Here is a 57671-nt window from a genome sequence, read left to right on the forward strand (position 1 = left end):
TTGCACTTTACCCTCGCTCTCGCGAGCGCATAACCCAGGCTACGTCAAGTGCCATCGATATATTCAGCAAGCCCTAAGTAGGTTGACCTAATTATTAACTTTGTCATGAGTTATAGGCTCCAGAAGCTAGTCGTTGTTCAAATAACCACTGTTTGCTTTCAGGAGAATCATCCAGCCAGCGATCGATCAAGTCCGCCCATTTGACAGGCAGACGCAACTCCTGCCAGGTTGAGTGAGAAGCGACAGAAAGATTGTGGTAAAGCGCTGAATCCGAAATAACTTTTTCGATACATTCTGCTAAAGCCAGAGAGTTACCCGCCTCAAAAATCATCGAATTAATACCGTGTTTTAAGTGGGTTTTAAACATCGGGTGATCCGAAGCTACTATCGGTGTTCTAGTGCGTAAAGCGTGCTGAATTGTCAGGGGAAAACCTTCGGGATAGTCGTGCCTGCTAGTAACTAACACGAGATCGGATTCTCTCATTAAAGGTTCTAAACTATGAGTTGGCACGATTCCCAGAAAATCTACACAATCTTTAATTTGCAACTCTTCGACTCGCTGGGCAAAAAACTCCTCTTCACCTTTACCTGCCATTTTTAAGTGAACTGATATATTATTCCGTTCTCTTAACTTTGCTACGGCTCTCAATATATCGCCCACTCCCTTACTTTGTACTAACGAACCAGCGTAAAAAAGTTGAATTTTTTTGATGTCCGCAGGGATGGTTTTCGGGGACAAAGAGCCGGGATTGGTCTCTAAGAGAAAGTCCCAGGGAATTATTTTATCAGCTTTTACTCCTATTTCTTTGAACAATAAAGATGAAGTAATGCCGTAAGTTCCAACCCATTCTATTTGCTCGTTGTTTAACAATTGGGATAGGAAATAGTTGCGGTATTTATTGCGCCAAGTTTTTGTTGCAATAGATTCTGCAAATACAGCGAGGGTTTTAATTTCGTTTTTAATTGCCCAATTAAAAAGGTCTGGAAAAGTCGTCCGCAGGACTAAATGAGTCGGATTTTGCTTGGCAATTAAGTCGATCAATTTTTTGGGATCAATTTTGTAATTAAATCCGCAACCGATCGCCCGCACGCCGTTTTCTAGAACCCGATCGTTAAATTCGGGTGTCATGCAGCAAATAACCGTTACTGACTCCGCTCGTTTTGCCATCTCGGTGACGGCATCAACAGAATATTTTTGAGCGTAGTATGTTTCGCTTCCACCTTTGGCTAAACGCTCAAAGGCTTCTGCGTAATCGCCGGCATACTGAACTATTACTAAGCGCATTTTCTTCTACTCTGGTTGTAGACTATTTAATAGGACTTACGGTGCAAAAAGTTTGTAAGTATGTTGATGGGGACGGTTTGATGTACCGCCACAACCGCACTATTAATTTTATTTTGCTTCAGCCTTATTATAAACAGTTCCGGCAACACGCACGTCAATAGATAGCGGCCGCAGTCGCTTTGTATGGGGGCTTTCAGGCTAATTTTCTCGGAATTTTTCAAGTGGGTGTTGCCAGTAGAAGGCGGAAATTAATCCCGACTAAGTAAGGAGAAATACTGTCCCCTGCAATTTGATCTCCGAAGTTGCGATCGACACTCACTCTCGACACTCACTATCGGCACTCACTTAGCATATTGGAGGGGATGCCAGCAGAATTGGGCTATAAAATTCACAAACCGTGACAATATTTGGTTTTAGGGTACTCAATAAGCCAAAGTTTCTAAAGTTTCCCGCAGATAGGAACGAACCTGCTGATCGATGGTGGCATTTTGCTGCTGACGCTCAAAATTGAGTTCTAGCTGCCAGCGTTGAAATCCTGAACTTGCACCGATCGCGGATTTGAGACTGCCCCAGATTTCAGAATCTTCGCACAGCTCGATCGGCTCGGCGGCTTGAGGTTCTTGTGCGATGGGTAGATAATTCGCCATATTGTTATACCTCTGTTTTAATCCCTTGTAAGGATTGAAAGCTGACCTTGACACTCTCTATTATAGATTCTTCTCTCCAAAGAGCCAACATAAAATATCCACAACCTGCGATTAAAAATTAAATATTAAGACTATTAATAATCTCTATCCGAAGAGGGGCCTTACCTATTTTTTGCACAGCATACATCTGTACAAATTAAAGTAGCTTAAACTACAATTGTCCCCCTCTTAATTTTTTATTTCACTTTTTTTCGATCGACTCTTCGGGTAGAGATGTAACGCCGTTGGTGTCAGCAGGTTTTGGGTTGACAATACTGCCGACTGACAAATTCCCTATGCTGGATGCTAGCCCAATTGACTCTGCGGGTGCAGCCACAGCGGCAGTTGTCTCGGCTGCCAAAGCCGGCAAAAGTCGATCAACTTGCCAAGGCGCGATCGTAAAATCCTGCCGAATTTTTTCTAAAACATGAGGCTTTGTCGCTGCAAATTCTGATTCCGGCGTCAGCAAAACCGCCATGACACTAGCAGACACCTGCAAAAACAGATTGCTAGCTAAAAAAGCAGCAACTGCCAACAACAATCCAGCCCACCGCCAGGAAGGAGGAAAGGGAGCCACCGAAGCCGCCAGGGGAGCCAATCGGTAAAGCTGCCACAAAATTATTGCCAGCAAAACAGCGACAAATAGAGCGAGTCCTTTATTTAACTTAGTTTTAAACCGAGTCAGAATCTGCTGCTGCAAAGAAGTTAAATTCTGCGGTTTCACCGCCACAACTAAAATACTAAAAATGTAAAAAGGGCGGAACCACTGCATCCACAGCACAGGAACAATACCGGCTACAGCCACTAAAAATATTTCTAACCAGACAGGGAGCAGGGGAGAACCCACTGCGAGTCCCAGCAAGCACAGTCCCAGGAAAATCGGCAGTGTAGCCGCCCCAGAAAGGTGAATCCACAAAAAAGGATCTGACCAAAAAGAACGCACTTTAAATAATTATGAGTTATGAATTAGGAGTTTTGAATCTTGGATTTTGAGATTTTGGGATGCACTCTTGACTCGGAAATCCGATGCCAGGAGTAAATATTTAGCTATCAAACCGAGGACTTACAAGCAGAAATCTGGTTTATTTCGGTAATTCTTATTTGAGCGAGCGAATTTTAAATTTTAAGCATGGGTAAAGACGATTAGGAAGTTCTTAATTCCTTCTTCCTTCTTCTTTCGGTCAATTACCAACTGCCAACTGCCAACTACCAACTGCCAACTGCCAACTGCCAACTGCCAACTGCCAACTGCCAACTGTCAGATGAGTTTGGGAGTATTGAGTGAAGAGAAGAGTTGCGAGCGATCGGCAATTTGGTTGCGATCGCTCAAAAATTCTCTTCCCGCTCAACACTCACAACTCAAAACTATTGAGAGAGAGTCCGGCGCTTAGTAACCATCCGGTAGGCTTCAATAATATCGCCATCCGCCCAGTCGCTAAATCCGCTCAAGGAAATACCGCATTCAAAGCCAGCATTGACTTCCTTGGCATCTTCCTTCATCCGTTTTAGGGAGTCGAGGACACCTTCGTAAACGACATTGTTACCCCGGCGCACCCGCACCTTACAGTTACGGATGACTTTGCCAGAGAGTACCATACATCCAGCCACAGCCCCGCGACCGATCGCAAAGACAGCGCGCACTTCGACTTGACCCAAAGGTTCTTCCACCAATTCGGGTTCCAGCAGGCCTTCCATCGCCCCTTGAATATCATCCAAGAGGTTGTAGATGATGCCGTATTCCCGCACGTCTACCCCCGCTTGGTCAGCGGCGAGGCGAGCGTCGGTGGCGAGAGTAGTATTGAACCCGATAATTACAGCATTACTGGCTGCGGCGAGGTCAATATCCGTTTCGGTAATTTCCCCAGGAGCAGATAGCAGCAGTCGGAGTTGAACTTCTTTTTGAGGAAGTTGAGTCAGAGCGCCGACAATTGCTTCGAGGGAGCCTTGGACATCTGCCTTCAAGATCAAGTTGAGTTCTTTGAGAACGCCTTCCTTAGCTTGTTGAGAGAAGCCACTGAGGCTGATCCGACCGCCTTGCAGCAGGCGGGAATCTCGTTGGGAGGTAGCTCTTCCGCTTGCGATCGCTGCCGCTTCTTTTTCGTTTGCGAAGACATCAAACTCATCTCCGGCGCGAGGAACTTCCCGCAGCCCTAGCACTTCCACCGCGAAGGATGGAGTTGCGTGCTCTACGCGATCGCCCCGGTCATCGATCATGGCGCGCACCTTGCCCAGAGCCGAGCCTGCGACCACAATATCGCCCACTCGCAGAGTGCCGTTCTGCACCAGCAGAGTTGCCACAGGCCCCCTTGCCTTGTCGAGGTGAGCTTCAATCACAGTACCCTTAGCCGGTCGGTGCGGGTTGGCGTTGAGGTCTTCCATTTCCGCCACTGTCAGAATCATTTCCAACAGAGTATCCAGGTTTTCGCCGCGGATAGCGCTGACTGGAACCATCGTGATATCACCGCCCCAGTCATCTGCCACCAAGCCGTACTCAGTAAGCTCTTGCTTCACCCGTTCCGGCTGAGCACCCTCCTTGTCAACTTTATTGATAGCCACAACAATTGGCACTTTCGCCGCTTTCGCGTGGCTGATCGCTTCAATTGTCTGGGGTCGCACGCCGTCGTCCGCCGCCACCACCAAGATGGCGATGTCCGTAACCCGTGTTCCCCGAGCCCGCATCGCTGTAAAGGCTTCGTGACCGGGCGTATCCAAAAATACCACCTGCTGGCTCTTGCCTTCATGTACCACATCTACGTGGTAAGCACCGATGTGCTGGGTAATCCCCCCAGCTTCTCCCTGAGCCACCTTGGTTTTGCGGATCGAGTCGAGCAAGGTAGTTTTACCGTGATCCACGTGACCCATAATCGTTACGACTGGCGGACGGCGTTCGAGGTATTCCAAATCCGCTGCGTCCAGCATCTCGATCACTTTGATAGCTGGGGCTACTTTTTCTGGGGTTTCCACCTCTACGCCCATTTCTTCGGCTACCATCCTCACCGCTGGAATGTCCAGGGTTTCGGTAATATTTACCGCAATTCCTTTAGAGAACAGCCGCTTAATAATTTCGGTTTCGGGAACTGCCAAAGTAATTGCTAGTTCCTGAACGGTCATCGGCCTGCTCAGCAGCAGCTTTTCTGGACGTTCTACCTTAGCTTCGGCTGTTTTGCCCCGGTTGCCGCGTCCCCCACTAGAACCAGAAGAAGAACTTTTATCGTGAGAAGGGCCCGGTCTTTTATTTTTTCCACTGCTTCCGGGTGCGCCCGGAGTTGGTGTTGACTTGGGTGCTGCTTGTGACTTCGCTTTAGCTGGGCGGGCTAGGGACAGGCTGACCGTGACTGGTGCTGGCATATCCAAGCCGTTTTCTAAGTCGTCGTCATCCTCATCTATTGGTTTGAGGCGAGAACGTTTTGCCTTAACAGCCTTGGCAGCTTTGGCAGCATCTGAGTTTTCGTCATCATCTTCTTCCCAAATGACCGATGTCTTTTTGGCAGGACGAGGGAGAGAGGGCCTTTCGAGGAGAGTAATCCCCAGCAACGGCGTATTATCTTCTTCATTGTCATCAGTGTCATCCCCTGCGGCTCCGGTGTCACCGCCGCGGCTACGCAGCCCGGTAGCTGACGTTGCGGGGGCAAGGCTCCGGCGCGGGCCACCGGGCTGGGGTCGATCGGCAAGTTGAGTTTTGACTGGACCACCAGCGCCTTCCCGGCGCGGTCTTTGCGCGTCGCGAGATTCGGTAGGAGATCCCGGTGCAGGTCTGCTGGGGCGGCTCGGTTTAGCCGGCGCTTCCAGAGTTTCTGACTGTCCTGATTGCTCTTGCTCGGTTTTTGCAAGTTTGAGTACCGGCTTGTTCCCCAGATTTTGTGGGGTACGGCTAGCCGACTCGGACGCCCCTCTGACGGGCGGCGACGTGAGTTTGGCCGAGGGCGCGATCGGCGCGATCGGCGGTTGCTGGGTGCGTTCTGGAGCCTTTTCCGACGGCGGTTGAGGTGCCGCCGGTGCCTGAGCCTGGGCGATGGTTTCCGGGGCGATCGCACCTACATTTTCCGACACTTCTGACGGAGCCGCCGACACAGCGACATTTGGCTTCGACAGTACAGGTCGATTGATATTCGGTTTAGCGGGAGGCTGGAGTTGTTGAGCTGCAGGCGACTTGGGAGGAGTTGCCACGGTTGCCGCCGGCTGATTTTGGTTCTCCTCGTTGCCTGCAGGCTGGGAGTTTGCACCAGCCGGTCGTACTTTTGGACTGCGTATTTCTAAAATTTGCTGCTTTTTTTGTTGGTCGTTAGGGTGAGGGCCAGATTCTCTAGATGGCGCTGCTGCTCTTTCGGGTGGAGCTGGCTTGCCGGGGGAAGAGTGGCTACTGGCTACGTATTTTTCCGCCGTTTTGCGAATGCGCTCTGCTTCGGATTCTGTAATTGTGCTGCTGTGGCTCTTGACTGAAATATTGAGCCGCTCGCAAACTGCCAAGATGTCTTTATTATCCAAATTTAGTTCCCGTGATAATTCGTAAATTCTTACTTTGCCGTTGTTCATCCACTCTGCCCTCTTTTGTGCCAACCAGTTTTTACATTGTGATTTTTTGTGCTAATGACGACATCATTCGGTGTGATTGATTCAGTGTCAGGAATCGGGGTTTTGGTACTCGCTCAGCAATTTTATCTAAAAGATGCAACTCGCTGAAGTCTGCGGTTGAAGAATTCTCAAGTCTGTTTGGGAACTTGGAACTCCGAAGTCTGAGTTTTGGCAAAACCCACTCTCTCAAGCTTCAAAGTTTGCCTTTCCACCTTGAGGATACCTCTGCTAGTACCCTACCCTTATCTAATCTGACACAAATCTTTCCAGACTGGTGGGCAGATCGGATTGGGGTTTTATAGCTGGCGCTACCAGTAATTACTGGTAGGGCTGCCAAGAGGGTTTATACAGTCGATGCCGAACTATTGTCGGTTTTTCGTCCGGCTAGGCCCGAGTAAGATGTACAGTCAGATGTGGCTAAACGCTGCCAAAGTGTTTGGTAGAGTTCGTCAGACACAGGCGCTTTGAGCGATCGCCCAAGTCGATTTTTTTTCTGAGCTGCTTTGAGGCATTCTGCTTCCCGACAAAGGTAAGCAGAACGGCCCATGCCACGATCTAATTGTACCTGATGAGAAGGATAGAGCCTGACTACTCGCCAAAAAGCTTCCTTAGGAGCTATTTTTCGACAACTTGCACAGCACCGGTAGTTCGGTTTCATTTCTTGTGAGAGGGGGAGTAGGGGACAAATCCTCCTTGTCTGGCGAAGATAGAAAATCTTATGACAAGGAGTCAGAAGACAGAATTCAGAATTCAAAATACGCCATGCCCCAAGTCAGGGGTAAGGGTCACGGAAAGATTTTTTTCGGCTCCACGATTAAAATCGGGGGCTTTAAAGCTCGATTCTCCATCCTGTCGCACACAACCCATGCTGGATTCTGGCTCCTGAATTCTGAATTCTTCTTCGGTAAATGTCACAGTTTTTAGACTGCGGCTTCGGTTTCCTCCGTGGCGGCTGCCTCCTCTTCCTCAAATTCTGCGGTTTCCTCGTCGTAGTCGCCTGCTTCCTCGTCGTAGTCGCCTTCTAGTTCTTCGAGCCTAGTTGCTTCTGCTGCCAATTTGCTGTCTTCGGCGGCGCGATCGTACTTAGCAATATCTTTGATATCGATTTTCCAACCGGTTAGGCGGGCTGCGAGGCGGACATTCTGACCTTCTTTGCCAATGGCAAGACTCAGTTGGTCTTCAGCGACCAAAATGTGAGCTCTCCTGCCTTCTGGAGCAACTAAACGCACTTCATCTACTCTAGCGGGACTCAGAGCGTTAGCAATATAAGTTGCTGGGTCTGGAGACCAGCGGATCACGTCGATTTTTTCGCCGCGCAATTCGTTGACTACTACCTGAATCCGCGATCCCCGCGCTCCGATGCAGGCTCCTACAGGGTCTACGTCGCGATCGAGAGTATCAACTGCTATTTTAGTCCGGGGGCCGACGTGCCGGGATGGCGGATTTGCCTCCCGGGCTACGGCGACAATCCTCACCACCCCGTCTTCTATTTCTGGTACTTCGTTAGCAAACAGGTAAACCACCAAACCTGCGTCGGCTCTAGAAACAAGTAACTGCGGCCCTCTAGTAGAGCCTTCGCCTACCTTTTTGAGATAAACCTTGAATGTAGCGTTTGCCCGGTAATTGTCGTTGGGCAACTGTTCGCGCTTAGGGAGTTCGGCATCTACTTCTGGCTGACCAAAGCTGCTGGTAACTGCTAAAATTACCGACTGCCTCTCAAACCTGAGAACTCTTGCTTGAAGAACTGTTTCTTCTAAATCTTTAAACTCTTCTTGAATCATTTTGCGCTGTTGGTCGCGCAGTTTTTGAGCTAGAACTTGTTTGGTCTGGATCGCGGCCATGCGACCAAATTCTTTTTGATTTGGTGTTACGTCTACGAGCACGATGCTCCCAGGCTGAGCTTCCGTGGCTACTTCTTGCACTTCGGAAAGTGAGATTTCGTGATCGGGATTGATGACTTCTTCGACAATAGTTTTGTTGGCTAAAACGCGGAAACCTTCTTGTTCTGCGTCGAGTTCTACATCAAAGTTGTCGAAGTATTCTTCGCTGAAGTGATCGAGTTTTTGGGTACGGCGGTAACGTTCGTATCCTTTGAGCAGGGCTTCTCGCAAGGCTGCTTGGACGGCGTGTTTGGGTAAATTGCGTTCTTTGCTAATACCTTCGACCATTTCTTTTAGTCCGGGCAGGGGAACCATTGACATATAAAACTCTCCTTTTTTGCTGTGGTAATAAGTAACTGGTAATCGGTAATTGGTACTTGGAAATTTTCAAGAAAAAGTGATGACAGAGGAGTGATGAGTTACTGGATAGGATTAGGGAAGCTAGGTGCAGTAACAATTTATTTGTTGTTCCTCTTCAACCCGATGCTACAGATGTGATTGTTAAAAATTAACTCGCAGCCAAGCGTTTTCAGCTTGCTGCGAGGCAATCGCAAAACTCAAAACTCAAAACTCAAAACTCAAAATTTCCCTTTACATCTCCTTTCCTTCGTCTAGTTCAACTTTGACAATCTGAGGGCGGGGAATTTTAACCTGTCGCCCTTTTTGATTGAGATAAATCGCTGTTTCATCCCGGCCCAGGAGTAGTCCTTTCCACTCTTTGATTCGCGAGTCGGGTTCGGTGGTTTTGGCTGTCACGGGGAAACCTTTAAAGGTAATAAATTCTCGATCGCTGCTGAGCAATCGGGATATTCCGGGACTGGAAATTTCTAGCACGTAGGCATCGGGTATGATGTCGGCTGCCTCTAGCTCGGCATCGAGGGCTGTGCTCATGCGCTCGCAGTCTGCTAAACCAGTGTCTTGTTGGAGGTTGCGGATGTCTACCCGCAAGACGGGAGGATTTTGGTTGGTGTGAAACACTGCTCCCACTACTTCCAATCCCAGTGTTTCCGCAACGGGGGTAGCTAAGTCAATGATTTGTGGGATTAGGGGATGAGTCATATCGAATACTTAAGTTAAAACTCCTAAACTCGGACACGGGCAAGGAAAAATTTGGTGTTGAGATTGCTTGGCTTTGAGGTGGTTTGATTAGGTGGCTGCGACTTTCGTCTTCAACTTTGGGACTTACCCAACATCCCAGCAGGGGATCTCAAGCGGGGGGGGTACCCCTACTAAATCAGTCCTCAACTTGCAAGTCAGACGCCCTGAGCTCTTTTCCTGCGACTAATGCAACAAAAAAAGTGGGCTTGACCCACTCCTAGGTAAAACAATTTCTTCCAAGAAGTTTGAGGACTTCTTCTGATCGAAGGGAGGCCTCAGTTCTCAGTTTAGCTCGATCGCCCGCCCGGTGACAAACCGATCGCCCTCGGGAGAGTGTCCGAGGGCAGAGGGGGATAGCTGACAGGGGGAATGAGGAGGACTTGATCGCCGTTTTGGAGTGGGGCGAGGGCAAATTCCTGGTGGATACCGTGATCGGGTGCGATCGCCCCTAGAACTGTTGGCGATCGGCACTCAGGCGTTCTAGGACTTACGATACGGGAGTTTCTTTGGGAAATTGTAATTTCAGTTCGGACAAGCCCTATGCTTCTTGATAGGCCGCAAAGAGTTTGCCAGTGATGGTGATTGGTAGATTAGACATGGGCGATCGCCAAATTAACGATATATTGACAAAACAGCCCAACTAAGGTTCACCCTAAAAAATCCCCATTACTAATGCTGAATTGGAAGCTCAATTACAAACTCTACCCCCCATTCGGGCGAGGAAATGCAAGTCAGCTTACCACCATGTTTTCGTTCTACGATCTCCCGGCTAATAGACAAACCTAAACCTGTCCCTTTACCTACTGATTTAGTAGTAAACATCGGCGTGAATAAATGCTGCATTACTTCCTGAGTTATGCCAACCCCATTATCAGCAATCCGAATGACCACTCTGTCATCCTGAAGCATTTCAGTGCAAATACGAATCTGCGGAGTGTCATTGCTCTGTTTCTTTTCTCCGCACAGCGGACAACTAATCGTAGACTCTTCTAAAGCATCAATTCCATTCGCCAATATATTCATAAACACCTGATTAAGTTGCCCAGGATAACACTCTACTAGCGGCAATTCCCCATACTCTTTAATGACTGCAATTCCTGGGAAACTTCCTTTAGGTTTCAGTCGATGCCCTAAAATTAATAAGGTACTATCTAGCCCATCGTGAATATTCACTGGCGTTAGTGCCGAGGTATCCAAGCGAGAGAAATTACGCAGTGACATAGAAAGATTGTAAAGTCGCTCTGTTCCGACCGCCATTGAATCAAGAATTTTGGGTAAATCTTCAACAATAAAATCTAACTCCATCTCCTGGGACTTATCCTCAAATTCTGAGATCGAAATAACGTTGTGCTGGCAAAGCCGAGTCATCTCGATCAAATCGGCAATATATTCCTTGGCAATAGGGATATTATTGGAGATAAAACTAACTGGATTGTTAATTTCGTGAGCCACCCCAGCTACAAGTTGACCAAGACAAGCCATCTTTTCACTTTGAACGATTTGCACTTGAGCTTTTTTAAGATTATCCAAAGCTTGAGAAAGTTCAGCCGTTCGTTCTTCCACCCGTTTTTCTAACTCCTGCGCGAGCTGATGTAACGCTGCTTCTGCTGCGAGCCTGTCTTCAATCTCCCGTTTGAGAAGCAGATTTTGGTCGGCGAGAGTTTTAGTCAAATAACGCAGCTTTAAATGGAGGTTGACGCGAGCTAACACCTCCTTTTGTTCAAAGGGCTTAGTAATGTAATCCACAGCCCCTAGATTAAAGCCTTTGACTTTATCTCCTATGTCAGAAAGAGCCGTCATAAAAATTACCGAAATTTCGTTTGTCAACGGACTTTCCTTCAGGCGATGGCAGGTTTCAAACCCGTCAATTCCTGGCATCATCACATCTAACAGAATCAAATCCGGCTGAGTATATTCAGCCTGTTCGATGGCAGTTTCGCCATCTGTTGCTACCAATATCTCCCATCCCGAACCCGCTAAAGCTTCAGAAAGCACGTCCAGATTGCTAGGATTATCATCGACGATTAAGATGCTACTTGTTTCCATATTTGTTGCCTTCATTCTTTTTCTATTCTGTGGGATGTAATAAACTCTTTGATTTTTTTGACCTGATAGCCTTGGGCTAACTGACGCAGCTCAACAGCAAAGGACACAAATTTCTGATCCAATTTCTCTAGGTGCTCACTGCGCTTCACAATTCCTTTCACGTTTCCTCTCATCGCCATTTCAAATAAAAGTTCTATTTCTGCTGGCGGGGGAGCAACTACAGATTTCGATTCATAAAGTGATTTAGCATCAGAGGAAAAGGGAATAGTGCTAATTTTTTCACTTTTTTGTTCGTCATATATCCATTCAAGTTTTAAATACTTTTGCAACATCTCAAATAGCTCTTCTGCCTGCACTGGCTTACCGAGAAAATCGTTTGCTCCCCCCTCCAAACTTTTATGTTGATCGGTAGCAAATACACTGGCAGATGAAGCAATGATTGCCACGTCTTTATAGTGTGACAAGTTTCGGATACGGCGCATCATCTCAAAGCCATCTAACACTGGCATCACCAAGTCAGTGATAATCAGATCAAACTTACACTCTTCTATTTTTTCTAAAGCTTCTTGACCGTTTTTAGCTTCGGTTACTTCAAAGCCGATGGGTTCCAGGAGATTGACAATGACTGAGAGGTTTTCCCATTTGTCATCCACAACCAAAACTTTCTGCTTTCTACCTTGGTAGCCAACCAGCTTTCTTTGCTTGGCAATCGTGGCTGTATTTGCCCAGTCTGCCGCTTCCCGTAAATCCAAATCTAGCCAAAAAACACTGCCTGTTCGTGACTGACTTTTTACTTGAATGGTACTACCCATCATTTCGACAATTTTCTGGCTAATTGTTAAACCTAGTCCGGTTCCTTCCGCCTGACGTTTGCTCTCTCCTACCTGTTCAAAAGGCAAAAATATTTTTTTTAATTGTTCTGGTGTCATACCAACGCCAGTATCTTCTATTTGAAACCGAATTTTGTGAATTGGTGAGGCTGGCTTTTGGTCATTGCTTTGTACCTTGTCCCCTGTCCCCTTTTCCAGATGTTCTATCTTAAAAGTCACCCCTCCACCGTCGGTAAATTTAATTGCATTGCTCAGTAAGTTAATGAGTACCTGTCGCAAGCGTTTTTCGTCAGCGTGGATACCAGCAGGCAGGTCAGAACTGGGTTGATAAACAAAAGCAATTCCTTTTTGTTCGGCTCGGATGCGGCAGATTTCTGCGACTCCCTGTAAAAAGGAAGGAAAATGGAAATCTTTCGCGTACAGTTCCAATTTCTGAGCTTCAATTTTAGCGAGGTCTAAGATGTCATTGATCAGGGTTAACAGGTGGGAGCCACACTGGTGAATAATACTGATGCCTTGGAGTTCCTTCGGAGCCATCGTTTTTGAGCGTTCTAGGATTTGAGCGTATCCTAAAATTCCATTGAGTGGTGTTCTCAATTCGTGACTCATATTCGCTAAAAATTCACTTTTAGCTTGGTTGGCAGTATCAGCGATTTGTTTGGCTTCCGTGAGTTGGGCGGTGCGTTCTTTTACTCGAATTTCTAGCTCGGAATTGGTCTTGGCTAGCGCCTCAAAGGATTCGCGCAACTGTTGTGCCATCAGGTTGAAAGACTGCCCCAGAACTTCTATTTCTTCTACGCCTTTTACCTGCACATTTTTCTCTAAGTCGCCACTGGCGATCGCTCTAGAAGCTGCGCTCAAACGGAGAATCGGGCTGGTAATCCAGCGTGCGGTTAAGATTCCCAAAATGGTAGCTAGCGCCAAGGCTCCGAAACACAACAAAATGGTAGTCTGGGTATTGGCGTTAATTTGATCCATGAAATCGCTTTCAGGAACTACGACGACGATCAGCCAGTCCAATCCTCGGCTATCCTGAAAGGGCATAACTTGGAGGAATTCCCGCTGGCCGGCGATCGTAAAATCCAATTGCTGAGACCTATTAATTTTAGTGAGGTCGCCAAAGTGTTCTTTTAAATGCGCTGTTGTCAGCCGAATTAAATCATCTGTGCTATCTAAAGCATTCAGGCGATCGAGCTTGTCATTGTTGGTGATAAATGGTTCTTTGAGAGTTGAACTGGCTACTAGGAGTCCCGAACGTTCCATAATGAATGTCTGTCCCGAACGACCGATGTTTAAGCTGTGCAGGAAGTCACTGAGGAAAGAGATCAGAAAATTAGCAACAAATACCCCGCGCAGCTCGCCACTTTCGTCATAAACTGGATGTCCGGTAGGAAGCGAGAGTGTTTTCTGACCTATAAGCGAAAAAATTTCGCTCCATGTGGGCTTGCCTAAGCGTACACTGTCTTTATACCATGAACGGCTGAGTATATTGTAGTTGCGGGAGACTGTTAAGAGCTTCGTTTGATTGCCTTTGCTATCAGATTCATAAATATGAAGTTCATTCCGATGCTCTTTGTCTGCTATTTTAAAAACTACTTTGCCATTCTCTTGGCGTTCAATGGCAATAAATTCTCCAGTTGTACTAGCAAAACCCATATTGGGCAGAGAAGGAAAGGCTTGAATTTGCTCCCACAAATAGCGCTCCGTACTATCCAATTCGTCGGGATTTAAGTACCCTAGTCGAAGGGCATTGGCATTCAGTTGATTGACGCGAGGGGCTGTCTCTAGGTATGTGTTGAGCTGCTGCTGGATTCGGGCCGTAATTTCACTCCGCAACTGACTAGCAACTTCGTTGACTGCTTTTTGCCCATTGCGTAAGGATAGCCAGCCTGTCAGCCCGACGGCGGCAAATATTTGTAGAACGAATGGGAATACTAAAATTAGGCGCAGGGACACCTTTTTTTTAGAACGGTTTGACAGGAAAGTGGTTGCAGAGGTCTGTGACATTGATTGGTGTTACTCCTGGGGTAACGAGTTGGCTGAAAAATCTCAGTGGAGAAGAGTGAAATGAGGCTGAGGAAATATATCTTGAAAAGCAATCTATAATAGTTAGTGAAAAGTTTGAAACAGTAACTTGCTTAAACAAGCATGGCTACTTACGTGTTTTCTCTGAGAGGCGTATAATAAGATCGGGCTAAAGATACTGACGCGCCTTATTTTTCCCTAGCATTTGTAAATTATTTTAGCCTTTAGGAAACCAGTTAGCAATCATATCTAATAGATTACTTGGTTTAGACCTAGTTGTAGTAGTTTTTAACTTTACTTTACAGATTGACTCTAAAAAGTAGAATGTCATCAAACTTACATATATATTGATATAATATACCTCTAAAAAAATTGACCTTTCTCGCTAAAAACATGACACGCCAGGCCGCTGAGAACCCTAACGGCGGTCTAACTCACTACCGCGCTGAAGATATGATGCACAACCCTGCAGATGACTCTGGTAGAGAATGCCGATCGCACATAAAACTTTACAATTCCAGCAAGTTTCATGTGCAGGAGTTACAGCAGGGTAATTGCTAATTGCTAATTGCTAATTGGGGAAGAAAAAAATAAGTAAAGCGGTGGAGACTTGCGCTAACGCGGGGCTATCCGTTGCAGTTCTTTGGCTTGTTCTAAAATTTTCTCGAAGTCTTCTTCGCTCAACCGCTGAATGTAGTTGATTTTGAACTCTTCTAGAAAGTCGCACAGCAGCAGTTGTATTTCTTGCCAGGTTTGCTGCTGTTGCAGTTCGGTTCCTAAAGCTTGCCCGAAATGTTGGACTAGCTGGCTTGAAAGTTTGATGCTTATGGGGTCTTCGCTGGCGATTTTGAAGGCTTCGTAGGCATCTTGGGGGCCGAGGGTGGCTAATTTTGAGAGTTCTGCAACTAATTGCTGTGCTAGCTGTTCGGGCAGGTTTCCCAGGCCGGGTACTTGCTTCCATCCTTGATAGAGGGGGGATTGTTTGAGGAAGCTTTCAATATTGTACCGGAGAAGGGCTTCTAGGTCTGGCTGGAGTTGGGGGAGGACTTTGTAGACGGTTATTTGGACGAGATGGGTGGCGATCGCTTCTATTTCATTGATATTGTTGATGTCTAGATAGCGCTGTTTTTTAGATTGAAATAGTTGACGAGCCAGTTCGCCTGTGGTAATTGATTGTTGCATCTGGTTGATCAGTTGAATTACTACAACTTCGGTCAATTCTTGGGCGAAGTTGGCGACGAAACCTCGGCTGATTTGGCTGCGTATGGGTTGGAGATCCGGCATTTTGGCTTGGTGGATGCGAATTGTGACGGGTAATACTCGCAACAGGCGCCAGAATGGGAGCAGCAGGAAGATGTCGTACCATCGCCAGAGCATGGCCGATCGCCAAGTAACGCTGCGGTGGCGGCGGCTGATCAAGTAGGTACGGGCTAGAAATTCGATCGCGAATATGGCAATAAATGGCAGGTCGATTAGCCAGAAGTTATCGGTGAATTCGCCGTTGTCTCCGATCGCGCGGTAATAGTTGGTGGCGATTAATGGCTTGATTTTGGCGTCAAACCACTTAATTTCTTTTTGCCAACCTTGTTTGTTTAAATAGTCAGGGTTCCAGAATGTTTGGAATGATTGTTTAGCCGAGTCTTGCGGATTTGGGACGCGATCGCGCATCCGGTCTTTTATTTTTTCTAGGGTGCCACTTTTTGATGCTACTCGAAAGGGATCTTCGTCGATCATTTTCGCGCTCAGATTGTTTATTTCCTGCAATTTGGCGGCTACTTGGGGAGATGGCAACCCTGTTTGCACTACTTGAATTTTTAATTCTTCTAAGGTTTCCAGATATTGCTGGGTGTCTCGGTGGGGTTTAATTCCTTTAAATGGGTCGTATACTTGAGTTAGAACTGGCAGTTGCCGGAAGTAGAAATCGCGCCAGGGCACGTAAGTTATGTCAAATAATACTAGGCTTAAATTTCCTAGGGCGACCAGTGCCATGAACCGCTCGAACCAAGGTACTTTTGGGGATTTGTTGCGGGAGTTTGGAGTTTTAGAGGGCTGTAGTTTTGGGGTCACTGGCGGTTCCTAATTAAGTAGACAGATCGAAATAGATGTAACTGGTAATAGCTAAAAAAAGGAAACAGGGAAAACTGGCTAATTGTCTGGTGGCGCTCGGATTGCGATCGCGGAAGCTAGTCTTTATTTTAACGTGCGTTTGTTGGGGAGTTTTGGATTGTTGATTCCGCCTGGTTAGCTAATAAATTATGCTGCTAAAATATTAAAGCAGATCGAAATTGACGGAAGCTGTGGCTCCCGTTACTGTGCTTCTCTCTGGCAATAAAATTATATCTCAGGCGGAATCCTCAGTTTTTTTGGCGTTGCAGAGTTCACGGGGCTGGTAATAAATTACTATTTGTGTTTGATCTGGTGGCTATTTGACCGCTAAATCAAATGTATTGCACGGATCGGAGTCTAAGGTTAGATGAGGACTTCGAGTTTGAGGTCAAACCCTCAAGAGAGTTATACTTGCTCAGGGGCAGTCTGGTGAGAGCGCCTCCTCTGATGGCGAAGGTGGCTGCCGCCTCCGTAAGGTTCGAGGTCTCGCCTCTACAAAAACCAGCTCGCGATCGGACTCTTGAATAATATAAAACCCTAAGTATAATTTTGTTCGCATTTTTTTAATATATGACATACTGCCTTAATCTCGATTGCCCAAGAGACAAGCGTCAGAACCCACCAGGCACAAAGTATTGTCTTAATTGTGGTTCAAAGCTGCTGCTAAAAGACCTTTATGCAGCAACTGAACCGCTGCGCGATGGGGGATTTGGTAGGACTTTCCGAGCTGTTAATCATGGCAAATTTGAGGAATTGTGCGTAATCAAACAGTTGTCGCCCCCTCAAGAGTTTCAGCGGAAACCCGGTCATTTTAAAAAATATGTTCGACTGTTTGAACAAGAGGCAAGGCGGTTATACGAACTGAAGCACCCGCAAATTCCTCAGTTAATTTCTTATTTTGAGGAAGATGGACGCTTGTATTTAGTCCAAGAGTTTATTGATGGCAATAATTTAAAGGATGAGTTAGATAAGTACGGTGCTTATAGCGAAATTAAAACTTGCGAACTGCTGTTAGATTTGTTGCCTTTATTGAAGTTTGTTCACGACCGCAATGTAATTCACCGCGATATTAAGCCTGAAAATGTGATCCGCCGATCTCGCGATCGTAAGTTAGTGCTGATAGATTTTGGGGTTTCCAAACAGGTAGTAGCTGCTGCTCCGACCAAAACAGGAACTAAGTTGGGAACTCCTGGCTACGCGGCTCTAGAACAGCGTCACGGTAGGGCTGTTCCTGCTAGCGACCTTTATAGTTTGGGGGTGACTTGCATTCGCTTGCTGACTTCTGTTATGCCTTATCTCGATATCTACGGGGACATTCACGATGACCTTTACGATCCGCTTGAAGGCCGGTGGCTGTGGAGGGAGGCTTTGCCAAAAGGAACACAAATTAGCGACGATTTAGGTCAGGTTTTGGATAAGTTGATTCAGGAATATGTTAAAGATCGCTACAAATCGGCTGTGGAAGTTTTGGATGCTTTAAAACCTCCTATTGTTGTTGTCCCCGTGCTGGAAAAGTCGCAGCAGGCAACTGTTGTTAGTCCTTCTGTACCGACTCAACCTGTGACTGAGACTCCGCTAATTTCTGTGAATTTAGAGTCGGAAAAAGGTATTGATTATTCTCACTTGGCAAGGCTGCTGGCTGCTAAAAATTGGCGTGGTGCTGATGAGGAAACTTCTGTGAAAATGCTGGAGGTGATGCAGCAAAATTCACGGGGTTATTTGAGTGAGGAAGATATTAGGAAGTTTCCAGCTAAGGATTTGCAGACTATCGATCAACTTTGGGTGCGGCACAGTCACCGCAGATTCGGTTTTTCTGTGCAAAAGGGTTTGTGGCTCAAGTTGGGGGGAAAGCCTGGTGTTTATGATGCTACAGTTTGGGAGAAGTTTGGCGATCGAGTGGGCTGGCGAGTTAACAGCCAGTGGGTATACTATTCGGAGCTGAATTTTACTTCTAAAGCAAAGCCGGGACATTTGCCGGGGGGGACTGTTTTTGGGTGGGAAGGCGGGGTTTTGTGCGGTGTTTTGGGTTTGGGTGGGATCTGGTTTCTGCTGTCGCGGCGGGATTTGTAGAAGGAAGGTAGAAGGTAGAAGGCAAAATTTATTAGTTAGGCTGCACCCCAAGCGAAGTCGAAGTGTTAGTCATGAAATAGTTTTGAGTTGTGAATTAAAGAGTTAACAAGTTTTGAGTTTAATCATTTGTTATGTAGAAATTAGCTCTAAAAAAAGGGGAAAATAAGATATAATCACAAACCCTTTTTTTTGTGCTATGTTCTTAGAGAAGGGCAAGTTTGCAAAGTCAAAAGCCAGTCCTCGTCCGTGGCAAACGATGGGGACTGGCTTTGGCTCCAATTTACCAAGGAGATTTATCTAGTATGTTGCAAGAAAAACGTCTCAAGCCGTGGACTATAGTTCGCTCGCTTCCAAATGTGGAAAAGGTGGTTGTGGGTGAGTTTCGCAGTTGGTCTGATGCAGACGGTCACTTGAAAATTCTCAAGCGGATGGTGCCTGCAGATCGATTGAGTGTTGTGTTCGATCCGGTAGTTCAAGCGTAACGTCGCTGGTAAATTGATCAGCGTGCGATCGCTCTTTGAGCTAAGCGATCGCCTCTTTTTTTAGATACTGTTTTTTTACATAAAAAATGCGACCGCTAAAAAGGCGATCGCAACTTGAATCATTGTCCTTAACTGCGGCGAATTTCAGTAATTTGGTCGGCAACATCCAAAATTCTTTGGGGCATGGATGGCCCGGTAAAAATCATATCCAAATGATGCGGCTTTTTGTCAATCAATGCCACCACTTCGGCTTCGGGAATCAAGCCCAAATTAACCGCTAAACTCAATTCATCGAGAATAACTAAGGAATAACGACCTTCGCGCACCGCATTTTGAACATACTGCCACAATTGTTCGATCGATCGCGTCTCCAGTTCATCTAAATCGGCATTCTCAATGCAGCGTGACAAATCGCAGCGCACCCAATCTAAATTTTGCCCCAGCCGCACCGGATGCTGATGCCCTTGATTAATTCCCCCTTTGAGAAACTGCACCGCCAACACCGGAGCTCCCTGTCCTGCAATTCTGAGGGCTTGAGCCATGACACTGGTAAAAAAGCAGCGGTGCGGGCCTGTAAAGACTTGCACCAGCCCTTGAACTGTGTAGGGCAAGCTGGGGGTTAAATTGAGTGTAGGGGTTTGTAACTGAGCAACCATAGGGCAATATTTAATCAGCAACTAAGTCTTGAGTGCAGCTTCGACCTTGGCGTGGCTGAAGCCTGCTTGACAATATATAGTGTAGTGGGCCGAGTGCACATCGGATCGAACACTAGATATACAAGTTGTCAAAAGCTCGCGGCAGTGGCATTCGCAGTCGTTTGTTCGATTTTTGAACTCTATTAGCACTTAGGCAGAAACGGGGTTTTTTACCGAAATACGGGGTGGAGCTTGACATTTATACAGTTATAGGGTGAAAAACCAAGGTGATGAGAGTCTTGCTGGGTCCAGGGCTTTTCAGAAAAGGTACATACATCGCGTAAAATTTGAATGTCGCGGCACTAGGAGCAGGGACTGTGAGAGTGGTGATTCTGGGAGGGCCAGGAGCGGGAAAGGGAACTCAGGCTGAACTACTGTGCAGCAATTTGAGCCTTCCTTTGCTGGCGGTGGGGGACATTCTACGGGAGGCGATCGCAGAAGACACAGATTTAGGCAAGCTGGCGGTGTCTTATGTCGAAAGAGGGGAATTAGTTCCCGATGCAACTATGATTGAATTCTTTCGCCGCCGGCTGCTGCTGTGGGATGTCTTTAATGGCTGGGTGTTGGAGGGCTATCCGCGAACGGCTTTTCAAGCTGAGGAGTTGGATTTTTTATTAGATGAGTTGGCGCAGGAGCTAGATTGGGCCGTTTGGCTGAAAGTGCCGATCGAGGTTTTGCTGAGCAGGTCGATCGAGCGCGATCGATCGGATGACCATCCTGAAATTTTACAGCGTCGGCTCGATTTATACCACGAGCAAACTATCCCGATTTTAGATTATTACGAGCATCGCAACAAACTGTTAACTGTCGATGGCGACCAATCCCCAGAACAAGTCCAGCAGGATCTTCTCAAATTGATCGAGGCTAAGGGCCAATCGGCATAAGATTTTAGATTTTAGATTTTAGATTTTAGATTTTAGATTTTAGATTGAATGACTGCATATTTAACGAATCCAAAAAACCGGAAGATTAATACCAAGTTTTAAATTTTTAATGCCCAATTACCCATTACCAATCACCTAAATATTATGTCTTTTCAACGTCCAGATGGCAGACAACCAAATCAAATTCGTCCGATTAGTTTCGATCGACAGTTTACTAAATTTGCTAGCGGTTCCGTACTCGCGAAAAGTGGCGATACTCAGGTACTTTGTAGCGTTACAATCAAGCCGGGAGTGCCTAGATTTCTGGAGAATACCGGACAAGGTTGGCTGACAGCGGAATACCGAATGTTGCCGGGATCTACGCCGCAGCGACAAGAGCGGGAATTTATGAAATTATCGGGACGGACTCAAGAGATTCAGCGGTTGATTGGGCGCAGTTTGCGATCGTGCTTGGATATGCAATTATTGGGAGAACGCACAATACTTGTGGATGCGGATGTTTTGCAAGCGGACGCAGGGACTCGCACGACTTCAATTACTGGCGGGTTTGTGGCTGTGGCTGATGCTTTGAATAAGTTGGTACAAAAAGGTGATTTAGTGCGATCGCCCCTGATTCGTCAAGTGGCGGCCGTGTCTGTGGGTCTTTTGGAAGGCGAGGCGTTTTTAGATTTGAATTATCTTGAAGATGTGGCGGCTGAAATTGATTGTAATGTGGTAATGAATGGAGATTTGAATATCATAGAAATTCAGGGAACTGCGGAAGAGGGAAGTTTCAGTCGGAGTCAGTTAAATCAAATTTTGGATGTGGCAGAAATCGGGATTCAGGAATTGTTGGAGGCTCAGCGACAGGCTTTGGTTGAGTAGGAGTTACGCATGGGAGTCAAGAAACCGGGTTTTTACGATAATACTTCGTTTCAGTCAGAACTTGCTTGCTTGCGGGCGATCGACTTTTCCCGAAAAATCATTAATATACAACCAATAACCAATCACTAATCACCAATCACCAAGGACTCCCAATCATCACAAAAGCCGACCAATAATAAGGATGCGACAACTTTAAATCCGCAAACCCTTGCAGCGAAGTCGGCAACTCCACCCCCTCACCCCGACTCAAACCCCGCAATCGGCCACCCTCCAAACGCACATCTCCCCGCAACATCGCAATTTGCGCTTGTCGCAGCGCCGCCCCCTTAATTCGCGCTGTCTTCAACTGCTGGTAAAACTCACTCATCAATCCCAAAGTACCTTCATCACTCACGTACCACAAACTCCCCAAAGCCGTTTGCACCCCCGCTTGCAGCGCCAAACCCCCAAAACCCAACTCCGCCTGTGCATCTCCCACCGCAGTCCGACAAGCACTTAAAACTAACAGATTCACCTGCGGATCATTCAATCTCAAATCCCGCAATTGATCCAGTCGCAGCCGACTATTCCACAACTGAATAAAAGAATTATTCGGTACTCCAGGTCGAAATTCGCCGTGAGTAGCTAAGTGAATAACCCCAAAAGGTCGGCTTTGATGCTGTCGCTTCAAATTCTCCAAAGTGAAATCCTCATTCAGAAAACTAACTCCCGGCCACTCTCGGGAAATAGCCGCTATTTCAGCAGGAACTGCAGGCAAAGGATTCAAGTCGGAAAATTCCGAGGCACCCATTGCTAAAACTTGAGAATTTCTGAGATCTACGTAGCGAGTATCTGTTAAATTAATGCTGGGCATCAGGCTGAGATTGTACTTTTCCACCAAAAATTGCTGTCCGTCGTGCAAAGCAGCAAAGGGCATACCTCTCAAACCTCGATCGACAACAAAGGAAATAGTATCCGTTTCGCACTTTTTCAAACTGTCCTCTAAAGGCGCAATCATCCACTTATAAAGCTGTTGGGAAGATGGTAGATAACTCGTAGTAGCCCGCACGCCCGGTTTGGTAATCTCACCCCTGAACTCATTTACAACTTTCAGAAGTTCTTGCCGGTTCGCTGAGGGCACACTTTTGTGAACCACTTCACCGCAAGAAGTGATCAGCATTAAATTTAATTCTTCGGGCTGCGAGAACAGATAAATTAAGCTGGGTTTTGTACCAGTTTGTGCGCCTACCGATGCTAACTTTTTTTGAATTTCCTCTGGGGATACCAACTCGTCCCTGATGTTGATGCCTAAATATTCCCCAAATTCTTGGCTGAAAGATTTGTCCAGTAGAGACAAAGCTGCCGATATTTTCCCTGCCTCCAAAGTCCTGCCGATGTCGCCGCGAAATGCTGACTGAATAACTGAATCTCTGATTTTTGAATCGATGAAATTTCTGAGTCCTCTGGGAAATTGCATTCTTTCGGGTGGCATCCTGTCTCGCGGTTTTCCTATATCTCGCGATATTCTGTTTTGGTTCTGCCGCTGTTCGCGACTAAAGGGTTGGTTGCGATCGGGAAAAAGCGATCGCCCTCTATCAAATCGCGATCTATCCCTTGGTAATATTGGCGGCGAATTGGGGTTATTGGGATTAGGTTGATCTATGGGATTAGGTTGATCTATGGGATTAGGTTGATCTATGGGATTAGGTTGATCTATAGGATTAGGTTGATCTATGGGATTAGGTTGATCTATGGGATTAGGTTGATCTATGGGATTAGGTTGATCTATGGGATCGTTGATGGTTGGTTGGTTGGTAGTGACGATCGCACTATTGCCCTGAGTGTAAGAATTTATGAACGATCGCCCTTGAGTAATCGTACCTGAAGCATTGCTGGCGATCGCCCCCGCAGTACCGTTAGTCGTCGCATCTCCCACCGAAAAAGCCGTCGGCGGAGTGACATCGCCACCGCCGTGGCGGATCGTAACTGTACCGGGTTGAGTGTCGCCAAGAGTCGAGATGCTAACAGGAGTCCCGTTTTGGTCAAAAGTACCCGTCACTCGAACTAAACCCGGAGTTGCGATCTCAACATTACCGCCCGCAGCATCGATCGATGCAACACTGATATCATTTTGAGCGTTAAGATTTACTGTAGAAGTGCGATCGGCACTAACAACAGGATTAACATTTATTCGCCCTATTGTGATTTCGTTTGCGGCTAAAATACTCACAATTTCCGCAGCATTTATATTGCCAGTGCTGACACTTCCCCTACTGCTATTAACATCAACAGCGACTCCCTGCAAATTACCCGTATTCACATTATCTAACGCTCTGACAGTGATATTTTCTGTTGCAGTGATGTTGGCCACTTGCAGATTCCCGCTAGTGCTATTGACATTCACTCCCTCTCCCTGCAAATTTCCGGAACTTACATTACCAGAAGCTGTTACATTAATATTCCGAGTGGCTGTGGTATTTGCAGTTTGAATTGTTCCCGAGTTACTATTGACATTCACTCCCAGTCCCTGCAAATTTCCGGAAGTTACATCGCCAGAAGCTGTTATATTAATGTTCCCAAGGGATGTAGTATTGCCGATCGCAATTTTTCCCCCATCGCTATTGACCTCAACTGCTCCTCCTAGCAAATTCACTGCATTTAAGTCGCTGGATGCTCTCAAAGCAATAGTGCCAGTGCCAGCATCGATCGATGCAACATTAATATTAGTTTGGGCATCCAGATTTACTGTGGGAATCCGATTAACTGGATTTGTGGCGGCAGGATTAACAGTTATTATCCCTGTGTTGATTAGCTGTCCCGCTACAATTCTGACATCTCCGGTAGTAGTGATCGCTCCCGTGCGGACACTCCCCGTACTGCTAGCATTGACAGTCGCAGCGGTGAGATTCCCTACCGTTAAGTCCCTAGAACCTGTCAAACTGATATTTTCAGTTGCTGTAATATTTACTGGTGCAGTATTGGGGACTATAATATTCGGATCGCTCAAAACTCCCAATTCACCGGAATTACTGGTAATCTCAACATTAGATCCCTGCAAAGTCCCAAAATTAACATTGCCAAAAGCTCTGAGTGCGATCGCCCCGGAAGTCCCAGTATCGATCGACCCTGTTACTATATTGCCTCGAACAGTATTCAGACTAATACTGCCGTTGATATCAGCACGAGAAATGTCACTTGTCAATATAATATTGTCATTAGCTTGAATATTAATTATCGAACTAGACGTTAATCTGCCCCCAACAATCACTCCTGCTTCCCTGCTTGCCAGATTAATTTGACCGCCATTAATATCTCTAGTTGCGATACTTCCCGGCGCGGACAAAATCACCGGCCCGCCAGCCGAAATATTTTCAACAGAAATCAAATTATTCGATAAAATAGACGCAGGAGTAAATATTGCATCGTCACCTAAAGGATTAGGTTGTTCATTATCACCCGGAGTATCCGTAGGAGAATTAGGAACATTAGGAGAATTGGCCAAATTTTGCACTCCAGCCCGCAGAATTAAGGCCGGACTGCTGGTTAAAATAGCAATATCTGGATCACCACTCACATTTTCCCTACCCAATGCAATATCGGGGCCGGTAATTGTAATTTCCTCGCCAACAATACTCCCCTTCGCCTCGACTTTCAGCGAAACTCCGGTATAATCACCAAAGAAAACATCTCCTTCCGAACTGATAATCGGGTCAAATAAACTGACAAAGTTTCCCGGCATTCCCGATAGATTCCGAATCGAAAAATTGCCACCCGAAACAAAGTGGGAATCCCCCGAAATAACGCCGTTGCTAACCAAACTCAAATTCCCGCCACTTTGGAATTGCGCGGGAAGAGATAAGCCGCCGATCGCATTTTGAGTGAGAATATCAATAGTGCGAGATCCCTGAATGTATAAATTCCCCCCAGCCTGCGCCAAAAAAGGATTCTGGGCGCTGTCCCTGACCCGCACCGCATCCCCACCCAGCAAACTCAAATCCCCCGTAGTTTGCAGCCTAGCGTCCGCTAACGTGAGATTTTCCGCAGCCCATAAATTCGCACTTCCCGCATTCAACTGCGGCAGCCCAGACACATTAGCAGCAATCGCCACATCCCCAGAATTCACCTGCAAACCAGAACCCACAAGCCGCACAGAACCGTCATCCGCAACCGCAACACCCGCCGCCTGATTTTGCCCAGTACCTGTCAGCAACTGCGGCAAAGAAATAGGATTCAAAGTCTGTTGAGAATTACCAAAATTTCCACCCGTTGCTATTTCCAAACTCAACAAATGCCCTGGTTGACTAATGCGGAGAATCTGATCTCCCCCAACAGCAGCAACAGTAATTTGCCCGCCTGGTGCCGACAACTGCCCGGTACTAACAACCGTACCGCCAAGCAAAGCCAAATTTTGCCCAGGAGTCACCGCTAAATTGCCAGCATTAACAATACTTCCCGGTACACCCGCACCAAAATAAAAAGCATTTGGCGTACCAACCAAGGCGCTAAAATTATTTGTACCCGCAGCATTAAACCAATTTGAACCAAAACCAACACCAGTAGCAGTAGTTGCAGTAAAAGCCGCCGGCACATTCAAACTCGCGTTCGGGCCAAACACAATCCCCGCAGGATTAATTAGAAACAGATTAGAATTGCCGCCCGTGACAGTAATTAAACCGTTAATTAGCGAAGCGTCCCCGCCAGCAATTCGAGCTAATATATTTTGAATAGCCGAATTAGTCAGAAAATTAGCAATTTGACCTTCATTCAAGCCGAACTGCCCAAAACTGTGAAAAAGATTCGCGCCGTCTCCCGACAAACTGCCGCCGTTGATATCATAACGGTTGCCGATCGGGGTGACAACAGTACCCGTACCGTCTGCAGCAGGCACTATGGGCTGTGCTTGCGCGAAAGTATTAAAAATTAACAAAGAAAAGGGACAAATAAATAGCGCAACCTTTTTAATCTTTAAGTTGGCATTTTTCATAGCAGGAAGTAAAACTATCTCAATTGCCTTAATTATTGCACTTGCAAACAACTTACCTCTAAATTACACATTAATTCGCTCATGACAACTCCCAAAATCAAAAGCCTCTACACAGACGGCGCTTGTTCCGGCAACCCAGGCCCAGGTGGCTGGGGTGCAGTAGTTTGCTTCGCCGACGGCAAGTGTCACGAACTCGGAGGTGCAGACCCCCAAACCACTAACAACCGCATGGAAATGCAGGCTGCCGTCGCTGCGCTGGAATTTTTTGCCAATTCCGGTCAAACCGAACCAGTCACCGTTTACACCGACAGCGAATACGTTAAAAACGGCATCACTAAATGGATTCAAGGCTGGAAAAATAAAGGCTGGAAAACCTCAACGGGCAAAGATGTTGTCAACCAAGACCTTTGGCACCGGCTAGACAAGCTGAATTCCCGACAAATCAAGTGGGAACACGTCCGCGGCCACTCCGGCGACTTCTACAACGACAGATGCGATGAAATCGCCCGCAGCTTCTCGCACAATCTCACTCCCCAACTGCAACAGCAGAAACCAACGGGAGACGAGGCCGGGGCGGGCACGGGGGCACCGCCCCTACACTTTGACAACACAATTGTTTCGGAAGAAACGGACGTAACTGGTAACAAAACGATAGAATCCTATGTCATAACTTCTGACCTTCCGATCTCCAACTCTACCATGATGGATTCAACTGCCGATACCCTGGAGAACTTGCCCCGCGAGGTGAGGGTTCAGGACCTCCGCAATCTGATCGAAACGTTGCACATCGCCGACGAGGTTGCGACGAAAGGCTACTTGATTACCAGTTCTGAACTGGCTGATTTGATGGATGTAAATGCCAGCGCTGTCACCAGTCGTGGAGACAACTGGGTTTGGCGGAATTGGGTAGTTTCGCGGGTGCGGCGCGAGGGCAACCAAATTCTCTGGCAATTAGAGAGAATCGACCACGTTAGTACAACTGATTAGTGGTTAGTCATGAGTTATTAGTTGATTAATGACTGATGACTAATGACTGTCTCAAAGCAAGATTTGGCAAAATTCCGTAGGGACACAACAATGTTGTGTCCTTTTAGTCATCATTTTAGTAAACAAACTACTTAACATCAGTCTTAGTTAAAATCAAGAATCCAACTGTAAACCTGCGATCCAAACCCTTATAAAATCAGTGATTTCTCATCGAAAATCTCAAATAGAAAATCTAAAATAGCATGAGTATCAGCTTGCGAACAGTCACTGCTACCAGATATGTCACTCCCTTGCGCGAGGGCGGGTCGCTACCCGCGATCGTCGAAGCAGATGATGATGGTATGTACGTGCTCAAATTTCGCGGTGCGGGCCAGGGAGCCAAATCTCTGATCGCGGAGTTAGTGGCGGGAGAAATTGCTCGCGCCTCCGGGCTCCCAATCCCCGAACTCGTCTTTGTTGAACTCGATCCCGAACTGGCTCGCACTGAGCCTGACCCGGAAATTCAAGATTTGATCCGAGCAAGCGCGGGCCTCAACCTCGCCCTCGACTATCTCCCCGGTTCCATCACATTTGACCCGATAGCGGGGAAGTCCGAGGCGGATTTGGCCTCAGAAATCGTCTGGTTCGATGCTTTTGTGACCAACATCGATCGCACGCCGCGCAATGCAAATATGCTGGTATGGCACCGCCGGCTTTGGCTGATCGATCACGGTGCAGCCCTCTACTTCCAGCACACTTGGAAAGATTATCTCTCGCGCAGCCGCGATCGTTTTCCGCCAATCAAAGACCACGTTCTACTGCGTTTTGCCAGTACGCTGGAAGCGGCAAATTCCAAGATGACTCAAAGGCTAACGCCGGAAATCATTCGCAACATTGTTAAACTAATTCCTGATACTTGGCTGGTGGGAGATTCTCCTTTCAGCGATAGCAACCAACATCGGGATGCTTATATCGAGTATTTGCTAAATCGGCTAGAATCACCACATATTTTTTTGGAGGAAGCGATTAGTGCCAGATCGATTTCTTTATGATTATGCCATTATCCGCGTTGTTCCCAAAGTCGAGCGCGAGGAGTTTATCAACGTGGGGGCGATCGTTTCCTGCGGTACGAAAAAATTCCTCGAAGCCCGGATCGAAATTGATGAACAGCGCTTGATGGCCATCGACTCAACGTTGGATCTGGAAATGATTCGCAATCACCTAGCAGTCATTCCCATCATTTGTGCAGGCGGCAAGGAATCTGGCGCGATCGGTCAACTTCCCCACAGAGAGCGCTTTCACTGGCTCGTAGCACCCCGCAGCACGATCGTTCAGACATCGCGCGTACACACTGGTTTTTGCCAGAATCTACCGGGTGCGATCGAACACTTGCTCGATACAATGGTGCGATCCTCATGCCGAAAACCATCTGTAAAGGCTCAGTTGCTAGAGGTGAGAAATGACTCTCAGGAGGTGCGATCGCACTCTAGTTAGCGTCAGCTTGTCGGTTAGATGCTGCTTTGAGCTTGCTGGGCGAGCTATCGATTTCCAAAAACAGCCAGAATATCCGAATTATTCATATCTCTTTTCTCTTCATCTGCGTGAATCAGCGTCAATCCCTTGTCCGGCGCGGTTAATACATTCTCTTTTTTTTACCGCAGATGAGGGCAGATAAACACAGATTAACGCAGATGAATCCAATCGAGTCCGGTTGCACCGTCGGTGATTGTTGACCCTTCGGCTTCGCTGTTGGCTGGATTTGACGCCCGATGATGCTACAGGATTTGATATAACTTTTATAAAGTCTTAGCAGCAGTTTCGCAAGGTAGAAAGATGATGCAAATTGAACACACAAATATGACTTTCCCTCTCTGGGGTTTAACAATTTTCATTTTGTGGACGATCGCAGTCGTTATCCTCTTGCTAGCAGTCAGGATTCGGCATCTATCTGCCGGCGGATCTCCCAAAGATTTCGGCACACAAAACGACGACAGTTTGCTGTGGCGACTATTTCGAGTACAATCCAACTTGATAGAAAACCTGCCTTTGTATTTGGGAGTTGTTTTTCTTCTAACCGTTAGGGGTGTTTCAGGAACAGCAGTAGATTTGCTGATTGTTGTGTACATCCTATTTCGGCTGGTACATTCAGCGATTCACATCGCTGGCCTCGATCCAAAGTTTCGGTTGTTCAGCTTAGTAATTCAGTTAAGCTGTTTGGTCGCGTTAACTATTATGGCAGTTTTGTAGGTGAGAAATTACGCGGCACATATATAGTATGGTGCGTCAGGGGCAAACCTTTATTGTTTCTTACACAGCGTAAGTCAGACGCACCTTACAAGTCGATCGCCCCTGTGACATTACTGCCTGTGATTTGGCTAAATTATCGAAGTTTATGAACCCAATATCTCGTGCGATCGCTGTTATTTTAATTGTATTAGGCTGCATTATTTCTGTTTTAGTTCAGCCACCGCAATCAGCCTTAACCGTGCCACCTCCAGTGCAACAATCTCCACGACGCGGAGGAGATGTTGCTCAGACAATGAATTTTGGACGGCACTTTCAAGAACTAGGAGTTGAAGGCTCGATTGCGATTTACGATTTGAATAGCGATCGGCTTTATCAACACAACCCGCAGCGTAACGCCACAGCTTTTTTACCTGCATCTACATTTAAGATTCTCAACTCTCTGATTTCCTTAGAAACAGGGGTAATTTCAGATGAGCTTGCCGTGCTAACTTGGGATGGAATTCAAAGGCAAATTCCCGCATGGAATCGAGACTTGAACATGAGAGAAGCCATGAAACTTTCCGCCGTTTGGTTTTACCAAGTTCTCGCCCGCCGAGTCGGACACGAGCAAATGCAAAAATGGGTAGCTAAAGTCGGTTATGGCAACCAAAAAATCGGTAACAAAGACGATATTGACAAATTCTGGTTAGAGGGAGAACTGCGAATCACACCCAACGAGCAAATTCAATTTCTCCGCCGTCTATACAAAAATGACTTACCCTTTTCTGAGCGATCGCTGTCTCTGGTTAAAGACATCTTAGTTGTCGAAAAAACTCCCGATTACACAATTAGGGCAAAAACAGGCTGGGCAAGCTTTGGAGAAGAAACAAAGCCTCAAATTGGCTGGTATGTAGGTTATTTAGAGAAGAATAAAAAAGCTTATTTTTTTGCTACAAACATTGACATCCGCAACCCAAATGACGCACCTGCAAGAATCGAGTTAACGCGCCGTTGCTTCAAGGATCTTGCGCTGCTGTAAGTGTGTTATTTATTCTATAAAATTTGCAAAAACGCCAGCGGATCGGCTAACGTTGACAGCCAAAACAGCCATTTATTCGATGCCTGAGTTCGATCGTAGGAAGCCGAGTCTTTTAAATCTTTTAGGACTTACGCAATTGGCACATATATATAGTTGGTATAGTGCTATGTATCATTTCTCGCAGCAAGGCGACAATCCTCTAAGAGAGCATTAAATTTTTCAACGACTAGCCAGGGGTTTCGACCTTTCAAACAAGCTACGATTACTGCTTCATAGGGATTTCTGCCAGTTTTTTTTACTGCTGCGATCGCCTGTTTGTTAGACAATCCCCGCCCGCTGACCAACCAAGCAGCCAAAACCTGTCCTGTACGTCCGATCCCCCCAGAACAGTGAACTACTACCCGTTCGCCTTTGCTATTTGCAGATTCCAAGAACGGCAATATGCGATCGATTAAAATATCGCGATCGACCAATTCAAAGTCTGCAATCGGTGTCCAGCAAACTCGATCGCAGCCAAATATTTTCCGATAGGTTCCCAGTAAATCAGTGTAGCGGATGAGTTGCGTCTGAGCAAGCAAGCAGCAAACTTGCTTGATATTATGCCCCTGCATAAATTCAATCCAGCGAGCAATTTCTGCATCGCGGTATCCTGGTCTGGCTGCACCAAACACAATTATTTCATTCTCTGAAGCCGCAGCGAATTTGTGCATACTGTTTTCAATATTTTTACCTATAATTAAGAAAGACGCACAAATTCTGAATCAACAGTGAAAAACAACAGCTCGATCGCCTTAATGAACTGGCTGCAACCCAAGCCAGAAACCGTTTTGCTATGCGACTCAATAGCAGCAGCTTCTGACATGGCATTCATGCTCAACGGTGAGTGGGATGGGTGCAATAGTTTGGTGATCCCTAAATCCGACAAAGTAGCAATTGAAGCAGCCGCTAGTTTGCTGGAGACATCGTGGTGCTACCAAAATACTTGCGAACCCGTTTTAATTCGGCTGGAAGTTGACGAATTGCTGCGCCGTTATGCGATTGGAGACAGGTTTTTTATTAATGCTAACTTGCGATGCGCGCAATTGAGCGAACTTTGCTTGGAAAACATTGATTTTAGTTATGCTAAATTGAATTTAGCTAACCTCAGCGGCACTAATTTAAGCAAAGCAAACTTAATGGCAGCACAGATGCAATCGGCAAGTTTGAGTGGCAGCAATTTGAGTAAATCGCAACTTTTGAGGGCGAATTTATCAGGAGCAGATTTATCGGATGCTAATCTCAAAGGTGCCGATCTGAGTTATGCAGATTTAAGCAATGTTTGTTTGACAGGTGCTGATTTAAGAGGTGCAAATTTAGCGAGAACCGACTTAAGAAAAACAAGCTTAGATGGGGCGATTGTTGAGTAAAAATCATGGCTGTATCAGGGACGGGTTCTGCTGCCCATCCCACCCAATAAACATCAAAGCCTCTCGCTGGCGCTCTCTTATACGCGACTTATTAAAAAAGTGTGGGGATTAAATATTAACGATTATTCATACTTTCGGCCGCGCCACTGAGTAGGCTGATTTAAAGCAGAAATGAGAATCCGCAAAAACGCTAACGGATCTGCTAAAGGTGACAGCCAAAACAGCCATTTACCCGATGCCCCAGTTGTATCGTAGGAAGGTGCGATCGCGAAACACAAAGCCGATCGCACTGCAACCAAAAATACATTCAATCCCAACAGCCAAAAGTGCGGAAATACACCAACCGGCGGCAGCGAACCAAACAGCAAATAGCACAACACAATCGGCACCGGCAAACCTTGAACCGCCAGCAACAGCCACAAATCGCCCCAGATTTGACCGCCCGAAGCAGCATCTTTCAAATCGAGCGATCGACCCCATTCATTCCAAGTCTCGATCGCCCCCTCATACATCCGCACCTTCAACACCTTAGCCCCATCCAAAAAGCCCACCTTAAAGCCCTTAGCAGCCGCATAGCGAGCCAAAGTCACATCATCGCAAAACGAACCCCTCGCGACCTCATAGCCCCCCAATGCCACCAAAACCTCGCGCTTACACAAGAAACACTGACCGTTCGCCATCACCCGTTCCGGCACATCCCCGCCAGTCCCCGTCGGCCCGAACCGATAAACCAAAGTCATTAATAAAGCAGGTTGCAGCCACAACTCCCCCGGATACTTGAGGATAAACTGCGGCGACAGTGAAATTAAATCGTAATTTCCAGCCGCCGCCGTCTTCAGCAAACTCGCAATCAAACCCGGATGCGGCACAGTATCCGCATCTATCCCCAAAATCCACTCGCACTTCTCGGAACTTGCCAAAAAACCCGCATTCAGCGCCCACGGACGCCCTACCCAACCCGCCGGCAGCGGATCGTCGTTAATCAAGCGAAACCGGGGGTCTTTTTGTGCTGCTGCTTTGACTAAATCTCCGGTTCCGTCTACCGAATAGCTGTCAACCACGATCGCTTCTCGGAGTTCGTAACTTTGGCGGCTTAATCCTTCCAAACAAGGCGAAATGCGATCGGCTTCGTTCAAAGTCGGTACCACCGCAGTACAACTACCCAACAAATCCAGCGTCGGCGAATCCGGTTCCAGGGGCGGGATGCGCGATGGGCCTTTAATCAAACGCGACAGGAGAATTACGGCGGCGGGCAATTGCAGCAGCAGGAGTGCGACAGGGATGATACTTGTCAGCAATTGGGGGAACAGGTGAGGGGCGATCGGGAAAACCATACTATTGAAGAATTGGGAATGACTTACTGGATATGGGTTGGGAGCTTATTTACATATCATTTTTTTGGTAACTAATATCAATTTAAAAAATTTAATAAAATTTTGGCCTCAAACATATTACAGGAATTGGGAATGAAAATATCGCCGCTGAAAAACCCGGTTTCTACAAGAAACCGGGTTTTTAAACTAGCTCAAAATTTACTGTAAATTTTTGCTAAATCAGCCGGGGTTGCTTACTAGCAACTCACTTACGCAAAACGCCCACGGGCTGAGGTGGAATTTCAGCCGTGATAACAGATGTATCCAAAGACGGCATTGTTTCGGTTACGTCACCTGCTGCAGGTTTAGCGATCCAGCTTAACGCGATCGCTGGAACTACACCCAGAAGCACCGCTAGCGATGTCGGGAACCAGAACCGAGAATCCAAGGAAACTACAGTGATAATTGCTCCGAAAGCAAAGTTTACCAAATAAACAATTAAGGGCAAACCCAATTCCGATCGCTCTAATTTAATCGGTGTTTTTCTCCACAAGAAAGCTGCTACAGACATAAATAGCGCCCCCGTACCCATCCAGCCAGCCAAATTGCGGTAAGGCATCCCAAAGAAAGCCCCAAGTTCCTCAAACTCCCAAAAAGGCACAGAAGTTTGACTCATCGCCGGATCTAGTACAAAATCCCAAGCTGTTAGCAGCAAAGCACCAAGGGCGATCGCCCCTATTTGGCGCACCCAGTTGAGTTCACCTTTACCACCAGCTACTCCAGCGCGAGCAATTATGTATGAAACCAGTCCCAGATAAAACCAGGAGAGGGGAATGGTAAACGGAACCAGCCCTGCAATTTTGTAGCCCAAACCGCTCAAATAATGGTAGTGGCCGAAGGGAAAACCCGTACTCGTTCCCAGCAACTCGCTACTCAAGGACAAAAACACAGAAGGCACTAAAAAAGCCAGAGTTGCACCCCAACCCAACGTCCGCAAGGCATAGAGAGCAACCGCTGCAGCACCAAAGATGATATAAACTACTCCACCCCCAGCCATCCCCCACTGGAATAGCGTTTGCCCTGCTGGTGGCAAACTCATCACCAATTCGGGACGGGGTAAAATCAGCAGCAACCCTGCCAATCCAAAAGCCATTGACAAGACGTGGGCAATTAAGCAAAAGCGCTCAGCAATCAAAAGTTGCTTCATGGGACTCCTCGAAAAAATATTAGATGCAGAAAGCACTCTTAACAGTTTACAAACTTTAACAAAAAACCAACTGCATTTCAGTTAGTTGTCAGTTGACTGTTGTCAGTTGTCAGTTGACGGTTGTCCACCGCCCGCCGATGCCCAATGCCCTGAGCAATCTAAAATCTAAAATCTAAAATCTAAAATTGTCAGATGCCCGATGCCCGATTCCCCATCTTAAATCATTGCCAATTGCCCACAAGCACAAAAGGTGCCCAGAAATACGGATTCTGATACTCAGGGTTTTGCAACAGAGTTAATTGAGCGTTGCGGAGGGCTTCAGCTTTGCTGGTTTTAGAAGAAGCCAGTTGCTTGTAAAACTCAGTCATAAACATAGCTGTAGATTCGTCGTTGACTTGCCAAAGGGTGGCGGCGGTGCTGCGCGCACCCGATCGAATTGCGGCCCCCGCCAAACCCAAAGCCGCGCGGTTATCGCCCGAAGCAGTTTCGCAAGCACTCAAAACCAAAAGTTCGATCGGCTGTTGTCTCTCCCCAGTGCGGGCTCGCAGCAGTTGATCGAACTCCTTAACATTCACTTTCTGATCCCAAGTCACAATAAAAGTATCCGCCGCATTCGAGCTAAACTGACCGTGAGTTGCCAAATGGACGATCGGGTAAGACAAAGATTTAATTCGATCGTGCAACCGCCCGCTGACAAAATCTTCATTCAGCAGCGAACTCGCCGGCATCTCGGCTGCAATTTGCTGAACTTCCTCCTTCACCCCCGGCAAAGCCGAGAAGCCTTGACGCGCTTCCGACAGGGCAGCGGTAAGCACTCTTAACTTGACTTTGTTCAGCGGTTTTGGTGCCAGCAACTGCAATCCCGGTGCCAAAGCAATATTGTATTTTTCTACCAAAAACTTTTCACCGTCGTGCAGCACAGCCATCGGCAGATTCCGCAAGTAACCGTCGAGCACAAATACCAGGGTTTTAATCCCGCTGGCGGTCAAATCCGCCTCTGCGGGGCGGATTAACCAGTCATAAACCTGTTCAACCGGTAGCCTCCTGTCGCGGGGGAAAGAAGCAGGCCTGATGGTATTTTTGGCTTGTCTGAAGGCAGTTTCCAGGTCAGCTTGAGACTTCTTCGTAGCGTAGCGGCGCAGGGGTTTGCCGGGAATTGACAAAATTACCTCCAAACGATCGCTCAAAATAATCGGATAAATCACCGCCGCTGTCGGATCAATTTCCTCGATCGACTTTGGTTTAGCATCAGCGCAAGCATCCCGAAAAAAGTTGTCCAATTCCGCCAGTTGCAAAGATTCCACCGTTTGGCGCGCTAGTTTCAATTTAGCTTGACTGGGAGATTCCTCTTGCAAAAGCATCCCGACTAATTCCCGATAAACCGGTTCGGCACTTTCCCGAAACGAAAACTGCACTTCGGGATTGACTGTCACCAAATCGCCCCGCAAAGAAGATAGTACATTCACAGCTTGAGTATATTGAGCGATCGCCCCTTCTGTATTTCCCTGAGCTTTCCGAATCCGTCCCAGTTGCCAAAACAATTGGTAAGCAATATCGGGAGATTGAAACGCCGGTGCTAAAGTCAAAGCCTCAGTTGTGAGATTTTCCGCTTTCTGATACTGCTGTTGGATTTCCGATAGTTTGCCTTTTGCTGCCAGAATATAAGCTTGTATTCGTTTATCGCCCAAACTGTTTGCTCCTTCGACAGAGCGATCAAGCATGGTGTCAATCTCGCTTAAACTCAAAGTTTTCGCAGGCGACTGAGCTAATTTGATCAAGCTTTGAGCTAGATTAATTTGAGCGTAAAGTCCGGCGCGGTTCGAGCCAAATTGATCGGTTTGAGGTTCGAGAGAACGCCACAAATCTTCTGCTTCAGACCAATCTTGGCGATCGAGCAACAAACTCAATTGGTTTAACTTTGCCTGAATTTGTAGGAGTGATCGATTCGGGATCGCCTGGATCGATCGAGCATAATACTCTAGGGCAAAGCGTTCCCAATCACCCCGCTGTTCTGGTCTCAAACCGGGTTTATTGCTTTTAGCCCGTACCGTATTGCCCAGATTGAGATAAATTGCAGCCTCCTCTGGCCGGGAACCTAATTTTTGGGCTGCTTCGAGTCCCGCCGAAAGCACATCCTGCGATCGTTCCAGTTGTCCCAAAACCCGCAATACCCGCCCTAAAGCATGAATTGCCCGGACTTGTTCGAGAGAAACAGGCTGATTTTTCAAAGTTTCCAAACCCGCTGCCGAAACTTCGCAAGTTTGGTTATCCAGCTTAAAAGAAGCTAACAGCATTTTGCAAGCTCTGGGGTAAAGTCCGAGAATTTCCCAAGCCCGACTTTGATTAATTTGAACCTGAAAAAGTTGGGGTTTTCTATCAATTTGCTCGAAAATTTTAGCAGCTTGCGTCCAAATCTCGATCGCATCTTGAGGCTGCCCCCCTTCAAGTTGCAACTGTCCTTGAATATTGAGAGTTTCAGCCAAAATCCGCTGCTGTTCGCGAGTGTTGGCTTGTGTTCGCACAGCCGACAAACTCGAATTTACAGCTTTTTCTGCTTGTTCCCAAAGCCCCAACTGCCCATAGGTTGCAGCTAAATTGCTCAAAGCTGTGGCGCGATCGAGATTTTCGCCTTTTGCCTCAAACTGGGTCGCCGCTTGCTGCAATAGCGGTACAGCTTCCGAAAAACGTTCCTCTTGGTACAGAGTTCGAGCTTGTCGGACAAGCTGCACCGCTGGTGGTGGATTAACCTGAGCAACTCCGGGAGGAATCGCAACTGCTAGCAGACAGGAAATCACAAATAACAGAATTACTTGCCGGAGCGATCGGGTAAACTTCATATTTAGAAAATAAAATTACAGCGGCAGACACACATACTAATTAACCCCAATACATCTTATTCTTGATCTGCGTTAATCCGCGTTAATCCGCCTACATCTGCGGTTAAAAGAACCTAATTTCAACGCGGCACACAAACAGAACCCGGTCGAGGATTGCGAGAGTCAGCAGCATTACCCGGATTATATCCAACAAGCGTAACTTCTCCTTTCGCATTCACCACCCAACCTTGCGCCGGAACAACTTCCCGATCGGGGATTTCCCCTTCTTCCTTCTTCTTCCCTCGATCGGTTACATCGGTTAAATCCTCTACATTGCTCGTTGCATTTCTTCCTGCCTCTTCTACCCAAGGAAACGGCGCTGGAGCGGTGCTGAGAGCATCATTAGGACTAGGTGGCACTCCTCCTTTACCAGTGACGGTAAATGCGCTCTCGGCCTCTTGCGTGCAGGGATTTGCCGCAATTAAAGCAGCCGAATCGACCACATTTTGTGGCAGTTCCACTAAACCTTGAGCAGGATTCACCCCAGAAGAACTAAATGTTACAGTACCTTGCAACGCCGGGCCGCTACTTTGGGAAATCGCCGCAATATCGCTGGTAGGAATTAGAGAAGTCGGACTTACTTGCAACGCTGCAAATTGATCATCAGTCAGTCCTAAACTACTCCTGGCTTGGTCGCGGTTAAGGCTTGTAAAGCCAAAGATATTTGGTACATTGACCGTAACTTGTCCGCCCCTAGCTGTGCGAGCATTAGCTGTAATATCACTATTCTCTCGCGGTAAAGCTACCAAAATATCGCTATTAATTCTGATATTACCGCCCTCAGAAATACCTGCATCCGTGGTGATTCTACTGCCGCGCCGTAACTGAATATCTTGCGCTTGCAGGTTAATATTTGCCCCTGTACCAGAGACAGTCGTGCCATCAATTATGCTTTTATTATCCAGGGAAATTGAGTTAGCTACAACGTTAATATTGCCCGCTCTACCTGTTCCTGAAGATTGAACATTAACAACTGCACTATCCCGAAGAATCAATTGATTAGCATTCAAATTCAACGAGCCTGCATTGCCGCTAGCAGTGGGATTTACAGCATTAAACGCCCTACCAACCGAGGCCTCAATTCCACTCCTCAACCCACTGTTGCTCCCAATACCTTGCACTTGTAAGCGATCGGCATTAATTGTAATATCTCCTGCATCTGCTATACCCAAAGAAGCCGCAGAAATAACCCCGCCATTCTGCACAGTTAGTTTAGGTGTTGAGATGCGGATATCTCCACCTCTACCAGAACTTGCAGTTTGAGTAACAAAAGAACTTGCTACATAGCCCGCATTCTCCAAAAATCTTGACTCGCCGCTCACTTCTATAGACTCGGAGGCTCTCACAGTTAAATTTCCTCCCGTCCCCCCACTTGTAGAAAACACGACTTCGCCAAAAATTGCACCCGTCGTTAAACTAATTGTGGCTCCATTAGAAACACTCAGCCGCTTAGTGTCGATGCTAATATCCCCACCTTTTCCATTCCCATCAAAAGTATTCGTGCCGAGCCGAGTTTGCCCTAGACCTACAGGAAGACTACCCGATAATTCCACAGATTCACTCGCTTTAATCGCGATATTCCCCGATGCTCCATCACTAAGGCTGAAGCTGGCAAACGCACCGCCCTCGCGCAGAATTAACCGTTGGGCTTCAACAGTGATGTTTCCGCCTTGACCAGTGCTTTCGTTCGTTGTTCCGTTATAGAGCGTTGAACTGACGAGTTCGACCGTGTTGGCGCGGATAGTCAGATTTCCGCCATCCCCAGCACCAAAGGTGGGGGCACCGCCCACTACCCCATTGCTCATCAACAGCCGTCCGGCTTCAATGTTAATATCTCCGGCTGCTCCACTGCCAATAGCGCTAGTAAACAGAACAATTTGCGAAATAAAGGGGTTGCCTGTTCCAGATGTCTGAAAATTTTCTGTAAGCTGCTGATAGCCCTCAATTCCCAACCCGATCATTTCTACTGAGTCAGTAGCGCGGATGTTGATATCGCTTCCTCTCCCCTCTCCTAATGTGGAGGCGAAAATTTGCGACCCCCCCTCTACTCGCAAGTTTTGGGAATTGATGTCAATGCCTCTACCATTTATATTTCCGAGTGTCAGTCCATAAATTCCTGAACCATTAAGATTAATATTTCCACCTCGAATATCGACTTTCCCACCTCCTAATCCGCTGGTATTTATAAATGCACCGTTCATTTCAATATTGCCGAAGTTCTGAATATTGTTATAGTTTAAATTCAGACCTAAAGCTGTTGGTTCAAATTGCACTAAACCTGGACTATTGACACTACCCAGAAGAATTTGTCCGGTATAAGCAGTTAGATTGCCTCCTTGGAGTTGAATGTCACCGCCAATTAATGCTAAAGTTTGACCGGGGTCTACGGCTAAACCGAGTTTTTCAAAAGCAGGAATTTCTATGGGTAGTGGTGGTAAGGCGGATGTAGGAGCCTTTGTTTGGGAAGAGTTGACAATTGTGCCGGGATTTTCTCTAAATCTTAAACCCACAGGAATATTAATCGCTAACAATGGCACTGCATTAGAATTAGCTGCACTAAATTCAAACCCATTATCAAAGAGAATTCCGCTACCAGTTGAACCGACAAATGAACCACGCAAATCTAACCGAGCGTTGGGACCAAAGACAATTCCTTTGGGATTGAGTAAAAATAAGTTGGCATTTCCTTGAACTCCCAAGACGCCTAAAATATTAGAAGGATTGCCACCCGTAACGCGGGTAAAAATATTCGCAATTCCGTTAGGATTGGCAAAATAGGCTCCTCTGCCTTCACCCACGTTAAATTGTTGTAAACTGTGAAATAAATTTACTCCGCGAGTTGCACCACCTTCTATTCTGTCCGATGGTAAATTATTAATCCTGTCGGGAACTGTGCGCGAACTTTCTGCACCCAAGCTATTATCGGGGATGATTTGGGCGATCGCAGGGACAGGAAACAGCAGTAAGAATGCAAAAAATAGGGCGGAAGATTGGCGGGGCATCTTTTAAGTCTGGTTAATTTAGTATTAGGAAAATAGCGAGCGGGTAGCTAAAACCTGAAGATTACCTATTGAGGTACGCAAACACCGGTCGATTTCGGACTGCGAAGAGATGCACCATTACTTGAATTATACGCTACCAGCGTTACTTTTCCTTGCTCATCTATTACCCAACCTTGAGCGGGCATAATTTCTGTTGGTCGAATTTCTAGGGATGGTCTTTGACCTTCTATGTGCTGACTTCCACCTACCGCTGGTTCCACCCAATTAAACTGGCTAGAATTGCTGCTGAGAACATCATTAGGACTCGGCGGCACTCCTCCTTTCCCAGTAGCGGTAAATGCGCTATCGGCCCCTTGCCTGCAGGGATTTGCAGCAATTAACGCAGCCGAATCGACCACATTTTGCGGCAGTTCCACTAAACCTTGAGCAGGATTCACCCCAGAAGCACTAAATGTTACAGTACCTTGCAAAGCCGGGCCGCTACTTTGGGAAATAGCCGCAATATCGCTGGTAGGAATTAGAGAAGTCGGACTTACTTGCAACGCTGCAAATTCAGCATCTGTTAATCCCAAAGTCGCTCGCACCTGTTCACGAGTGACGGAGGTAAACCCAAAAACATTGGGGACATTAATATTAACCCGACCACCGGCAGCCGATCGCGCATTAGCCGTAATATCACTATTTTCGTTGGGGAGAGTCACCAGAATATCGCTTTTAATGTTGATGTTACCGCCACCAGAACTACCTGCATCAGTTGTAATTCTGCTGCCTCGGCGCAACTGGACATCCCGTGCTTCAAGGTTAATATTGGCTCCGGCACCGGATTCAGTTCTACCGTCAATGGTGCTTTGGTTGTCAAGGGAAATTGAATCTGCTTTCACGTTAATGTTACCAGCCCCTGCGGAACCCAATGCTTGCAGATTGAGTGTTCCCCCATTACGAAGAATCAATTGCCTGACATTCAGATTCAACGAACCTGCATTCGCCGTAGCATTGGGATTGATTACACCAGATGCAATCCCAACGGAAATCTGAATTTGACTGTTAAATTCACCTGAACCCCCATTACCTATAACTTCTACACGACCCCCATTAATCGTAATGCTGCCCGCATCTCCTGCGCCTAAAGATGCCGTAGAAATAATTCCCCCATCCCGTAGAGTCAGTACGGGTGTAGAAATGTTCATACTCCCTCCGGGACTAGCAGAGTAGGCATCAGCGGAGATGAAACTAGCAGTCCGACTCCCATTCGCCAAAACTTCAGAACTACCCTCTACCGTTACTGACTCAGTAGCTTTAATTGTTAGATTACCTCCTTGCCCCGCAGTTGTATTCAAGGGTTGGTTGCCCACAACCGAGCCGCTAGATAAACTAATTCCGCCTCCTTCAGAGATAATCAACCGCTTAGTGTCGATATTAATATCCCCTGCTTTCCCATTAGTGCCGACTGCGGTTGTGCCGATCAAGGTTGGGACAGGATTTCCCTCGGGAGCCCGCAGCACTTCTACTGATTCATTCGCTTTAATGTTGATATTCCCAGATGCTGCTTCAGTGCGAGTGATGCTGAGCAGACCCGATCCATCACGCACTTTTAACCGTTCTGCCTCAATGCTAATGCTTCCTCCTGTGCCTGTACTCCCCGTAATTGTGCCGCTATTGATTGCTGAACTGGCTATATCCACAGTCCTGGCACGCATGATAATTTCTCCCCCATTTCCACTACCTAATGTGGGGGTACCAAGCACAGTTCCATTGTCGATCAATAACCGTCCGGTATCAATCGTGATGTCTCCTACTGCTCCAGCGCCAGAAGTGGCAGAGAGCAGCAGAATTTGTGGGTCAAAAGGGTTGATCGATCCAGTTGCCGTATAGTTACCAGCAAACACTTTATAGAGTTCGTCTCCAATCCCGATCAGTTCTACTGAATCGGTAGCGCGGATGTTGACAGCACCTCCCGCACCATTTCCTACTGTCAGCGTAAACATTTGCGCCCCACCTTCGACCCGAAAGTTTTGGGCATTAATATCGATGCCTCTACCGTCAATATCTCCGAAAGTCAGCGCATAAATTCGCCCACCGTTGAGGTTGACATTTCCCCCTCTAATATCGACTTTGCCACCACCGAGTCCACTGGTATTGATCGCTGAGCCGTTGGTTATTTGAATATTACCAAAGTTGGAAATATTGTCATAGTTTAAACTTAATCCAAATGGCGTTGCCCCCAATCCAACCATCCCCGGACTAGCGACGCTACCGAGCAAAATTTGTCCGGTTGATGCAGTGAGTGTTCCCTGATTTAATCCAATATCTCCTCCCACTAGGGCGAGAGTTTGTCCGGGCTGCACTGCTAAGCCAAGGTTATTAAAAATCGGCGGGAGCCCTGGAGGTAACTCTGGTAAACTCAAGGCTGGTGCTGCTGAAGAGTTAATGATTTTTCCGGAATTTTCTCGAAAGTTTAAACCGATAGGTATATTGACATTTAACAGCGGTAGTGATTGGGGATTGCTGCTGCTGAATTGATAGCCATTATCGAAAACTACGCTATCTGCTGAACTTGCTAAAAATGAACCGCGCAAATCTAGCCGAGCATTGGGGCCGAAGACGATTCCTTTGGGATTGAGTAAAAATAAGTTGGCATTTCCTTGAACTCCCAACACACCTAAAATATTAGAAGGGTTGCCACCCGTAACGCGGGTAAAAATATTCGCAATCCCATTAGGATTGGCAAAATAGGCTCCTCTGCCTTCACCCACGTTAAATTGTTGTAAACTGTGAAATAAATTTACTCCGCGAGTTGCACCGCCTTCTATTCTGTCCGATGGTAAATTATTAATCCTGTCGGGAACTGTGCGTGAACTTTCTGCACCCAAGCTATTATCGGGGATGATTTGGGCGATCGCAGGGAAAGGAAACAGCAGTAAGAATGCAAAAAATAGGGCGGAAGATTGGCGGGGCATCTTTTGATTCCTGTTAATTTAGGATGAGGAAAATAGCGACGGGTTAGCTAAAACCTGAAGATTACCTATTGAGGTACGCAAACACCCGTCGGTTTCGGACTGCGAAGAGATGCACCATTACTTGAATTATACGCTACCAGCGTTACTTTCCCTCGATCGTCCATTACCCAACCTTGAGCGGGCATAATTTCTGTTGGTGGAATTTCTATGGGAGTTCTTTGACCTTCTATGTGCTGACTTCCACCTACCGCTGGTTCCACCCAATTAAACTGGCTAGAATTGCTGCTGAGAACATCATTAGGACTTGCTGGCACTCCTCCTTTCCCAGTAGCGGTAAATGCGCTATCGGCCCCTTGCCTGCAGGGATTTGCAGCAATTAACGCAGCCGAATCGACCACATTTTGCGGCAGTTCCACTAAACCTTGAGCAGGATTCACCCCAGAAGCACTAAATGTTACAGTACCTTGCAAATCCGGGCCGCTACTTTGGGAAATAGCCGCAATATCGCTGGTAGGAATTAGAGAAGTCGGACTTACTTGCAACGCTGCAAATTCAGCATCTGTTAATCCCAAAGTCGCTCGCACCTGTTCGCGACTGACTGAGGTAAACCCAAAAACATTGGGGACATTAATATTAACCCGACCACCGGCAGCCGATCGCGCATTAGCCGTAATATCGCTATTTTCATTGGGGAGGGCGACCAGAATATCGCTTTTAATGTTGATATTACCACCCTCAGAAATACTTGCATCCGTTGTAATTCTGCTGCCTCGGCGCAACTGGATATCTCGTGCTTCGAGGTTAATATTTGCTCCGGGACCGGATGCAGTTCTACCGTCAATGCTGCTTTGGTTGTCAAGGGAAATTGAATCTGCTTTCACGTTAATGTTACCAGCCCGTCCCGATCCCAAAGCTTGCAGATTGAGTGTTCCTTCATTGCGAAGAATCAATTCCCCGACATTGAGATTTAACGAACCTCCGTTAGCCGTAGCATTAGGATCTATAAGCTCAGAGGCAATCCCAACGGAAGTCTGAATTTGACTGTTAAATTCACCTTGACCCCCATTCCCAATAACTTCTACACGACCCGCATTTATTGTGATGCTTCCCGCTTCTCCGCTGCCTAAAGATGCAGTGCTAATAACTCCCCCACCCCGGAGAGTCAGTACAGGTGTAGAAATGTTGATACTCCCTCCCCGATTAGCAGTATTGGCATCAGCACAGATGAAACTGGGATTCCGACTGCCGTTCGCCAAAACTCCAGAAATACCCTCGACTGTTACTGACTCAGTGGCCCTAACTGTTAAATTACCTCCGGGCCCCCCAGTTGTATTCAACGGTTGGTTGCCCACAACTGCTCCGCTAGATAAACTAATCCCGCCTCCTTCAGAAATCCTCAACCGCTTCGTGTCGATATTAATGTCCCCAGCTTCCCCATTCACACCGCTGGCAGTTGAGCCAATTAAACTTGCTACGGGACTTCCAGTGGGAGTCCGCAGCACTTCTACTGATTCCGAAGCTTTAATGTTGATATTCCCCGCTCCTCCTTCACCGCGGGTGAGGCTGATCACACTAGCACCATCGCTTACGGTTAAACGTTTTCCCTCAAAGGTGATATTTCCTCCCCTACCGGTACTCCCCAAAAGTGGGCCGCTGTGGATTGCAGAAGCGAGCATATCTAAAACCCCGGCACGGATGGTTATATTTCCGGCGTTGCCAGCGCCTAACGTGGTGGTAGTCAATGCGCTTCCATTGTCCATCAGCAATCGTCCCGTGTCGATCGTGATGTTTCCGGCGGCTCCCATGCTATTAGTGCCAGTTATCAGCAGAAGTTGTGGGTCAAAAGGGTCGAAAGAGCCAGATACCGTATATTTACCACCAAACACTCTATAGTTATCTAATCCAATTCCGTTCATTTCTACTGAATCGGTAGCACGGATATTGACAGCGCCCGCTGCACCACTTCCTGCTGTCAGTGTGGAGATTTGCGTTCCACCTTGGGCCCGAAACTGTTGAGCGTTAATATCGATACCCCTGCCATCGATATTTCCCAAACTCAGCGCATAAATTCGCCCATTGTTGAGGTTGACATTTCCACCTCGAATATCCACTTTGCCCCCACCAATTCCACTGGTGTTGATCAGTGAGCCGTTGGTTATTTCAATATTACCAAAGTTGGAAATATTGTCATAGTTTAAACTTAATCCAAATGGCGTTGCCCCCAATCCAACCATCCCCGGACTAGCGACGCTACCGAGCAAGATTTGTCCGGTTGATGCAGTGAGTGTTCCCTGATTTAATTCAATATCTCCTCCCACTAGAGCGAGAGTTTGTCCGGGAGCAACTGAAGCGCCCATGTGATTGAAAATCGGCGGGATTCCCGGAGGTAATTGTGGTAAAGCCAAGGCTGGTGCTGCTGAATTGTTAATGATTTTTCCGGGATTTTCTCGAAAATTTAAACCGATAGGTATATTGACATTTAACAGCGGTACTGATTCGGGATTGCGGCTGCTGAATTGATAGCCATTATTGAAAACTACGCTATCAGCAGAACTTGCTAAAAATGAACCACGCAAATCTAACCGAGCATTGGGGCCGAAAACAATTCCTTTTGGGTTAATTAAAAATAAGTTACCGTTTCCCAAAACTCCCAGAGTTCCTAAAATATTAGAAGGATTGCCACCCGTAACGCGGGTGAATATGTTGGTGATTCCGCTGGGATTGGCAAAATATGCTCCCCGCCCTTCACGGATGTTAAATTCGCGTAAACTGTGAAAGAGGTTAACGCCGCGAGTTGCACCGCCTTCTATTCTGTCCGAGGGTAAGTTATTAATAGTGTCGGGAACTGTGCGCGAACTTTCTGCACCCAAGCTATTATCGGGGATGATTTGGGCGATCGCCGGGACCGGAAACAGCAGTAAGAATGCAAAAAATAGGGCAGAAGATTGGCACTGCATCTTTTAAATCGGGTTAATTTAATATTATAAAAATAGCGAGGGATTAGCTAAAACCTGAAGAGTACCTATCGAGGTACGCAAACACTCGTCGATTTCGGACTGCGAAAAGATGCACCACCACCAGAATTATAGGCTACCAGCGTTACTTGTCCTCGATCGTCCATTACCCAACCTTGAGCGGGCATAATTTCTGTTGGTCGAACTTCTATGGATGCTCTTTGACCTTCTATGTGCTGACTTCCACCTACCGCTGGTTCCACCCACGGCAACGGTTCTTCTGCGCTGCTGAGAACCTCGTGAGGGCTTGGTGGCAATCCCCCCCGCCCCGTCACAGTAAACTCGTTCTCGGCCCCTTGGATGCAGGGATTTGCAGCAATTAACGCAGCCGGATTGACCACATTTTGCGGCAGTTCCACTAAACCTTGAACGGGATTCACTCCAACAGAACTAAATGTTACCGCCCCTTGTAAAGCCACGCCGCCACTTTGGGAAATCGCGGCGATGTCGCTGCTAGGAATTAGAGATGTAGGACTTACTTGCAACGCTGCAAATTCGCCGTCACTGAGCTCCAACCTGCTTCTGACTTGTTCGCGACTCGCTGCTGTAAAGCCGAAGACATTGGGGACATTGATATTGACGCGGCCGCCGCCTGCTGTGCGGGCGTTGGCTGTAATGTCGCTGTTTTCTTGGGGGAGGGCGACAAGAATGTCGCTGTTGATGTTGATATTGCCGCCGTCAGAAGTGCCTGCATCCGTGGTAATTCGGCTGTTGCGGCGCAATTGGATATCTCGTGCTTGCAGGTTAATATTTGCTCCAGTACCGGATACAGTCGTGCCGTCAATCATCGCTTTGTTATCAAGAGCGATCGAATTTGCGAGAATATTGATATTACCAGCGCGTCCGGTTCCCGTAGCCTGCACCGTCACTGTAGCTCCATCTCTGACAATTAGTCGATCGGCATTTAGATTCAACGAACCGGCATTTGCCGTAGCATTGGAATTAGTACCAAATATCTTGCCCACCGAAGCATCAATTGTACTGATAAACAGACCATTATTTCCGCTGCCGCTGACCTCAATGCGATCGGCATTAACAGTAATATTCCCCCCATCTCCCACCCCCAAAGAGCTCGTAGAAACTACCGCCCCATCCCGCACGGTTAGGCTTGGCGTATCAATGCGAATCTCCCCGCCCGGACTAGAGCTCAAAGTTCCAGAACTCAGCGCACTAGCACTCTGAATTCCGCTGGTCAAAAGTTGAGAAATACCTGAAATTTCTACTGATTCAGTAGCCCTAACTGTTAAATTTCCTGCCGGTCCCCCCTCCTGAGAAAACAAAAACCTGCCAATTAACACACCCGTTCCTACTGTAAACGCAGAACCGCCAGAGAGACTCAACCGCTTGGTATCGACGTTAATATTCCCCGCCCTGCCGTTAGAACCGATACTCAGCGTGCTGATTCCAGTTGACACAACTGTTCGTGGGCCGGTGTTAGACAATTCTACCGATTCAGCAGCTTTAATGTTGATATTCCCCGACGGGCCGCTGCTGTAGCTTGTGGTACCTAGAAGAGAACCGTCGCGCATAATTAATCGGGCGACATCAACACTAATGCTTCCTCCCGCACCACTACTTTCTTTAGCTGTCCCGTTGTTAATTCCAGAACCCACCATCTCAAAAGTATTGGCGCGAATGATTAAATTGCCGCCATTTCCACCACCAAAAGTGATGCCGCTACCTACTACGCCATTGTTGAAGAGCAGGCGGCCGGTGTCGATCGTAATATCGCCCCCCGAACCAGCGCCAGCACTAGCATTCAACAGCACAAATAGCGGGTCAAACGGGTCTGTAGTTCCCGATACCAAATATTTAATTGCAACCTGTTGATAGCCCTCAACTCCCAGCCCGCTCATTTCTACTGAATCAGCAGCCCCGAAGTTAATATCGCCTCCTGCACCATCTCCTAGAGTCAGGGTAGAAAATTGCGTGCCGTTTTCCACTCGCAACTTTTGAGCGCTGATATCGATACCTCGACCATCAATATTTCCCAGTGTCAGCGCATAAATTCGCGCCCCGCTGAGGGCGATATTTCCACCTTTTAACTCTATGCGCCCGCCACCGATTCCGCTGGTGTTAATCAGTGTTCCATCGGATATTTGAATATTGCCGAAGTTTTGAATATTGTCATAATTTAAAGCTAAATTCCCCTTTTCCCCCGCTGTCAGTGCAAAATTAACTAAACCGGGACTGGCTGCGCTACCGAGTAAAATTTGTCCGCTGCTGGCGGTTAAATTGCCACCTTGCAGTTGGATGTCGCCGCCAATCAGTGCTAAAGTTTGACCTGGTTCTACTGCTAAACCAACTCGATCGCTAATCGGAATTTGCACAGCAGAGGCTGGCAGGTTTACCTTTCCTACAGCCGTCGATTGATTGGCAATTGCACCGGGATTGTCTCTAAATCTTAAACCAACGGGAATATTAACGGTTAACAGCGGGGATGTTTGCGGGTTGGTGCTGCTGAATTCAAAGCCGTTATTAAACACAATACTGTCAGCCGTTGAACCGATAAACGAACCGCGCAAATCTAACCGCGCATTCGGGCCGAATATAATTCCTTTCGGATTAATTAAAAATAAATTACCGTTGCCTAAAACTCCCAGAGTTCCTAAAATATTTGAGGGGTTGCCGCCCGTAACGCGGGTGAAGATGTTGGCAATTCCGCTGGGATTTTCAAAATAAGCTCCCCGCCCTTCACGGATGTTAAATTCGCGCCAACTGTGAAATAGGTTAACACCGCGAGTTGCGCCGCCAGTGATTCTATCTGAGGGTAAGTTGTTGATAGTATCGGTCTCGGTCCGCGAACTTTCCGGACCCAGGGTATTATCGGGAATGATTTGGGCGAAGGTTTTCGAGGGAAATAGCAATAAGAAAACAAACAGTAGGCCGGAAGACAGGCGAGACATACCTTAAATCCTGTTATATAAATAATATCGTTTCCGGTTCCATCAGAATTATATATTTGGATTATATCAGTGCGATCGCCCCAGTGTTCGATCGACTCTCTTTCACCCCTAAAGTGGACTTTTCCCAAATCTAATAAAGATAGCTTTTTTCAGTGTGACGGCTGAGGAAATCTGTTTCTGTTTAAATATGTGTGTAGAATATGCGTCCGATCATTCATACTAGATGGTAGACACCTTCAATCTTAGGAGCCGTCTATGTTACTACAAGAAGTCAAGGAGCTGGTCTTCAAACTGCCACCGAGCGATCGCCTTGCGTTAGTGGGCGCCATCATTGAGTCCTTACAAGATCAGCCAGTTGCCAGTGGCGATCGTTCTGGTGCGATTCAGCGGATGCGAGGCTTGCTAAAGACAGACCAACCCGCACCGACAGATGAGGACGTGGCTGCAATGTTGGAAGCGCGACGGGTGGAGAAGTATCTTTAGTGAGAGTTTTAATTGATACCAACATTGTCCTAGATTTTCTGTTGCAGCGAGAGCCATTTTTTCAAGATGCGGAGTTGTTGTTTCAAGCGATCGATGCTGGGCAACTAATCGGTTATGTTACAGCGACAACACTCACGGATATTTTCTACATTTCTCGCAAACATACTCGCAGCGTTGAGCAAGCACGGCAAGCGGTTTTAGAAACGCTGACTGCTATGGTCATTTGTCCTATTGATCGAGCCGTTTTGGAATCAGCTTTCAACTCTGGTTTGGTGGATTTTGAAGATGCTGTTCAAATTTTTGGTGCAGTTGCTCAAGGGTTAGATGCGATTCTGACCCGCGATAATAAAGGTTTCTTGAGTTCGCCTATACCTGTTTTATCCATTCAAGAGTTGTTGCAGCAGTTAGGGACGTAGAATAAGGGTTAAATCGTATTAAAAACAAGATTGACAACCTTGCCAGCTCCGCAGCCACAGGCTAAGATTTTGCAAAGGTCGAGAACACGATCGCGATAATTCTAACTATGAACTACCGAAATCACATCACGATCGAACCAAATAAACGCGGTGGTAAGCCTTGTGTACGCGGCTTGCGAATTACGGTTTATGAAGTGCTTGAGTACCTAGCTTCCGAGATGACCGAAGCAGAAATTCAAGGGTGATTTTCCCGATATGACGCGAGAAGATTTAAAAGCCTGCATAGCTTATGCTGCTGACCGCGAGCGTCGGTTTATGACTGCTCCATTATCCGCATGAAATTACTTTTATAAGTTAGCCGTCAATTTTAATCTTTGGACTATTCATGAAAATCTTAACGAAATCTATTCTCTTCCTTGTGCTATTTACCAATCCGGTGCTAGCTAACGAGCTAAACAAAGCTGAAAAAGTGTTTGCTAACTATCAATCGCTTGAGCGCGCATTTGATCCAGCCGTAGCAGATCTTTACTGCGACACAGCACTGATTCGCAATGTGCGGACTTACCCAGGTGGGAGGCAGCGAACCCTGGAGTTTCCAGCACCGAAATATAAAGACCTAATTCGTGCAGTCATGCCCGTTGCAAAGGCCCGTGGTGACTATAGCACCTACTCTAAAATTGTTTATTCACTTGAAGGCAAGAGTGTACGCATTACTGCTACACGCTACTCTGTTCTGAAAAATTACTCAAGCACAATTTCGCTGCTAGTTGGAAAATGTAACAACGGTCAAACCGGAGTGCTTGAAGAAATTAGCCAGTCGCGGCCTTGACGGCTAACAATTCGTTCAAGCCGACCCCGCAGCGCGGTCGCTTAACTCAGGCGTTATCTGGTAAACACTGCCTGACCTTGGAGATGATTCGGAAGCTCTATCGAGTGTCAAATCAAAGCCCCTAACGCTTTCAATGTCGCTTTTTGAGAATTCGTCAATTCCGCCCGGCCTCGAATATTCATGCCTTCATACAGCCGATCGCCCATCAACGTCCTAATACAACATCCTGTCAGGATATCCCACAGTTTAATCGTGCGATCGAGGCCGCCACTTAATAAAATTTGACCGTCAGCGCTAAAGATGAAAGTGTTGGGCGAAGCGAAGCGTTCGATCGCACTCAACCCAACTTAAAATTTAGAAAGCAAAGTAATTAATCCGAAAGTATAAGCCTTTTTCCTGCAAAGTTCGATCGCCCGATCGAGCATTTATCAAAGGAATACCGTAGTCGAGACGCACATTCAATCGATCGCCCATCTGCCAAACCAGCCCCAAACCTGCACCCAGCAGTTTGTCGGAGTCAGGGTTCGGCTTTTCTCCTGAATGGTTCCACCCTACCCCAAAATCGATAAACGGAGCGACTTGCAACAATCCCTTAACTGCCGGGACACGCCAAACCGGGATTCGCACTTCTGCAGAGGCGATCGCACCGCTATCAGTTAACAGCAAATCTTGGCGGTATCCGCGCACGCTTTGAACGCCACCGATCCCAATTTGTTCGAGGGAAAGCAGGGGGCGATCGGCTAATTGAATATCAGAACGCACAATCAGCAAGGTTTCTGGCGCTAACAGCCGCACGTATTGGGCTTGGCCGCGCCACGCCAGAAAGCGGCTGTCAGGCCCGCTATCGTTCGCAGTAGCGCCAAACAGATTAGTACCGAGGGAGAATTGCGATCGCGCCGCGAACACTTGGCTGGAACTCCGCTGCACGTATTCTTGAAAAAACCGCACAGCCGAAACCCGGGTTTCGCCGCGATCGTTTGCTCCCGCCGAAAGCGCAAATCGTTCCCCCGACAGGAATGTATCGCTTTCTTGCCGCGAAAAACTCAGTCCCAAAGCCAAAGTGCGATCGGGCTTTTCCACAATCGGCTGACGGTAAGTTAACTCGTAAGTGCGCGATTTCCCCTCGATTTGGGCAGCATCAAACGGTTCCTCGATGATATTGGTGCTAGCAGCACTCGCAGCGAACCCAATCGTGCCATTGCGGGCGTTGACGGGGACTGTGTAGCTACCGTTGAATTCGTTGCTGCCGTCGGTGTTAGCATAAGATACCTCTAATCCGTCGCCCAAACCGAGTAAATTTGCTTGATTGATGCGAACACCGCGCCGAAAACTGCCGACGCTGGGCGATCGATTGTTGTCTGCGAACACTTCAGCGCTAAAGCTGTCTGCTTCTTTTACCCGCACTTCTAAGCGGCTGTTTTCCGGGCGGCTTCCGGCTTGCAATTCGGCGGAAATATTGCCAATTAAGGGGTCGAGTTGCAGCAGTTGCAAGGCTTCCAGCAACCGATCGCGATTGAGGGGCCGTCTGGTAGCGCGCTCAAGGCGCGATCGCACGTAATTGGAATTTAAGCGCCTGTTTCCAGTAATCACAATTTCATCTAATCCGCCTTCTACAATCCGAATTTTCACCACACCTCCCTCTCTCGGAAAGCTTTGGTTGGCGGTAATTACAGCGCCGGAATTGATGTATCCTGCGGCTACATATTTTTGAGTGACGGCTGCTTCAGCTGCGATCAGTTCCGCAAAGGTGATTTCGCGGCCCGCAAACTGTTGTGTAACTTCTGCGAGTTCGCGATCGCTAAAAGCCGTGTTGCCCTCAAACTCAAAGCCAGCGACCTTAATTGTACCCGGAATCCCCGGTCTAATTTCGCTTTCAACGGGTGTTGGCTGGGTGGGTTGGAGGGGAGACGGCGCAGGCGGTTGCGGCGGCTCAGGAGCTGGTAATTCGGGTTCTCGCGGCAAAATTGGGTTGGGCAGTTGGGCCAGATGCGAGGCTCGATCGATACCCAAATCAATTTTTTGTCGGTCAATATTTTCTTCTAGCTTTTGATCTGAGTTAAAAAGCTCGGTTTCTTGAGTTATTGTGCTGAAAGTGCGATCGGTCTGAGATGTTGCACCATTGTCAATAAGCCTTTTACTGGCGGGCAGGATGCCCACCCCACAATCAAACTCACTCGTTGTGGAACAGGCATCTTGCCTGTTCTTGAGAATGGTGTAAGATGTCACATCCACTGAATTTGCCGCAGACGGCGGCAAGTCGGGAGTTTCCGCCGCCACCGAGTGTTCTGACTCTGTGGGTAACTGCGTTGCCTCGTCTTTTATCGGCAAGTCTTCGCGTTTGTCAAAAGTGGTTTCGTTAGGGGCTAAAGCTCGATCGCCTCTGCTGCTAACTGCGGCCAAATCCTCAACATTTGAGGTCAAAATTTCAACGGTGCTAGCGGATGATTTCGCGGGTTTTGCCAACAAAACTAACCCAAAAAGGCCAGCGAATAAAAATAGTTTTTGCGAGCGACAAGCCATAGAATCTAATTATCTCGAATAATTGGGTGAAAATATTTTCCGCAATAGAGCACCCTCAAGTAAAAATCAATCTTAACAGCAAAAAAACGAAACAGCCGTCGCAGCTAACAGTTTCGGCGACGCTACAAACCAAAAGGTCGATCGACGGCTGTTCATTTCCCAAGACTTACGCACCAACCTGGTTCTTATCCGAAAAAATATCGTGTAAGTCGATGGTAAACGGTAAAAAAACCAAATTTTTTTTGTTGCAAAACCTACGCTTTCATGCTAACGCAGCGACCAGAACATTCCTGCACGCCAGGGTAAACCAGAAACCGGGTTGTGTCCGAAAAGACGCGCTACAACTGAGATATGGCACCCTTCTCAATAATCTTTTTATGAACAGGCAAGATGCCTGTTCCACAAGAGATGAATTTTCTTGTGAAACAGGCATCTTGCCTGTTCTTAATAATAGTGCAAGATGTGAGTTACAGCCTGCAGAGCCACTAAAAAACCCGGTTTCTTGGATTTTGGTGCATCATACCAAATCCGACTTTAATACCCCCTTTATTATTGAGTCCGCGTCTACCCACCTCCTGTGCGTAGACGCCGTTTCAACTGCCAAGCCCGATAAAGGGGATTTGTAACTTTGAATTATGCAGACCGGCCCGCACTAGCCGCAGCACCCATTTGGGCCCCGTCAGTCAATCCCACCAACTTAGCGCTCAACTCCCACATCCGCTCGCCTTTTTCATCATCGCGGGCCTGGGGAGAAACCTTTTGCACAAAAGACTTACCATCTTTTTTCTGGCGATTTCCCCAACTCCAATAAGCCCCAGATTGCTTGTATTCTGGATCAGCAACCACCATCGCCAGCCTTTCGCCCGCCAACTCCTGGGACACATAACCGCCGGTGATATTCTTCTGAAACAGCGGGAACAGCTTCTGAAACAAAGGATAGTGGTTGCGGAACAGCGGCGTATCCGCGACGCATCCCGGATACAGCGAAGTGAAAGTAATCCCCGTGGATTCGTGAAAGCGGCGGTGCAATTCCCGCATCGTCAGCACATTGCAAACTTTGCTATCTTTGTAAGCCTTGACCGGTTCAAACTTCTTGCCGTCAACCATCGAAATCGGGTCTTTGAAACCCGCTTCAAAACCTTCAAATTTGCCTAAATCCGGGCGCGGCGGAATCTTCCCACCCAACTCATCTGGATTGTGAGTCACAGTTCCCAAAATCACGATTCTGGCATCGGAATAATAGGAAGGCTTCATATTTTCCATCATCAGGTTACACAGCAGGAAATGACCCAAGTGATTGGTAGTCATCGTCAACTCGTAACCCTCCGGGCTCCGCAGCGGTTCCTTAATCAAAGGCATATAAATGGCCGCGTTACACACCAAAGCGTCCAGAGGCCTGCCGCTGGCCTTAAATGCGCGAGCAAACCGGCGCACGCTCTCCAAATCGCCCAAGTCAATCTCCATGATGGAGAAACTGCCTTCAGGTATGCCCAACTCGCGGGCGGCGTCTCCGGCTTTTCGCACGTCCCGACAGGCCATGACTACGTGCCATCCCTTGTCTGCGAGAGCTTTCGCGCCGTACAAACCGACGCCGGAGGAAGCGCCGGTAATGATAACCGTTGATTTGTGATTTTGTGCCATCTTGTTAAAAGCGCTTCCGCTATTGATTTTTTTCAGGCACTCAAACGCTGAGCTAGCAGCTTGGATGTTTGGAAGTACCCTATGGTTATTAGGATATGGGGAAACGTTCTCGATCTCAACTGGGAGCCTCTCACTTTTGCAGCCAAGCCCAAAAGTGGAGGCAGGAGGCACGAGGCAGGAGGCACGAGGCACGAGGCACGAGGCACGAGGCAGAAGAAGTGTTTTTACAAATAGGAGATGCTTGCTCTCAACGGCCGATGAAAATTAAATATGGCTCCAACTCCGACTTTTATTTTGAGAAACTAACCATAAATCTTTTAGGGGCGGGTTCACCATTATCTATGATGCACATACTCGGTATTTATTGATAAACCCGCCCCAACCAACTAAACTAAGAAATAGTGGCCGATTCCTGATATCTAGGGAAATCGATATAACCTTCAGGCCCAAAAGAATACCAGACGCCCATTTCAGCAGGCGGATTGAGCGGCCAACCATTAGTAAAACGCTCTACCAAGTCAGGATTGCTGATAAAATCCCGACCAAAAGCTATTAAATCCGCAAGTTTGCTGCTCAGGGCCGTTTCAGCCTGTTCTTGAGTATATCCGCAGTTGCCGACGAGCACACCTGTAAACACATCGCGAAACTCTCCTATCATCATCGGCGTGCCTAATTCGTGAAAGCCAAATGCCAGACCGTCCACCAAGTGAAGGTAAGCTAAACCATAGGCATTTAACTGCTCCGCGAAATACAGAAAATCTGCCCGATATTCGGGAGAACCCATATCATTGTAAATACCATTGGGAGAAAGTCTCACCCCTACTCTGTTGGCCGGAAATACTGTGATAATCGCCTCTACAATTTCTTTAAGAAAACGGTAACGGTTTTCAACTGAGCCACCATAGGAATCAGTGCGGTGATTGGTTTTGGTTTGTAGGAATGTGTCAATGAGATAGCCGTTTGCCGCGTGAATTTCTACACCGTCAAAACCTGCCATTTTTGCCCGTTCCGCCGCCTTGCGATAATCTTCTACAACCAGGGAGATTTCATCGGTTTCTAGAGCGCGGGGAGTTTCGTACGGCTGTTTGCCCACAGGGGTATGAATGTCTTCTCCGTTTATTTTGATGGCAGAGGCTGCAACTGGCAATTGATTGTTTTCATGAAAACTGCTGTGGGAAGCTCGTCCGCAGTGCCAAAGCTGCATGAAAATCGGCGTTTCGCGGGCATGAACCGCACTCACAACTTGTTTCCAAGCTTCGCCTTGTTCGTCTGAATAAATACCGGGCGTATTGAGCCAACCATTAGCTTGAGTAGAAACCACGGTGGCTTCTGTAATGATTAAACCAGCAGAGGCTCGTTGAGTGTAATACTCTGTCATCAAGGCGTTGGGTATCCGCGCTTCACCGGCTCTGGCTCTCGTTAGGGGTGCCATGACTACCCGATTTTTTAAGGGTAAATCTCCGATTTTGAAGGGACTGAGTAGGAGTGGAGAAGTTGTTTGATTGGTCATAATTTTGAGGTTGTCTCAACTGAAGAATCTGGGAAATTACATATAGCAACGGCCGGTGTTATGCTCCCAGGCGCAAGACATCCAAGGGTCGCCAAAATGTAAGCAATCAAACTCATCAAGCTGTTTACGAATTTGACTTTTTAGCCAAGGCTCTTCTTTGTTCAATTTTGTTAAACTCTGGAGAGTATGGCGGTAAATATAATAGTCTACACCCTGCTGTTTGAATCAATTCCTGAATCCGACCACTTTTATCAAAAGTGAGATTATCCATCACCACTACCTGTGTTGTGACAAGTGTGGGAAGTAAACTTGTTTCCGGCTCAGAAGGAGTCAGGAGAAGAATACCCTCTTTTCTCCTGTCTCCTCCTCTGCTGAATACTTCCGAAAGTTTCAATCCCTGATAGGGTTTTAGGTTGTTTCCGGCTTACAAGACTTTGCTAAACTCACCATGCAAATTGCGTTTCAATCCCTGATAGGGTTTTAGGTTGTTTCCGGCCGCTAATCCGGGAACGGCTTTCTGGAGTCAGTGAGTTTCAATCCCTGATAGGGTTTTAGGTTGTTTCCGGCAATGCTAGCGAGACAATAACAGCTAATCCATCTCTGGTTTCAATCCCTGATAGGGTTTTAGGTTGTTTCCGGCCTTCGATATAGGCTCGGTCGTTTTGATAGTTGCCGTTTCAATCCCTGATAGGGTTTTAGGTTGTTTCCGGCATAAGGCGATCGCTAATTCCTCTGTTTTTGTGCGTTTCAATCCCTGATAGGGTTTTAGGTTGTTTCCGGCTTATAATGAGGCACGGAATTACAATAAAGCAGAAGTTTCAATCCCTGATAGGGTTTTAGGTTGTTTCCGGCTTTCCAAGCTCTTACCTGGTTT

At 47.2% G+C, this 57671-nt stretch carries 41 protein-coding genes, 1 pseudogene and 1 CRISPR repeat array (1 of these 43 running past the window's edge); of the genes and pseudogenes, 16 read left to right on the top strand and 26 right to left on the bottom strand.

What is annotated here, in order from left to right:
• Positions 1 to 103 precede the first annotated feature (103 nt).
• The 10 genes from QUA34_RS19755 to QUA34_RS19800 all read right to left on the bottom strand — a co-directional run bounded on the left by QUA34_RS19755 (position 104) and on the right by QUA34_RS19800 (position 14404).
• Positions 104 to 1285, bottom strand: coding sequence for a glycosyltransferase family 4 protein (locus QUA34_RS19755; RefSeq protein WP_333388979.1), 1182 nt, complete (start codon positions 1283 to 1285; stop codon positions 104 to 106).
• A gap of 422 nt (positions 1286 to 1707) precedes the next feature.
• On the bottom strand, positions 1708 to 1932 hold the full coding sequence (locus QUA34_RS19760; protein ID WP_333152289.1) for a hypothetical protein: 225 nt from the start codon (positions 1930 to 1932) through the stop codon (positions 1708 to 1710).
• A 241-nt stretch (positions 1933 to 2173) separates the two neighbouring features.
• The gene (locus QUA34_RS19765; protein WP_333388980.1) at positions 2174 to 2914 is read right to left on the bottom strand and encodes a low-complexity tail membrane protein; all 741 of its coding nucleotides are present in this window, start codon (positions 2912 to 2914) and stop codon (positions 2174 to 2176) included.
• A 180-nt stretch (positions 2915 to 3094) separates the two neighbouring features.
• The gene (locus QUA34_RS19770; RefSeq protein ID WP_333388981.1) at positions 3095 to 3226 is read right to left on the bottom strand and encodes a hypothetical protein; all 132 of its coding nucleotides are present in this window, start codon (positions 3224 to 3226) and stop codon (positions 3095 to 3097) included.
• A 110-nt stretch (positions 3227 to 3336) separates the two neighbouring features.
• A complete protein-coding gene (gene infB, locus QUA34_RS19775; RefSeq protein ID WP_333388982.1) occupies positions 3337 to 6504 on the bottom strand; it encodes a translation initiation factor IF-2 in 3168 nt (1055 codons plus the stop codon).
• 382 nt (positions 6505 to 6886) lie between these two features.
• Positions 6887 to 7201, bottom strand: coding sequence for a YlxR family protein (locus tag QUA34_RS19780; RefSeq protein WP_333057840.1), 315 nt, complete (start codon positions 7199 to 7201; stop codon positions 6887 to 6889).
• 262 nt (positions 7202 to 7463) lie between these two features.
• Positions 7464 to 8744 (bottom strand): transcription termination factor NusA, encoded by a 1281-nt coding sequence (gene nusA / locus QUA34_RS19785; RefSeq protein WP_333144209.1) that lies wholly within the window; start codon positions 8742 to 8744, stop codon positions 7464 to 7466.
• Between the two features lie 270 nt (positions 8745 to 9014).
• Positions 9015 to 9482 carry a ribosome maturation factor RimP gene (gene rimP / locus QUA34_RS19790; RefSeq protein ID WP_333388983.1) on the bottom strand — a complete coding sequence of 156 codons (468 nt, stop codon included), beginning with the start codon at positions 9480 to 9482 and terminating at the stop codon, positions 9015 to 9017.
• Between the two features lie 708 nt (positions 9483 to 10190).
• Positions 10191 to 11582, bottom strand: a complete 1392-nt coding sequence (locus QUA34_RS19795; protein WP_333388984.1) for a response regulator — start codon at positions 11580 to 11582, stop codon at positions 10191 to 10193.
• Positions 11579 to 14404 carry an ATP-binding protein gene (locus QUA34_RS19800; RefSeq protein WP_333388985.1) on the bottom strand — a complete coding sequence of 942 codons (2826 nt, stop codon included), beginning with the start codon at positions 14402 to 14404 and terminating at the stop codon, positions 11579 to 11581. Before QUA34_RS19800 ends, QUA34_RS19795 begins: the two co-directional genes overlap by 4 nt.
• Before the next feature lie 411 nt (positions 14405 to 14815).
• Between QUA34_RS19800 and QUA34_RS19805 the strand changes: the two genes are divergently transcribed.
• Entirely contained in the window at positions 14816 to 14983 is a 168-nt protein-coding gene (locus tag QUA34_RS19805) for a hypothetical protein (RefSeq protein WP_333388986.1), read from the top strand.
• Between the two features lie 54 nt (positions 14984 to 15037).
• Here QUA34_RS19805 and QUA34_RS19810 read toward each other — a convergent pair whose 3' ends face one another.
• Positions 15038 to 16489: a hypothetical protein gene (locus tag QUA34_RS19810; RefSeq protein WP_445242832.1), complete on the bottom strand. Its 1452-nt coding sequence runs from the start codon at positions 16487 to 16489 to the stop codon at positions 15038 to 15040.
• 609 nt (positions 16490 to 17098) lie between these two features.
• On the opposite strand from QUA34_RS19810, the gene QUA34_RS19815 reads away from it, so the two are divergent.
• Together QUA34_RS19815 and QUA34_RS19820 are read left to right on the top strand one after the other, a co-directional pair.
• Positions 17099 to 18598, top strand: a complete 1500-nt coding sequence (locus tag QUA34_RS19815; RefSeq protein WP_333388987.1) for a GUN4 domain-containing protein — start codon at positions 17099 to 17101, stop codon at positions 18596 to 18598.
• A gap of 218 nt (positions 18599 to 18816) precedes the next feature.
• Positions 18817 to 19080, top strand: coding sequence for a hypothetical protein (locus tag QUA34_RS19820; protein WP_333388988.1), 264 nt, complete (start codon positions 18817 to 18819; stop codon positions 19078 to 19080).
• A 128-nt stretch (positions 19081 to 19208) separates the two neighbouring features.
• Here QUA34_RS19820 and QUA34_RS19825 read toward each other — a convergent pair whose 3' ends face one another.
• Positions 19209 to 19736 carry a P-loop NTPase family protein gene (locus tag QUA34_RS19825; RefSeq protein ID WP_333388989.1) on the bottom strand — a complete coding sequence of 176 codons (528 nt, stop codon included), beginning with the start codon at positions 19734 to 19736 and terminating at the stop codon, positions 19209 to 19211.
• A 356-nt stretch (positions 19737 to 20092) separates the two neighbouring features.
• Between QUA34_RS19825 and QUA34_RS19830 the strand changes: the two genes are divergently transcribed.
• Positions 20093 to 20659, top strand: a complete 567-nt coding sequence (locus QUA34_RS19830; RefSeq protein WP_333389014.1) for a nucleoside monophosphate kinase — start codon at positions 20093 to 20095, stop codon at positions 20657 to 20659.
• A gap of 144 nt (positions 20660 to 20803) precedes the next feature.
• On the top strand, positions 20804 to 21523 hold the full coding sequence (gene rph / locus QUA34_RS19835; protein ID WP_333388990.1) for a ribonuclease PH: 720 nt from the start codon (positions 20804 to 20806) through the stop codon (positions 21521 to 21523).
• Between the two features lie 136 nt (positions 21524 to 21659).
• Here the strand turns inward: rph and QUA34_RS19840 are convergent, their stop codons facing one another.
• Positions 21660 to 26486, bottom strand: coding sequence for a CHAT domain-containing protein (locus tag QUA34_RS19840; RefSeq protein WP_333388991.1), 4827 nt, complete (start codon positions 26484 to 26486; stop codon positions 21660 to 21662).
• 81 nt (positions 26487 to 26567) lie between these two features.
• Here QUA34_RS19840 and rnhA point away from each other — a divergent pair, with 81 nt between their 5' ends.
• From rnhA to blaOXA, 5 genes are all read left to right on the top strand, one after another.
• The gene (gene rnhA / locus QUA34_RS19845; protein ID WP_333388992.1) at positions 26568 to 27473 is read left to right on the top strand and encodes a ribonuclease HI; all 906 of its coding nucleotides are present in this window, start codon (positions 26568 to 26570) and stop codon (positions 27471 to 27473) included.
• A 242-nt stretch (positions 27474 to 27715) separates the two neighbouring features.
• A complete protein-coding gene (locus QUA34_RS19850; protein WP_333388993.1) occupies positions 27716 to 28504 on the top strand; it encodes a HipA family kinase in 789 nt (262 codons plus the stop codon).
• The gene (locus QUA34_RS19855; RefSeq protein ID WP_333388994.1) at positions 28482 to 28946 is read left to right on the top strand and encodes a DUF3037 domain-containing protein; all 465 of its coding nucleotides are present in this window, start codon (positions 28482 to 28484) and stop codon (positions 28944 to 28946) included. Before QUA34_RS19850 ends, QUA34_RS19855 begins: the two co-directional genes overlap by 23 nt.
• Positions 28947 to 29285: 339 nt before the next feature.
• Positions 29286 to 29699 (top strand): MAPEG family protein, encoded by a 414-nt coding sequence (locus QUA34_RS19860; protein WP_333388995.1) that lies wholly within the window; start codon positions 29286 to 29288, stop codon positions 29697 to 29699.
• Positions 29700 to 29844: 145 nt separating this feature from the next.
• Positions 29845 to 30717 (top strand): class D beta-lactamase, encoded by an 873-nt coding sequence (blaOXA, locus tag QUA34_RS19865; protein WP_333388996.1) that lies wholly within the window; start codon positions 29845 to 29847, stop codon positions 30715 to 30717.
• A 164-nt stretch (positions 30718 to 30881) separates the two neighbouring features.
• Here the strand turns inward: blaOXA and QUA34_RS19870 are convergent, their stop codons facing one another.
• Positions 30882 to 31427: a phosphatase domain-containing putative toxin gene (locus QUA34_RS19870; RefSeq protein WP_333388997.1), complete on the bottom strand. Its 546-nt coding sequence runs from the start codon at positions 31425 to 31427 to the stop codon at positions 30882 to 30884.
• Between the two features lie 57 nt (positions 31428 to 31484).
• Between QUA34_RS19870 and QUA34_RS19875 the strand changes: the two genes are divergently transcribed.
• Complete coding sequence (locus QUA34_RS19875) at positions 31485 to 32123, top strand: pentapeptide repeat-containing protein (protein ID WP_333388998.1); 639 nt, start codon at positions 31485 to 31487, stop codon at positions 32121 to 32123.
• 122 nt (positions 32124 to 32245) lie between these two features.
• Here QUA34_RS19875 and cruG read toward each other — a convergent pair whose 3' ends face one another.
• The 7 genes from cruG to QUA34_RS19910 form a co-directional block, all read right to left on the bottom strand.
• A complete protein-coding gene (gene cruG / locus QUA34_RS19880) occupies positions 32246 to 33457 on the bottom strand; it encodes a 2'-O-glycosyltransferase CruG (RefSeq protein ID WP_333388999.1) in 1212 nt (403 codons plus the stop codon).
• A 244-nt stretch (positions 33458 to 33701) separates the two neighbouring features.
• Positions 33702 to 34643: a gamma-carotene 1'-hydroxylase CruF gene (gene cruF / locus QUA34_RS19885; protein WP_333389000.1), complete on the bottom strand. Its 942-nt coding sequence runs from the start codon at positions 34641 to 34643 to the stop codon at positions 33702 to 33704.
• 221 nt (positions 34644 to 34864) lie between these two features.
• Positions 34865 to 37480: a CHAT domain-containing protein gene (locus QUA34_RS19890; RefSeq protein ID WP_333389001.1), complete on the bottom strand. Its 2616-nt coding sequence runs from the start codon at positions 37478 to 37480 to the stop codon at positions 34865 to 34867.
• 119 nt (positions 37481 to 37599) lie between these two features.
• Positions 37600 to 40521 (bottom strand): S-layer family protein, encoded by a 2922-nt coding sequence (locus tag QUA34_RS19895; RefSeq protein ID WP_333389002.1) that lies wholly within the window; start codon positions 40519 to 40521, stop codon positions 37600 to 37602.
• 65 nt (positions 40522 to 40586) lie between these two features.
• The gene (locus tag QUA34_RS19900) at positions 40587 to 43478 is read right to left on the bottom strand and encodes a two-partner secretion domain-containing protein (protein WP_333389003.1); all 2892 of its coding nucleotides are present in this window, start codon (positions 43476 to 43478) and stop codon (positions 40587 to 40589) included.
• 65 nt (positions 43479 to 43543) lie between these two features.
• A complete protein-coding gene (locus QUA34_RS19905; RefSeq protein ID WP_333328718.1) occupies positions 43544 to 46435 on the bottom strand; it encodes a two-partner secretion domain-containing protein in 2892 nt (963 codons plus the stop codon).
• A 65-nt stretch (positions 46436 to 46500) separates the two neighbouring features.
• Complete coding sequence (locus QUA34_RS19910) at positions 46501 to 49398, bottom strand: two-partner secretion domain-containing protein (RefSeq protein WP_333389004.1); 2898 nt, start codon at positions 49396 to 49398, stop codon at positions 46501 to 46503.
• A gap of 255 nt (positions 49399 to 49653) precedes the next feature.
• On the opposite strand from QUA34_RS19910, the gene QUA34_RS19915 reads away from it, so the two are divergent.
• The 4 genes and pseudogenes from QUA34_RS19915 (at position 49654) to QUA34_RS19930 (ending at position 51126) form a co-directional block, all read left to right on the top strand.
• The gene (locus QUA34_RS19915) at positions 49654 to 49881 is read left to right on the top strand and encodes a hypothetical protein (protein ID WP_333389005.1); all 228 of its coding nucleotides are present in this window, start codon (positions 49654 to 49656) and stop codon (positions 49879 to 49881) included.
• Positions 49881 to 50297, top strand: a complete 417-nt coding sequence (locus tag QUA34_RS19920) for a PIN domain-containing protein (protein WP_333218637.1) — start codon at positions 49881 to 49883, stop codon at positions 50295 to 50297. The genes QUA34_RS19915 and QUA34_RS19920 overlap by 1 nt, the downstream gene beginning before the upstream one ends.
• A 107-nt stretch (positions 50298 to 50404) precedes the next feature.
• Positions 50405 to 50636: pseudogene (locus QUA34_RS19925) on the top strand (DUF433 domain-containing protein).
• Positions 50637 to 50682: 46 nt separating this feature from the next.
• The gene (locus tag QUA34_RS19930) at positions 50683 to 51126 is read left to right on the top strand and encodes a hypothetical protein (RefSeq protein WP_333200967.1); all 444 of its coding nucleotides are present in this window, start codon (positions 50683 to 50685) and stop codon (positions 51124 to 51126) included.
• 107 nt (positions 51127 to 51233) lie between these two features.
• Here the strand turns inward: QUA34_RS19930 and QUA34_RS19935 are convergent, their stop codons facing one another.
• Both QUA34_RS19935 and QUA34_RS19940 read right to left on the bottom strand, forming a co-directional pair.
• Positions 51234 to 51467, bottom strand: a complete 234-nt coding sequence (locus tag QUA34_RS19935) for a hypothetical protein (RefSeq protein ID WP_333389006.1) — start codon at positions 51465 to 51467, stop codon at positions 51234 to 51236.
• Between the two features lie 13 nt (positions 51468 to 51480).
• On the bottom strand, positions 51481 to 53646 hold the full coding sequence (locus tag QUA34_RS19940; RefSeq protein ID WP_333389007.1) for a ShlB/FhaC/HecB family hemolysin secretion/activation protein: 2166 nt from the start codon (positions 53644 to 53646) through the stop codon (positions 51481 to 51483).
• A 26-nt stretch (positions 53647 to 53672) separates the two neighbouring features.
• On the opposite strand from QUA34_RS19940, the gene QUA34_RS19945 reads away from it, so the two are divergent.
• Positions 53673 to 54272: a hypothetical protein gene (locus QUA34_RS19945; RefSeq protein ID WP_333389008.1), complete on the top strand. Its 600-nt coding sequence runs from the start codon at positions 53673 to 53675 to the stop codon at positions 54270 to 54272.
• Positions 54273 to 54279: 7 nt separating this feature from the next.
• Here QUA34_RS19945 and QUA34_RS19950 read toward each other — a convergent pair whose 3' ends face one another.
• The 3 genes from QUA34_RS19950 to QUA34_RS19960 form a co-directional block, all read right to left on the bottom strand.
• Complete coding sequence (locus QUA34_RS19950; RefSeq protein WP_333038163.1) at positions 54280 to 55287, bottom strand: protochlorophyllide reductase; 1008 nt, start codon at positions 55285 to 55287, stop codon at positions 54280 to 54282.
• A gap of 391 nt (positions 55288 to 55678) precedes the next feature.
• The gene (locus QUA34_RS19955) at positions 55679 to 56797 is read right to left on the bottom strand and encodes an alkene reductase (RefSeq protein WP_333332638.1); all 1119 of its coding nucleotides are present in this window, start codon (positions 56795 to 56797) and stop codon (positions 55679 to 55681) included.
• 124 nt (positions 56798 to 56921) lie between these two features.
• The gene (locus QUA34_RS19960; RefSeq protein ID WP_445242833.1) at positions 56922 to 57074 is read right to left on the bottom strand and encodes a transposase; all 153 of its coding nucleotides are present in this window, start codon (positions 57072 to 57074) and stop codon (positions 56922 to 56924) included.
• 110 nt (positions 57075 to 57184) lie between these two features.
• Positions 57185 to 57671: direct repeats of the CRISPR family, unit length 37 nt; unit sequence GTTTCAATCCCTGATAGGGTTTTAGGTTGTTTCCGGC; it runs 5790 nt beyond the window's last position.

This window comes from Microcoleus sp. POL10_C6, assembly GCF_036701585.1.
In the GTDB taxonomy this organism is placed as follows: Bacteria; Cyanobacteriota; Cyanobacteriia; order Cyanobacteriales; family Microcoleaceae; genus Microcoleus.

What these genes read in the sequence shown, in the direction of transcription:
- QUA34_RS19755 (WP_333388979.1), bottom strand. Translation starts at nt 1,285, where the DNA reads ATGCGCTTAGTAATAGTTCAGTATGCCGGCGATTACGCAGAAGCCTTT.
- QUA34_RS19760 (WP_333152289.1), bottom strand. Translation starts at nt 1,932, where the DNA reads ATGGCGAATTATCTACCCATCGCACAAGAACCTCAAGCCGCCGAGCCG.
- infB (WP_333388982.1), bottom strand. Translation starts at nt 6,504, where the DNA reads ATGAACAACGGCAAAGTAAGAATTTACGAATTATCACGGGAACTAAAT.
- QUA34_RS19780 (WP_333057840.1), bottom strand. Translation starts at nt 7,201, where the DNA reads ATGAAACCGAACTACCGGTGCTGTGCAAGTTGTCGAAAAATAGCTCCT.
- nusA (WP_333144209.1), bottom strand. Translation starts at nt 8,744, where the DNA reads ATGTCAATGGTTCCCCTGCCCGGACTAAAAGAAATGGTCGAAGGTATT.
- rimP (WP_333388983.1), bottom strand. Translation starts at nt 9,482, where the DNA reads ATGACTCATCCCCTAATCCCACAAATCATTGACTTAGCTACCCCCGTT.
- QUA34_RS19795 (WP_333388984.1), bottom strand. Translation starts at nt 11,582, where the DNA reads ATGAAGGCAACAAATATGGAAACAAGTAGCATCTTAATCGTCGATGAT.
- QUA34_RS19800 (WP_333388985.1), bottom strand. Translation starts at nt 14,404, where the DNA reads ATGTCACAGACCTCTGCAACCACTTTCCTGTCAAACCGTTCTAAAAAA.
- QUA34_RS19805 (WP_333388986.1), top strand. Translation starts at nt 14,816, where the DNA reads ATGACACGCCAGGCCGCTGAGAACCCTAACGGCGGTCTAACTCACTAC.
- QUA34_RS19815 (WP_333388987.1), top strand. Translation starts at nt 17,099, where the DNA reads ATGACATACTGCCTTAATCTCGATTGCCCAAGAGACAAGCGTCAGAAC.
- QUA34_RS19825 (WP_333388989.1), bottom strand. Translation starts at nt 19,736, where the DNA reads ATGGTTGCTCAGTTACAAACCCCTACACTCAATTTAACCCCCAGCTTG.
- rph (WP_333388990.1), top strand. Translation starts at nt 20,804, where the DNA reads ATGTCTTTTCAACGTCCAGATGGCAGACAACCAAATCAAATTCGTCCG.
- QUA34_RS19840 (WP_333388991.1), bottom strand. Translation starts at nt 26,486, where the DNA reads ATGAAAAATGCCAACTTAAAGATTAAAAAGGTTGCGCTATTTATTTGT.
- rnhA (WP_333388992.1), top strand. Translation starts at nt 26,568, where the DNA reads ATGACAACTCCCAAAATCAAAAGCCTCTACACAGACGGCGCTTGTTCC.
- QUA34_RS19850 (WP_333388993.1), top strand. Translation starts at nt 27,716, where the DNA reads ATGAGTATCAGCTTGCGAACAGTCACTGCTACCAGATATGTCACTCCC.
- QUA34_RS19860 (WP_333388995.1), top strand. Translation starts at nt 29,286, where the DNA reads ATGATGCAAATTGAACACACAAATATGACTTTCCCTCTCTGGGGTTTA.
- blaOXA (WP_333388996.1), top strand. Translation starts at nt 29,845, where the DNA reads ATGAACCCAATATCTCGTGCGATCGCTGTTATTTTAATTGTATTAGGC.
- QUA34_RS19870 (WP_333388997.1), bottom strand. Translation starts at nt 31,427, where the DNA reads ATGCACAAATTCGCTGCGGCTTCAGAGAATGAAATAATTGTGTTTGGT.
- cruG (WP_333388999.1), bottom strand. Translation starts at nt 33,457, where the DNA reads ATGGTTTTCCCGATCGCCCCTCACCTGTTCCCCCAATTGCTGACAAGT.
- cruF (WP_333389000.1), bottom strand. Translation starts at nt 34,643, where the DNA reads ATGAAGCAACTTTTGATTGCTGAGCGCTTTTGCTTAATTGCCCACGTC.
- QUA34_RS19890 (WP_333389001.1), bottom strand. Translation starts at nt 37,480, where the DNA reads ATGAAGTTTACCCGATCGCTCCGGCAAGTAATTCTGTTATTTGTGATT.
- QUA34_RS19895 (WP_333389002.1), bottom strand. Translation starts at nt 40,521, where the DNA reads ATGCCCCGCCAATCTTCCGCCCTATTTTTTGCATTCTTACTGCTGTTT.
- QUA34_RS19900 (WP_333389003.1), bottom strand. Translation starts at nt 43,478, where the DNA reads ATGCCCCGCCAATCTTCCGCCCTATTTTTTGCATTCTTACTGCTGTTT.
- QUA34_RS19905 (WP_333328718.1), bottom strand. Translation starts at nt 46,435, where the DNA reads ATGCAGTGCCAATCTTCTGCCCTATTTTTTGCATTCTTACTGCTGTTT.
- QUA34_RS19910 (WP_333389004.1), bottom strand. Translation starts at nt 49,398, where the DNA reads ATGTCTCGCCTGTCTTCCGGCCTACTGTTTGTTTTCTTATTGCTATTT.
- QUA34_RS19915 (WP_333389005.1), top strand. Translation starts at nt 49,654, where the DNA reads ATGTTACTACAAGAAGTCAAGGAGCTGGTCTTCAAACTGCCACCGAGC.
- QUA34_RS19930 (WP_333200967.1), top strand. Translation starts at nt 50,683, where the DNA reads ATGAAAATCTTAACGAAATCTATTCTCTTCCTTGTGCTATTTACCAAT.
- QUA34_RS19940 (WP_333389007.1), bottom strand. Translation starts at nt 53,646, where the DNA reads ATGGCTTGTCGCTCGCAAAAACTATTTTTATTCGCTGGCCTTTTTGGG.
- QUA34_RS19950 (WP_333038163.1), bottom strand. Translation starts at nt 55,287, where the DNA reads ATGGCACAAAATCACAAATCAACGGTTATCATTACCGGCGCTTCCTCC.
- QUA34_RS19955 (WP_333332638.1), bottom strand. Translation starts at nt 56,797, where the DNA reads ATGACCAATCAAACAACTTCTCCACTCCTACTCAGTCCCTTCAAAATC.